We start from the raw sequence: 40729 nt of genomic DNA on the forward strand, positions 1-40729 counted from the left end.
ATCGCCTGGACTTGCTGTTCGCTGGTCTGGTCACGTTGCAGGGTACGTTCGATCTGCAATTGTTCGGGGGCATCGATCACCAGCACCCGTTGGGTCATGGCGTATTGCCCGGACTCGATCAGCAGCGGCGAAACCAGAATCGCATAAGGCGATTTTGCCAGCGCCAGGTGGTGAGCGATCTCCTCACCGATCAGCGGATGCAGGAGGGCCTCGAGCCAGCGGCGTTCTTCAGGCACCTCGAAGATCAATTTGCGTAGCGCGGCGCGGTCCAGTTGCCCGTCGGCCTGCAACACGCCGGGGCCGAAGTGCTCGGCGATTTGCGCCAGTGCCGGGCGGCCGGGTTCCACTACCCAGCGAGCGGCATGATCGGCGTCGACCACATGCACGCCCAGATCGATGAAGTGTTGGGCGGCCGCACTTTTGCCGCTACCGATGCCGCCGGTCAGGCCGAGAATCCAGGGTTTTTCCACAGGGCTATTCATTTCAAACCGACAAACTGCCAATAGAGGTCGGTTATTTGACCACCCCAGAGCAACGCAATCCAGCCGGCAATGGCCAGATAGGGGCCGAAAGGGATCGGCGTCGAGGTTTTTGCATTACGCCAGCGCAGCAGCATCAGCCCGATAATGGCACCCACCAGCGAGGACAGCAGGATGGTCAGCGGCAAAATCTGCCAGCCACCCCAGGCGCCCAGCATCGCCAGCAGCTTGAAATCACCGTAGCCCATGCCGTCCTTGCCCGTGGTCAGCTTGAACAGCCAGAACACCGACCACAGCAGGCTGTAACCGGCGATCGCCCCCCAAAGCGCCTCGTGCAACGACACGAACAGGCCGAAACTGTTGACGATCAACCCCAGCCATATCAACGGCAGCACCAGTACGTCCGGCAATATCTGATGTTCGGCGTCGATCAGGCTCATCGCCAGCAACCCCCAGCTCAGGACCAGCACCAGGGCGGCCGGCCAACCGAAGCCGAAGTGCCAGGCAACAAACGCCGACAACAGCCCGCAGGCCAGTTCGGTCAACGGATAGCGCGGGCTGATCGCTGCCGCACAGGCTGAGCAGCGGCCGCGCAAAAATACATAACTGAGCAACGGGATGTTTTCCCAGGCGCGGATTCGGTGACCGCAGTGCGGGCACTGGGAGTGGGGCAGCAACAGGTTATAGGTCGGCAACGGCGTTTCGCCAGGCAGCCCGAGAATGTCATGGGCCTGCTCACGCCAGTCGCGTTCGAGCATTTTCGGCAGGCGCCAGATCACAACATTGAGGAAACTGCCGACCAGCAGGCCGGTGATGCCTGCGAGAAGGACAAAGGCCAGCGCAGAGTGAATCAGGATTTCATTCAAGGGCATGTCAGATCGCTGAGCCAAGTTGGAAGATGGGCAGGTACATGGCAACTACCAGTCCACCGACGATAACACCCAGCACCACCATGATGAATGGCTCCATCAGGCTGGTGAGGTTATCGACCATGTTATCGACGTTGTCTTCGTAGAACCCCGCGACTTTGTCGAGCATAGCGTCCAGGGTGCCGGACTCTTCGCCGATGGCGGTCATTTGTATCGCCATGTTCGGAAAGACGCCGCAGGTGCGCATGGCGAAATGCAATTGCATGCCGGTCGAGATGTCCTGCCGGATGCGCAGTACCGCGCGCTTGAACACGACATTGCCGGTCGCACCGGCCACTGATTCCAGGGCCTCCACCAGCGGCACGCCGGCAGCGAAAGTGGTCGACAGTGTACGGGCGAACCGGGCCACGGCGGACTTGTGCATCAGGGTGCCCACCAGCGGCAGTTTCAGCAGCGAGGTGTCCAACCGGTCACGGAAGGCGGGGGATGTCCTGAGGGCGTGGCGCACGCCGAAGGTCATCGTGATAAGCGCGCCAAGGACCACCCACCACCAGGTCTGCATGAATTGCGACAGGCCAATGACCATCACGGTGAAGGCCGGCAGTTCGGCGCCAAAGCCTTTGAACACCGATTCGAATTGTGGCACGACATTGACCAGCAGAATCCCGGTGACAATCGCCGCGACGAACACCACCACCAGCGGGTAGGTCATGGCTTTCCTGATCCTGGCCTTGAGGCTTTCGCTTTTTTCCTTGTAGGTTGCGACCCGTTCCAAAAGGGTGTCGAGGGCACCGGCCTGTTCGCCGGCATCCACCAGGTTGCAATACAACTCATCGAAATACCGGGGCTTCTTGCGCAGGGCGGCGGCGAAGCTGCTGCCCGCCGCAACTTCCTGTTTCAGTTCGTCCACCAGCTTGCGCATGGCCGGATTGTCGAAGCCTTCGCCGATGATGTCGAAGGACTGCAATAACGGCACGCCGGCCTTCATCATCGTCGCCATTTGCCGGGTGAACAGGGCAATGTCCTGGGCCGTGATGCGCTTGCCCATGTTGAACACCGAATGGTTTTTTTTGCGGACCTTGCCGGGAGTGATGCCTTGCTTGCGCAGCTTCGCCTTGATCAGCGCCGGGTTTTGAGCGCTAAGTTCGCCGGTCACTTTTGTGCCTTTGCGGTCGATGCCTTCCCATGCATACACGCTGATTTTCGCTGCCTTGACCGCCATGTTCAGTCCTGGGTATTCCGATTGAATTGCTCTTATAGCCTAGTCAAGGGACGGGGCCAAACCCGCCAGGGTGAGGTGACAAAAAACGTCAGATAGTGCTAATCCTGGTAGTAGGTAAGGGCTTTGCGGACACCATGCCCCCTGCCAACAGGGGCTTCTGGCCTTGGCACAGGCTGTGCTGCCATGGGGCAGGTCATGAGCCTTCGACTCATGCATGGAGCTTGTACATGAACAATCAGAAAGGTTTTACCCTGATCGAGTTGCTCGTCGTGGTGGCGATCATCGGGATCCTGGCAACACTGGGCCTGCCGATGTATTCCAAGTACCAGGCCCGGGCCAAGGTCACGGCGGCGCTGGCCGAGCTGACTGCAATGAAGGTGCCATTCGAGGATGTGATCAGCCAGGGGGAAACCCCGACAATTGCCAACGTGGCGCCTGCCGGCGAGACATCGACCAACCACTGCACCCTGTCTGTGACGGCTACAACGCCGGCGGGAGCGGGATCAATCGTTTGTACGTTGCACAATGCCCCGGGGGTGGTCCAGGGCAAAACCGTCACACTGACACGGGACGAAGACAAAGGCTGGTCATGCAAGAGCAGCGTTTCCCAGGATTACCTGCCTAAAGGGTGTTCCGGTTCTGCGGCATGAATTGCTGAATCAAGTCCCCGCTTTTGCGGGGATTTTCCTGTTTGTCGACCCGTCGTCAAATGCCGCAGATAAAGCTCAGAAATTTCAGCATCTTAGGAACTTTCCATAAACCCGCAACTTGCATGCAGTGGTTGGGGTTCTCGTGCATTTTGCATGATTCCGAAAATTGGATGATTTTGTAACTTGTTGATTAATAAGGTTTTACTCTCTTTTTAGAAGTTGGCACAACGTTCGCAATATCCTAGGTAACCCTGCCGACAAGACACCCGGCAGACTTTCCGAAAAACAGGAGTTACTCGTATGAAGAAGTTCGCTATCGCTGCCGCTACTGCTACCGCGCTGACCCTGACCATGGCAAACGCGGCATTCGCCCAGACCACTCAAGCCACCCAGGCTCCAATGACCCTGGCGGCGGGTGAAATGACCAAGGCTACAGAAGCTACTTCCGATACCTGGATCACCACCAAAGTTAAAAGTGACCTGATGACTGAAAAAGGCATTCCAGGTACCGACATCAAAGTTGAAACCAACAAGGGTGTTGTATCGCTGTCGTCGACGGTCGCCATTACTGAAGCTCAGAAAACCACCGCAGTGGCCATTACCAAGAAAATCAAAGGCGTCAAGGCGGTCTCCGCTGACGGCCTCAAAGCCGAGTAAGACAAGGCTTCTCGCCTGGACCGGGAGAAGGCGCGACAGACGGGCTGAGTCATACGTCTGTTGCAACCTGAGTGTTCATGTGAAGGGCCATAAGGATGTGGCCGTCACTGGCCCCGCGCACTTTTGCCGGGGCCTGTTTTATGTGTAGCGCTGAAAACCCGCTCCCACATTGGATAGTGCTAATCAATTGCTGCGTTTGCTGGTGATCTGTTTCAGCCGATTACCTTCGAACCGCAAGTATTGATACATCCCGCCATTCGGTCCGTAGGTCCATTCCTCGACCTGAAACTCCTCGCGCCGATCTGCACTGCGCTTGTACCCCAGCAAGTCGCGACTGACCGGTTCCCCGCATTTCTGCAGGACCTCACTCGAGCGATCGCCGACGCTGATCAACTGGCTGCCACAGCGCAGGGTATCGGCCGCCCAAGCCTGACTGGCGCAGAGCACCAGAACCAGGCCTGCCAGCCGCCGATTCATCACTCGGCATCCAGATGCATTGGTGTCACCACGCGGCCGTCACTTTGCGCCTCGCCCAGGTTGGCGTCGATGAAGTACACCCGGTCATCTTCCAGCTGGGCCTTGTCGACCAGATAATCCTTGATGCTGCTGGCGCGTTCCTGGCCCAGTTGACGCAACAGCACGTCGCTGGAGCTCCAGAACTTGATCACCTCGGCGCGCATTTTCGCGGTGCGCTCTTCCTTGCCCAGGTCCTTCCATTCGGCAGGGGGCTGGGTTTTCAGGCGGGTGCGGTAGATACCTTCGAGCAGCGGGCCTTTTTCTCCGTCCGGCACTTCCAGCAACGAAGCCTGGGCCGGGACCTTGTCACCGCGGCGCTGGAGCATTTTGTAGTAGTTGTACTGGTACTCACGCTCCAGGCGTTGTTCGGCGATCAACGGGCCATCGCTGCTCTGGGCGGCGGTGCCTTCGATTTCCAGGCGCAGGGCTGGGCGTTCCTTGAGCGCCTTGGACAGTTTGTCCAGGGCGCCTTCGGCGTCCTTGCCCAATTCGCTGGAACCCGCTGCGAATGAAACGCTGCCCAGGTCTTCCGAGCCACCACCGTTGACCAGCCCGCCAATAAGTTTGAACGGTGCTGCCGCGGCTTTGACGACCAGGTTGCGCAGGGTCTGCCAGATAATCGGCATGACGCTGAACTGAGGGTTGTTCAGGTCGCCGGTGACCGGAAGTTCGATGGAGATCTTGCCGTCGACGTCCTTGAGCAAGGCAATGGCCAGTTTCAGCGGCAGGCTCACGGCATCCGGGCTGTCGACTTTTTCACCCAGTTGCAGTTGTTCTACCACCACTTTGTTTTCGGCTTTGAGCTGACCCTTGGTGATCTGGTAGTGCAGGTCGAGATTGAGCCGGCCCTTGCGGATACGGTAGCCGGCGAACTTGCCGGAGTAGGGCGTCAGCGTGGTCAGTTCCACGCGTTTGAAGCTGGTGGCGATGTCGAGGCTGGCCATCGGGTCGAACGGATTGACCGAGCCCTTGATGGTCACCGGCGCGTAGCGATCGACCTTGCCCTTGACGTCGACACTGGCCGGTTTCGGCTGGCGGCTGTCGATGGTGCCGATCTGCCCGTTGAGTTGCTGGATGGCGGTGGCGAAGTTCGGGGTCAGGCTGAAGTCGGCAAAGTTGGCCGAACCATCATTGATGAAAATCCCGCCGATGTGGATGCCCAGCGGTTTTTCGTTGCTGGCCGGTTTGCTTGCCGCCGGTTTTGCCCCGGAGTCCGCCGGCTGCGGAATCAGCAGGTCATCGATGTTGGTGGTGCGATCATCGTTGATCATGAAGCGCGCATAGGGCTGGAACAGGTTGATCTTGTCGATCGACAGGCTGTCCCCATGCTGATAGTTCAGGCCTTCGACCACGACCTGTTGCCACTTGAGGAAGTCGCGGGTTTTCAGGGTGTCCAGGGTATGCAACTGATCGACCTGGGCGCGGCCGGTGACGTTGAACGCCAGGGGCTCGGTGCTTTTCAGGTTGACTGCCAGATCGCTGCCCAGCATGCCGCTGCGCAGTTCCAGGCGAATGAACGGCGTGATGTAGGACTGGGCAACCCGCAGGTCGATGTCCTTGGTCTGTACCTTCAGTCTGGCGCTGACCGGGGCCAGGTTGACCTCGCCGTCGGCCATGATCTTGCCTTGCTTGCCCACGCCGGTATCGAGCTTGAGGGTAAAGGGTGAACCGCTGAGGCTGTCGAAGTTTTGCAGGTCGAGGTTCAGCGGACCCAGTTCCAGAGCGACGGCGGGTTGTGCCTTGCGGTCAGCCAGATGCACCTGGTAGTCGCGCAGTTGCACATCCTTGAGCAGCACCTGCCAGGGTTTGTCTGGGGCGGCCGGTTCAGGTTTCGGTGAGTCTGCCGCCGCCGGAGTACTGGTCGGTTCGGCATCCGCCTTGGCATTGGCGGTGGGTTTTGACGGTTGGCTGGCGAACAGTTTCTGCCAATCGAGTTGGCCGTCCGATTCCAGCGCGGCCCAGGTTTCCAGTTTGTGGCTGCGGATCTTGCCGACCACCACTTGCTGCTTGGCCAGGTCCACGGTGGTTTCGCTGACGTCCAGGCGCTCGAGCTTTACCAGCGGTCGACCATCCGGCGCCTTGATCGCGAAGGGGGCGATGCTGACCGCTACATTGTTCAGCAGCAGCTCGGTTTCCTTGGCCAGGTTGAGTTTGTAGTCGGTGCTGATGCTCATGACGCCGTTTTCGAGATCCAGTGGCACGGCATCGCGCACATAGGGCCAAAAGGCTTTCATCTTGCCATCAGTGATTTTCAGCTTACCTTCGGAGGCGATCGGGATCAGGCTGAAGTTGCCGGTCCAGTCGATCTGTCCGCCATTGGGGCCGACGGCCACCAGGGTCATGTCGGCGCTGTCATCGGGCAGGGTGCTGAGGTTCTTCAGCTCGAAATCGAGTGTGTCGTAGAGAAACTCGATGGGCTCGCTGGGCCGGGCGTCTTCAAAGTGCACGGCGCCGCCCGCCAGTTTGATCCGCTCGATGCGCAGCGGAAACGGCTTGGCATTAGGGTCGGCCGGCGTGGGTTCGCTCGCTGGCAGTTTGAACAGCCCGAGCAGATTGAGTTTGCCGTCCTTGCTGAACAGGATTTCGGTCTTGGGCTTGTCCAGTTCGACATCGGACAGGTGCACCGCCTTGGTCCACAGACTGTCGAATTGCAGGTTGGCGTACAACCGCTCGAAACCGACCTGCTCCTTGCCGGGTTCGCCGATGTTCAAGCCCCAAAGGGTAAGCTCAAGGCTGAACGGATTGAATTCGATCCGCTGGATGGTCGCCGGTGTGGTGGCGTAGTTGGTCAGTTGCTGGTTGGCAACGCGCAATGCGACACCCGGTAAAATCAGAAAACCCAGCAAGCTGTAGAGGGCCAGAGCAGTCAACAAGGCGCCGATGGCGCGAATCAATCCTTTGTGCATGTGCGGCTTCATCTGTCTGAATCGGAGTGCCTTGGAGTATGGCATGCGTTTCCGGTTCCGAAGTGATTGGCCTGTTCAGGATTTTTCAGATTTCTCCCACAACGGTCAGAACTGCAGGATCAGGGTTTTCAGTGGTGGTTGCTGATCCATCGACGGAAAATCGGCGCCTGGCTTCATCACGGTCCATTCACGCACCGGCCGCCCGGCCTTTTCTGCACAACGCAAAACCTGCTCGCGCCAGTCGTCCATGCTGACCTTCGCCAGGTTGTTGCAGCAGATCAGCACGCCGTTGTCGGCGGTGGTCAGCAAGGCCGGTTTGAGCAGGCTCTGGTAGTCGCGCAGCAGGTCGACGGTGCCGAATGCGCTCTTGGCCCAGGCTGGAGGGTCGAGCAGCACCAGATCGTACTGGCGCTGTTCCAGGCGCTGATAGCTCGGCAGTTTTTGCCCGCGGCGCTGGCTGATCGGCAGGCCGGCCAGTTGGCGAATGGCCGGGAAGTAGTCGGACTGGATAAATTCCATGGTCGGCAACTGCGGGTTGAGTTGGCCGTTCTCCCGGCCGACCGCCAGGTTGCCTTCGGCGAAGTCCAGGTTGCACACCTCGCGCGCGCCACCGGCGGCGGCACTGAGGCCGACACCACAGGTGTAGGCGAACAGGTTCAGCACGCTCTTGTTCTTGCTGTGATCCTTGACCCAGCCGCGGGTGTTGCGCAGGTCGAGGAACAGCAGCGGGTCCTGGCCGACATGGCGACCGCGCACCCGATAGTTCAGGCCCCATTCGTGGCCGACCAGGTCTTGCAGGGCGGCTTCGTCGGCGCGGTAAACGATGTCTTCGCGGTCGATGCGCGAATTGCCACGGGAGCGGTCGTTGTAGACCAGCAGGGTTTCAAAACCCAGGTGTTGATTGATCGCTTCGTGCAGTTGCAGCAGCGTCTCGCGCTCCAGCGCCTGGTGGAAACTTTGCACCAGCAGTTGCGGGCCATAGCGGTCGATGGTCAGGCCCCCGGCACCTTCCTGGCTGCCGTGGAACAGGCGATAGCAATCGGTACCCTGGCTGTGCAACTCCGCCAGCAGATCCTGGCGACGTTCGAGGGCGGCGCGCAGCGCCTGATTCAAGGAAGACATGCTGGGCGCCTTGCAGGAGGGAAATGGGCGCGGGAGTTTAACACTGTGGAACAGAGATGAGGGGCTTGCCTGTGGCGAGGGAGCTTGCTCCCGCTGGGCTGCGAAGCGGACCCAAAATCCCGGCACATTTCGGTTTTTTTACGAGCGCTACGCACTCGAGCGGGAGCAAGCTCCCTCGCCACAGAGATGATCACATTCAAGAAGTTGTGTTCAGGTCAATAACCCCATCCGTCGTTTAGCCCGCTGCACCGATCCATTACGCACCGCCCAGCGCAGCATCGGCGCACTGCGATTGACGCTGGCGCGGATCAGCTTGCGTTGCAGCGGGTTCTGGCTGACGCCGAGCATGTCGCTGGCCCAGTCCGGCAGCAGATCGATCCCGGCCTGCATCATCAGACCGCCGAAAGGCTTGGCCAGGCGACTGGGGGAGGGGGCGTTCAGCAACAGGCGCAGGACTTCACGACTGCGTTCGTCGCACAGTAACTGTGGACGCATGCGCTCAAGGTAGTCGGCAATTTCCTGCCGCGAACGGGGCACATCCCGGGCCCCGAGGCGCTCGGCGACCAGGGCGATTTCAGCGTAGTAGCGATCCTGATCGACCGGCGACAGGTGCGGATTGCGATAGCGCAAATGTGCGGCGAGGAAGTTGCTGACTTCCGCCACATGCACCCACGTCAACAATTGGGGATCGCTGGCGGCGTAGGCGCGTCCGTCCGGTGCCGTGCCGGTGATCTGCAAATGGATGGTGCGGACTTTTTCGATCAACCAGTCGGCATCCTTTCGAGAACCGAAGGTGGTGCCGGAGATGAACTGCCCGGTGCGGCGCAAGCGGCCGAGCATGTCTTCACGAAAGTTCGAATGGTCCCAGACCCCGGCCAATGCCAGAGGATGCAGGGCCTGCAGCATCAGGGCGCTGATGCCACCGATCAGCATGCTGCTGAAATCGCCATGGACTTGCCAGCTCACCGAGTCCGGCCCGAACAGCCCGGGGTCGCCCTTGGGGTTTTCCAGGTCGAGTTTGCCCAAAGACAAACCGGTCAGGCTCATGATCTGGGTTTCGATGCGGGTGCGGATGAATTCCATAGGTACTCTGTAGGGGCAGCCGGTCGACACTCGATTGCTCGCAATGGTCGTTAACGGTAACGCGTTTCTCCTGAATACACGCGGCGCGCTTGAGTTCATCGCGAGCAATCGAGTGTCGACCGGCTGCTCCTACAAAGGCACGTCATTGATTCAGGCGTTTATCGATCAAGCCTTGTACCACGCTCGGGTCAGCCAAGGTCGAAGTGTCGCCCAGGCTGTCCAGTTCATTGCAGGCGATCTTGCGCAGAATGCGCCGCATGATCTTGCCTGAGCGGGTTTTCGGCAAGGCCGGCGCCCACTGGATCAAGTCCGGTTTGGCGAAACTGCCGATTTCCTGGCTGACCAGGGCCAGCAATTCCTTCTTCAGCTCATCGTTGGTTTCGACGTCGTTCATGGGCGTGACAAAGACATAGATGCCCTGGCCCTTGATGTCGTGGGGGTAACCTACCGCAGCGGCCTCGGCGATGCTCTCGTGCAGCACCAGGGCGCTTTCCACTTCGGCGGTGCCGATACGGTGGCCGGACACATTGATCACATCGTCGATGCGCCCGGTGATCCAGTAGTCGCCATCTTCATCGCGCCGCGCGCCATCGCCGGTGAAGTAGTAGCCGGGGTAGGGCTTGAAGTAGGTGTCGACCATGCGTTGCGGGTCGCGATAGACACTGCGGATCTGCGCCGGCCAGCTGGACTTTATGGCCAATACGCCGCTGCCGGCGCCCTTGATTTCCTTGCCTTGCTCGTCGAGCAGCACCGGTTGCACGCCGAATATCGGTTGTGTCGCACAACCGGGCTTGATCCACTGGGCACTGACCAGCGGGCTGAGCATGATGCCGCCGGTTTCGGTCTGCCACCAGGTATCGACGATCGGGCAACGCTCTTCGCCGACCGCATGGAAATACCATTCCCAGGCTTCCGGGTTGATCGGCTCGCCGACCGTACCGAGTAGCCTGATGCTGGCGCGGGATGTTTGCTTCAACGGTTCCGGGCCTTCGCGCATCAGTGCGCGCAGGGCCGTCGGGGCGGTGTAGAAAATGTTCACTTGGTGCTTGTCGATCACCTGCCAGAAGCGCGAGGTACTCGGGTAGCTCGGCACGCCTTCGAAGATCAGCGTGGTCGCACCGTTGGCCAGCGGACCGTAGACGATGTAGCTGTGGCCAGTGACCCAGCCGACGTCGGCGGTGCACCAGAAGACTTCGCCGTCGCGGTAGTCCAGCACGTACTTGAAGGTCATCGCTGCTTGCAGCAGGTAGCCACCGGTGGTGTGCAGCACGCCTTTGGGTTTGCCGGTGCTGCCGGAGGTGTAGAGGATGAACAGCGGGTCTTCGGCGTCCATCGGCTCGGGTGGGCAAACGGCGCTGGCTTCGCTCAGGGCTTGCTGGTACTTGATGTCCCGTCCTTCGACCCGGTTCACCTCCCCCTTTGTGCGCTCGACCACCAGCACGGTGTTCACGTCCGGGCAGCTTTGCAGCGCCTTGTCGACGTTCTGCTTAAGTGGCACGACCTTGCCGCCGCGCACGCCCTCATCGGCCGTGATCACGGTGCGGCAGTCGGCGTCGAGAATGCGGTCGCGCAACGAGTCCGGGGAGAAGCCGCCGAACACCACCGAGTGCACCGCACCGATGCGGGTACAGGCCAACATGGCGTAGGCCGCTTCGGGAATCATCGGCATGTAGATGCACACGCGGTCGCCTTTTTTCACGCCACGGCTTTTCAGAACGTTGGCCAGGCGGCAGACGTTTTCATGCAGTTTTTTGTAGGTAATGGAGGTGGAGTCGGCAGGGTCGTCGCCTTCCCAGATGATGGCGACCTGATCCCCGCGTTTCTCCAGGTGCCGGTCGATGCAGTTGTAGCTGACGTTCAATTGCGCACCGGCAAACCAGCTGGCTTCACCGGTCTTCAGGTTGTAGCGCTGGACGGTTTCCCAAGGCGCGCTCCAGTCGAGAAAACGCGTGGCCTGTTCGGCCCAGAAGGTGCTGGGGTGTTCGACGGATTGGCGGTACAGGCGCTGATAGTCGTCTTGACTCAATTGTGCGGCCCGGCGGACGGCATCGGCTTTGGGGAACGTGCTGATATCGAACATGACGGTTCCTTATTCTTGTTTTGCGACAAGGATAAAGATGCGCCGAGTGGTCAAAGGGTTCAAGTCAGTCGCCAATCGGCCTGGGGACTGGCTCGCCGCAGAATGAGAGAACACCATAAACCACTGTGGGAGCGAGCTTGCTCGCGATGAGGGCATGGCGGTCAACATGGTTGTCGACTGACAGTCCTTCATCGCGAGCAAGCTCGCTCCCACAGGGGATTGTTTTTGCCCACAGGATTCGGATTGATCCAAATCCCGTGGGTTGTGCTTTCAAATCACCCGCGGTGACGACCACGGAAGTAATTGATCAGCCCTTGGGTCGAGGCGTCCTCGGCCGGGGTTTCTTCGCTGCCGACCAGGCGGTTGTAGACGCCTTTGCCCAGCTCTTTGCCCAGCTCCACACCCCACTGGTCGAAGGCATTGATGCCCCAGATCACGCTTTGCACGAAGACTTTGTGTTCGTACATTGCCACCAGTGCGCCGAGGCGACGCGGGCTGATGCGCTCGACCACCAGGGTGTTGCTCGGACGGTTGCCCGGGATCACCTTGTGCGGCGCGAGTTTCTGCACTTCGGCGTCAGTCATGCCTTTGTCGCGCAACTCGGTTTCGGCCTCGCCAAGGGTCTTGCCGAGCATCAGAGCCTGGCTCTGGGACAGGCAGTTGGCGTACAGCCACTGGTGGTGGTCGGACACCGGGTTGAAGCTGACGATCGGCACGATGAAATCGGCCGGGATCAGTTGGGTGCCCTGGTGCAGCAACTGGTGGTAGGCGTGCTGACCGTTGCAGCCGACGCCGCCCCAGATCACCGGCCCGGTGTCGGTGGACACTGGCTTGCCGTCCTGGCGCACGCTCTTGCCGTTGGATTCCATATCCAGCTGTTGCAGGTGCTTGGTGATGTTACGCAGGTAGTGATCGTACGGCAGGATCGCGTGGCTTTGCGCGCCCCAGAAGTTGCCGTACCACACGCCGAGCAGGGCCAGCAGCACCGGCATATTCTGTTCGAACGGTGCGCTCTGGAAGTGCTGGTCCATGGTGTAGGCACCGGACAGCAATTCCTTGAAGTTCGACATGCCGATGGCCAGGGCAATCGGCAAGCCGATGGCCGACCATAGCGAGTAGCGCCCGCCAACCCAGTCCCACATCGGGAAGATGTTCTCTTCGCGGATGCCGAAGGCTACCGCGGCGGCGTTGTTGCTCGATACCGCGATGAAGTGGCGATACAGTTCGGCTTCCGAACCACCCTGGGCCAGATACCAGGCACGGGCAGCCTGGGCGTTCTTCAGGGTTTCGAGGGTGTTGAAGGATTTCGACGAGACGATGAACAGCGTGGTCTCGGCGCGCAGCTTCATGGTCAGTTCGTGGAACTCGCTGCCGTCGATGTTCGCCAGGTAATGGCAGCGCACGCCTTTCTGGGCGTAGGACAGCAAGGCTTCGGATACCAGTTCCGGGCCGAGGAACGAGCCGCCGATGCCGATGTTCACCACGTCGGTGATCGGCTTCTCGGTGTAACCGCGCCACAGACCGTCGTGGATACGGCCGACGAGGTCGGTGATCTGGTTCAGCACCTTGTGCACTTCGGGCATCACGTTGACGCCGTTGACCGACAGCTTGTCGCCAACCGGGCGGCGCAGTGCCGTGTGCAGGGCCGGACGACCTTCGGAAGAGTTGACGATTTCGCCATCGAACAGCGACTTGATCGCGCCCTTGAGGTCGACTTCGTTGGCCAGGCCCACCAGCAGATTGCGGGTCTCGGCGTTGATCAGGTTTTTCGAATAGTCGAGAAACAGGCCGCAGCTGCTGAGGGTGAATTGAGTAAAACGCTGCGGATCGGCATTGAAGGCTTCGCGCATGCTGAAATCCTGCATGGCTTGGCGGTGGTCATTCAACGCTTGCCAGGCAGGCAGAGCGGTAACGTCGTGAGGAGTGCGGTAATACGCCATCGCTGCGGGTTTCCTTATTACTTGAACGGCCTTTTGAACACTAAAAATCCCGGAGCGCTGTGGGTGGGCGTTCCGGTCAACTGCGTCGACACGATTTCATGGCGCAGGGCGACTACAGTAAACCCCGCGCAATGATCTGTCTTGACTTTGTCTGACCTGTTTCCGGTACTTTTTTAACATCGAAGTTAGGAATGGTCCGACAAACGGAAGAGACAGGACTCGGATCAGGCGACCTGGACCGGAATGGCGTTGCTGGTGTGGCTCAGTTCATTGCCCGGTGCCATGTAGAGCATGCGCGGCTTGAAGTTGAGCAGTTCGGCTTCGCTGTAATGAGCGTAAGCGCAGATGATCACGCGATCACCGACCTTGGCCTTGTGCGCGGCGGCGCCGTTGACCGAGATCATGCGCGAACCTTCTTCGCCACGGATGGCGTAGGTGGTGAAGCGCTCGCCGTTGTCGATGTTGTAGATCTGGATCTGTTCGTACTCACGGATGCCGGACAGGTCCAGCCATTCACCGTCGATGGCGCAGGAGCCTTCGTAATCGAGTACTGCGTGGGTGACTTCGGCGCGATGCAGCTTGGCTTTGAGCATGATGGCGTGCATGAGTATTTCCCAGGTCGGAATCGAACGGCGGGCAGTTTGCCCGAAGGGGTTGTGGGCGGCAATACGAATGAAGCGAAGGGTTTGAAGTGTACTTTTGTGGCGAGGGGGCTTGCCCCCGTTCCAGTGCGTAGCACTGGCAAAATTTCGGAAACGCTCGAAAGTTTGGGGCCGCTTCGCAGCCCAACGGGGCGGTGCGGCGGTCCGACAAGCCCCCTCGCCACAGACTCACTCCACAGGGCTAAAGAGTGTTTAGTTTGGCGCGTCGAGGTTCAAGTGCAGGTTGTCGATCAACCGCGTTGTCCCCAGGAACGCCGCCACCAGAATCACCATGTCACGATCCTGCGCCGTCGCCGGGCGCAAGGTCAGGGCGTGGCGGATTTCCAGATAGTCAGGACGCAGGCCGGCTGCTTCGAGCTGTTTGATCTGGGTGCCGATCAGCGCCGGGTAGTCGCGTTCGCCCTGCCTGATCGCTTCGCCGATCGCATTCAGTGTGCGATAAACCACTGGTGCCACAGCGCGTTGTTCCTCGCTGAGGAAACCGTTGCGCGACGAAAGCGCCAAGCCATCGGTTGCGCGAACAGTGGGCTCGCCGATGATCTGGATCGGCATGTTCAGGTCATGAACCAGCGCGCGAATCACCGCCAGTTGCTGGAAGTCTTTCTCGCCGAAAATCGCCAGGTCCGGCTGGACCATATTGAACAGCTTGCTGACCACCGTCGCCACGCCTTCGAAATGCCCTGGACGGCTGGCGCCGCACAGGCCTTCGGACAATTGCGGGACGCTGACGCGGGTCTGGCCGGCCATGCCGTCGGGGTACATCTCTTCAACAGTGGGGGCAAACAGCAGATGGCAACCGGCCTGGAGCAGTTTTTCCTGGTCGGCGACGAGGGTGCGCGGGTACTTGTCGAGGTCTTCGCCAGCACCGAATTGCAGCGGGTTGACGAAAACGCTCGCAACCACGAAGTCCGCCCGTTGGGAGGCTTTGGTTACCAGCGCCACGTGGCCGCTGTGCAGGTTGCCCATGGTTGGCACAAAGGCGATGCGCTTGCCTTCGCTCCGGGCACGGGCCACGGCGGCCCGCAGTTCGCGTACGGTTTTTACGGTGTTCATGCAGAAAATCCGTGTTCGATCCCAGGGAATGTTGCCGCTTTGACTTCAGTCACGTAGGCATTCAATGCAGCCTCGATGCTAGTCTGGCCGGTCATGAAGTTTTTCACGAATTTCGGCATGCGACCGGTAATGGACAGGCCCAGCATGTCGTGCAGAACCAGTACCTGGCCATCGGTGCGATTGCCGGCGCCAATACCAATCACTGGAATCTTCACCGCCTGGGTGATTTCTTCCGCCAGTTCGCTCGGGACGCACTCGAGCAGCAGCATTGCCGCACCAGCCTGTTCCAGGGCGATCGCGTCGGCACGCATCTGCCGCGCCTGGTTTTCATTGCGGCCCTGGACCTTGTAGCCGCCCAGGATGTTCACCGACTGCGGCGTCAGGCCCATGTGCGCGCAGACAGGAATGCCGCGCTCGGCCAGCAGGCGGATCGAATCGGCCAGCCACAACGCTCCTTCGACCTTGACCATGTGCGCGCCGGCCTGCATCAACAGGGCGCTGTTGATCATGGCTTGCTCGGTGGTGGCGTAGGCCATGAACGGCAGGTCGGCGAGGATCAGGGCATCGCTGTTACCGCGTTTGACGGCGGCCACGTGATAAGCCATTTCTGCAGTGGTGACAGGCAAGGTGCTGTCGTGACCCTGCAAAACCATGCCGAGGGAGTCGCCCACCAGCAGCACTTCGACGCCGGCCTGGTTGCAGGCGTGGGCGAAGGTCGCGTCGTAGCAGGTCAGCATGGTGATCTTTTCACCTTTTTGCTTCAGACCTTGCAGGGTGGTCAGGGTGATGGCTGGCATGAAAAGTTCCTCATTCAGGCGCTGTGGAAACTACTGCGAGTAACGCGCGTGATTCTTCGTTGAATACAGGCGCACGCTCTTTCGTCGTGCTTTTAAGGCCTGGATTGCGCCCTTGAACGCCGTGTAGGCGGCAGCGGGACGCCTATAGTCGTGAGGAGAACGAGGGAAGTCAATTGCGTGTGTTACCGCATTGTTACGGGTGGGGTGTTACCGGGGTAACTGATGCGATTCAGCAGCGGATCTTGTGCGCGACACAAAACCAATGTGGGAGCGGGCTTGCTCGCGAAGGGGGCATCACATTCAACATTAATGTTGATTAGTACACCGCTTTCGCGAGCAAGCCCGCTCCCACAGAGGGATTTGTGTCATGTCGGGGGCAGGCGTTCCAACCCGACGAACGGGCAGGCTGCGAGTAATTCACTTAGCTCGCGGCCATCGGCCAGGCGCAGATCTGCAGGTGCCAGTTCCGCCAGCGGATACAGAACGAAGGCCCGTTCCTGCATGTGGTAATGGGGAACCTTGAGGCGCGGTTCGTCGATCAGGCGATCACCGAACAGCAAGATGTCGAGGTCCAGCGTGCGCGGCCCCCAGCGCTCAAGGCGTTCGCGACCCTGGCCGTTTTCGATGGCCTGCAAGGCATCCAGAAGGTCCAGCGGCGCCAGCGTGCTGTCTAGAGCGGCCACCGCATTGGTGTAGCGCGGTTGTCCGGGTAGTAGCGAGTCGCTTTGGTAAAACGCGGATACCCCGACCAGTTCCGTTTGTGGCAAGTGCGCCAGCGCCTCGACGGCGCTACGCAATTGTTCGGCGGGGTCAGCCAGATTGCTGCCCATGCCGATGTAGATGCGTTCCATGGATTACTCGCCCGTGGTGCTCGAAGCGCCGGCAGCGCGTTTGCGCTTGGAACCACCGCTGCGGCGACGCTTGCGCGGGGCGCCGGTGCCTTCGTCCTTGCCGCTGAGGTCGCGAATCATGTCGCGACGCTCGCTTTCGTTGGCGTCCTGATAGTCCGTCCACCATTCGCCCAGGCCATCGGTCTGCTCGCCAGCGCTTTCGCGTAGCAGCAGGAAGTCGTAGCCGGCGCGGAAGCGCGGATTGTCCAGCAACAGATCGGCACGCTTGCCGCTGCGGCGTGGCAGGCGTTCCTGCATGTCCCAGATCTCGCGGATCGGCATGGTGAAGCGTTTCGGAATCGCGATGCGCTGGCACTGCTCGGCAATCAACTCGTGCGCCGCTTCCTGCATCGCCGGAATCGGCGGCATGCCACGTTCCTGCAGGCGCAGGACGCGGGCCGGCAGGGCAGGCCAGAGCAGGGCTGCAAACAGGAACGCCGGAGTTACCGGTTTGTTCTGCTTGATCCGCAGGTCGGTATTGATCAGGGCTTCGCTGATCAGGGTGTGGGTGTACGTCGGGTTGTATTCCAGTGCTTCGGCGCTGGCCGGGAACAGTGGATCGAACAACTGCAGGTCGACCAGCATTTCAAACGTATCGGCGGCATGGCCGGAGAGGAACAGCTTGAGCACCTCTTCGAACAGGCGGGCCGACGGGATCTCGCGCAGCATCGGCGCCAGGCCGCGGATCGGCAGGGCGCTGTGTTTTTCGATGCCGAAGTTCAGCTTGGCGGCGAAACGCACGGCCCGCAGCATACGTACCGGGTCTTCCTGGTAGCGTTGCGTCGGATCGCCGATCAGGCGGATCAGGTGATTGCGGATGTCGTGTACGCCGTTGGCGTAGTCGAGGATGCGTTCGCTGACCGGATCGTAATACAAGGCATTTATGGTGAAGTCGCGACGTTGTGCGTCCTCTTCCAGGGTGCCGTAGACGTTATCGCGCAGGATGCGCCCGCTTTCGTTGCGCGAAGACTGATTGCTGTCTTCCTCGTCTTCGTTCTGCGGGTGATTGGCGCGGAAGGTCGCGACTTCGATGATTTCGCGGCCGAAGTGGATGTGCACCAGCTTGAACCGGCGCCCGATGATTCGCGCGTTACGGAATTCGGCCCGTACCTGCTCGGGTGTAGCGCTGGTGGCAACGTCGAAATCTTTCGGTGTGATACCCAGCAGCATGTCGCGCACGCAACCGCCAACCAGGTAAGCCTGATAACCGGCGTTCTGCAGGCGTTCAACGATATTCACCGCGTAACGGCTGAATTGCGCCTTCTGCAGCGAGTGTTGGCCGCTGTTGAGCACTTCAGGCGTGCTGCGAATGTGTTGCGTAGGACGCTTGGGAGTACGGAATGACTGGAACAGCTTCTTCAGCATGGGATGCACTGTTTGAAGGAATATTCGGCCATAACAGAAGAATGACCGCATGATGGGCGGGGATTCTAGCATTTAGTCGGGGGATGGTGTAGGACACAGCAGATATGAGCTGTAGGCCGCAGGATTCAAGGCTGGAACGAGCCGATTTGCGAGGATTTCCGAATCGCGGAAACCACAAGGGGAGCCGAAGCTCCCCAAGAAGTAGTTGCATGCTCTATTTTTATTTTTGGTTTCGGGCTTCTTGTTTTTGTTGAGTGCCCTCGCCATGAAGCTTTCCTTCATGACCCTCCCAATCGGGAGCCAAGAGCAAACGGATTGCTTTGGTCGCTGAATTGCAGTGATCTTTCGATCCAACCAGTACAGGCTCTGTCTTAAGACAGTTTTTTGTTGTTCTCGGCCTGGTCGTGGGGCAAGCCCCAAATACAACGCCTCTCCAAAAGAATCAGTTAGCTGCGCCTCTCGCCGTCTTGTTTTTATTGTGCGTGAGTCGATTCGTCTTATTTTTATTGTCTTGTGCATTGCTTGTTATTGTTCTTGTACCAAACATATAGCAGGGTGCGTGCCAACTTTTGCGAAACCCAATAAAACAAGGGGTTAGGCCGGTCGACAGGTATTTCGAGGGCCAAAAAAAGCCGGGGCTTCGTTACCGTAAGCCCCGGCTTCTGTTACGTGAAAAAGCTGAGGTAACAGTTTTTTCACAATGTCACGTGTTACCCGCACATGAGACAGGTGCAGTTCAGCTTTCGCTGGCCACCCCGGTCTTGCGCCGCGGGATGCCCAGGCGCTGACGGCGTTCCCACAGGCATTTGCGGCTGACCCCGAGCTTGCGGGCCAGCTCGGTTTCGGTCATGTGGTCCTGATGTTCGAGGACGAAATGCTGGAAATAGTCTTCCAGGGAGAGGTCTTCGGTCGGTTCGTGGTTGCTGTTACTGGTACTGCCGTTGCCCTGTTGGGGCGCCAGGCCAATGAACTCGTCGTCTTCCAGGTCACCCAGTTCGATGTCGATGCCCAGCAGCTCGGCGGAAATTTCCGGGCTTTCGCACAGGATGACGGCGCGCTCGACGGCGTTTTCCAGTTCACGAACGTTACCCGGCCAGGAATAGTGACGAATGGCTTGCTCGGCATCCGCGGCGAATTTCAGGTCGGTGCGGTTGATTCGCGCACTTTGCCGCGCCAGGAAGGCGTTGGCGATTTCGTTGACGTCCGCACCACGTTCGCGCAGGGCTGGCAGCTTCAGCGCGATAACGTGGAGGCGGTAATACAAGTCTTCACGGAACTGGCCGATCTTCGCCAGACTCTTGAGGTCGCGGTGAGTCGCAGCGATCAGGCGCACATCGACTTTTTGCGACTGCACCGAGCCCACGCGACGAATTTCGCCTTCCTGCAATACGCGCAGCAGGCGAGCCTGGGCTTCCAGTGGCAGTTCGCCGATTTCGTCGAGGAACAAGGTGCCGCCGTCCGCCGCTTCCACCAGGCCGGCGCGCCCGGCGCTGGCGCCGGTGAATGCGCCTTTTTCGTGGCCGAACAGTTCGGACTCGATCAGGCTTTCCGGAATGGCCGCGCAGTTCACCGAGATCATCGGCGCCTTGGCGCGTTTGGACAGGTTGTGCAGGGCACGCGCCACCAGTTCTTTACCGGTACCCGATTCGCCCTGGATCAGAACGTTGGAGTCGGTCGGTGCCACTTTGCGGATCTTGCCGTACAGGTCCTGCATCGGTGGGCACGAGCCAATAATGCCGATTTCACCGTTGCTGTTGTCGGTACCGGATTTCGCCGCGCCGTTGGCGGCTTTGCCGGCAACCGCTTCACCGCCGGTTTGTACCGTTTGTCGATCACGCAGGATTCGTGCGGCCGCTTGCAGCATTTCGTCATGGTCGAATGGTTTGGCAATGTAGTCCACCGCGCCCATTTTCATCGAGTCGACCGCCGAGCGCAGGCTGGCATAGCTGGTCATGATCAGCACCGGCGTGCCCTGGGCAAGCTTGATCAACTCCGTGCCAGGCGCGCCCGGCAGACGCAGGTCACTGATGATCAGATCGAACGAGGGAATGGTGAAGCGTTCTTGTGCTTCCTGCACTGATCCGGCTTCGCTGACCTGGTACTGGTTACGTTCCAGCAGGCGGCGCAAGGCGGAGCGGATAATGGTTTCGTCTTCGACGATCAAAATGTGCGGCATTGATTCGATACTCTCGACGGTCTCAGTTCACAGCGGACGTCGCTTCGACATGACGCGGCAAGGTAACCCTGATTCGGGTGCCGCGTTGGCTTTGAACATCAGCCGGGCTGTCGATGGTGATTTGTCCATAATGCTCTTCAACGATGGAATAGACCAGTGCAAGGCCCAGACCGGTGCCTTCGCCAGGGTCCTTGGTGGTGAAGAAAGGTTCGAACAATCGGTCCATGATGCTCGAGGGAATACCGCTGCCTTCGTCTTCCACGATCAGATCGACCGTGTGTTCGCCGGCTTCGCTCTTGACCCGTACCGCGCTACCGGGAGGCGAGGCGTCACGGGCGTTTGAAAGCAGGTTGATCAATACCTGGGCCAGCCGTTGCGGGTCGCCTTCGACCCAGTGTTCGGGGTCGCACAGGTTGTAGAACTGCACTTCGAAATTGCGTCGGTTCAGGGCCAGCAGGCCGATGGCATCCTGAGCCACTTCGGCCAGACAGACGGGCTCGTCGCTGTGCTGATGGCTGCCGGCATGGGCAAAGCTCATCAGTGACTGGACGATGCGCGACACGCGTTTGGTCTGCTCGAGGATCTGGCCGCTGATTTCCTTCAGCTCGCGGTCTTCTTCACGTTCTTCGCGCAGGTTCTGCGCCAGACACGCGATTCCGGTGATCGGGTTGCCGATTTCATGGGCCACGCCGGCCGCCAGTCGACCGATGCTGGCCAGGCGCTCGGAGTGCACCAGTTTGTCCTCGAGCATCTGGGTTTCGGTCAGGTCTTCCACCAGCAACACCAGGCCACTGTTGCCTGGCGCGAGGGGTTCGTCGATCGCCGCTTTGTGCAGGTTCAGCCAGCGTGTCTGGCCGTCGAGGGCCAGGTGCTGTTTGTGCAAGTGCTCGTCCGGCAGATTGATGAAGCCTTGCAGCAGTTCTTTCCATGGGTCGGCAATGGTACTCAGGCGCGAACCGACCACGCGCTGCGCGGCGATGCCGGTCAGTTCCTCCATGGCCTTGTTCCACATGAGGATTTCCTGATCCTTGGCCAGCGAGCAAACGCCCATCGGCAATTCCTGCAGGGTCTGGCGGTGGTAGCGGCGCAGGGCATCGAGCTCGGCGGCCAGGCCGGTCAGGCGCGAGTGGTAATCCTCAAGGCGGCTTTCGATGAAGTGAATGTCTTCGGTGACGTAGTTTTCGCCGCCAGCCTTGTACGGCAGGAACGTCTCGACCATGTCCTGGGCCACGCTCGGGCCCATCAGGCCGGAGAGGTTGGCCTCGATGCGGTCACGCAAGCGGCGCAGGGCATAGGGTCGGCGTTCGTCGAAAGGCAGATAGAGGTCGCGCAGTGCCTGTTCCACTTCTTTCTGCGCCGCTTTTGCACCCAGTGGCTTGGCCAGTTGCGTGGCGAATTCCTGGGGCGAGGCGGCGTGCAGTTCCCGGCGTTGCGGGCGGCGAACGTTATCCACGGCGCAGGCTTCGGCAGCGCTGGCTTCTTCGGTGCTGGCGTTGGTGAACAACGAGATCAGGGTGAACATCAGCACGTTGGCTGCCAGCGAGGCAATCGCCGCCATGTGCCAGCTGGTGTCGTCCAGCACGTAGATCATGTTCAGCAGCGGAATGTAGAAGCCTTGCAGGTTGCCGACCAGAGGCAACAGCATGGTCACCAGCCACACCAGGATCCCCGCCAGCAAGCCGGCGATGAAGCCGCGACGGTTGGCGGTCGGCCAGTACAGGACCGAGAGCACGCCCGGCAGGAACTGCAGCGTGGCGACGAAAGCGACAATGCCGAGGTTGGCCAGGTCCTGCTCGGCACCGAGCATCAGGTAGAAGCCGTAGCCGGCCATGATGATCGCGACAATCAGCGCCCGGCGGGTCCACTTCAGCCAGCGGTAGATGTTGCCTTCGGCCGGTGGTTGATACAGCGGCAGCACCAGGTGGTTCAAGGCCATCCCGGACAGCGCCAGCGTGGTGACGATGATCAGGCCACTGGCGGCGGACAGCCCGCCGACATAGGCCAGCAAGGCCAAAGCCTTGCTGTTGGCGGCGATGCCAATGCCCAGGGTGAAGTATTCCGGATTGGTGGTGGCGCCGAGTTTCAGGCCGGCCCAGAGAATCAGCGGCACCGCCAGGCTCATCAGCAGCAGGAACAGTGGCAGGCCCCAGCTCGCACTGACCAGTGAGCGCGGGTTGAGGTTCTCGGTAAAGGTCATGTGATACATGTGCGGCATCACGATCGCCGAGGCGAAGAACACCAGCAACAGCGTACGCCACGGGCCTTCCTGCAAGGGCGTGTGCAGGGCAGCGAGCGCGGTCTGGTTTTGCAGCAGCCACAGTTCAAGCTGTTGCGGGCCGTCGAACACGCCGTAAAGCGCATACAGCCCGACACCGCCGAGGGCGATCAGCTTGATCACCGATTCAAAGGCAATCGCGAACACCAGGCCTTCATGCTTTTCGCGGGTGGCGATGTGGCGGGAACCAAAGAAAATCGTGAACAGCGTAATCAGTGCGCAGAAGCTCAGGGCTACGCGATGCTGTACCGGCTCTCGGGTGAGGATGCCAATGGAGTCGGCGACCGCCTGAATCTGCAAGGCCAGCAGTGGTAATACGCCGACCAGCATGAAAATCGTGGTCAGCGCACCGGCCCAGGTACTGCGGAAGCGGAAGGCAAACAGGTCCGCCAGTGACGACAGTTGGTAGGTGCGGGTGATCTTCAGGATCGGGTAGAGCAGCACCGGCGCCAACAGGAATGCCCCGGAAACGCCCAGGTAGCTGGACAAAAAACCGTAGCCGTACTGATAGGCCAGGCCCACGGTGCCGTAAAACGCCCAGGCACTGGCGTAGACACCCAGTGACAGGGTGTAAGTCAGCGGGTGGCGAATGATCGCCCGGGGAATCATGCCCCGTTCACTGATCCAGGCCACACCGAACAGCACCGCCAGGTACGCGGCGCTGATCAGGATCATCTGGGTCAGGCTAAAGCTCATCGGCATCTTTTTGGCTCTGCAGGATGAAGGTCACGACGATCAGAATCAGCCAGAGCAGATAAGGGCGATACCAGGCGCCAGTGGCGTCGATCCACCAATCCATGATGGCCGGGGAAAACAGGTAAATCCCCACTACCAAAAGCAGGACCAAGCGATAGATGTACATCCCGGCCTCTCTTTTTTATGTGCGTGCCCGAAAACGTGCGGCGATGGTAACGGATGGGCGCGCCACTGCAAGTGCGATCACGATAGCTGTGCCTCGGGCAGGCTCAGTGTGCGCGGGATCAGCGAGGCATCCCAGTGGGCAATGCCCCAATTCAGCACTTCCCGTGGCGTGGCATACGTCAGTTCGGTTCCCGGGTTCTGTCCCAGCGCCCGAAGCGCCCGCAGCAGCAGGGGCGTTGCCTGATCCTCGGTCAACGGCGGCGAACGGTAGGACTTGCCGAGTTTGTTGCCATCAGGCTGGGTAATCAGCGGGATATGCAGATAACGCGGTTGAGGCAGGCCGAGCAGTTCTTGCAGGTAGAGCTGGCGGGGCGTGGAGTCCAGCAGGTCGGCACCGCGAACGATATCGGTGATGCCCTGCCAGGCATCGTCCAAAACCACAGCCAATTGATAGGCGTAGAGCCCGTCGCGGCGGCGGATCACGAAATCGCCGACTTCCCGGCCCAGATGTTGGCGATGTTCGCCCTGCACCCGGTCGATGAAATGGTATTCCAGTTCCGGTACGCGCAGGCGGATGGCCGCATCGTCAGTGCCATGGCCGGCATTGCGGCATAGCCCCGGATAAATCCCGTGATACGGCTCCAGCTGTTTGCGCGAGCAGGTGCAGGCGTAGGCCAGGCCTTGATTGAACAGGCGATTGAGCACCTCGGCATAGGCATCGTGCCGCTCGCTTTGGCGAACCAGGTCGCCATCCCACTCGAAGCCATAGCTTTCCAGTGCCTTGAGGATGGCGGCCTGGGCACCGGGTTCCTCGCGGGGTGGATCAAGGTCTTCCATGCGCATCAGCCAGCGTCCGCCCACCGAGCGCGCGTCGAGGTAGGAGGCCAGTGCGGCGACCAGCGAGCCGAAGTGCAGATGGCCGCTAGGGGTGGGGGCGAAGCGCCCGATATAGGGGGTGTTGGCGGTCATGAATACATTTAAAGCCAAAAAAACATCAGAAACAAAAACGGAGCGTTCGCACGCTCCGTTCTTCGTTCAAGTCGCAATTACTTGCCGACTTGCTTTTCCTTGATTTCCGCCAGGGTCTTGCAGTCGATGCACAGGTCGGCGGTAGGGCGCGCTTCGAGACGCTTGACGCCAATCTCGATGCCGCAGGATTCGCACCAGCCGTACTCTTCGTCTTCGATCAGCTGAAGTGTCTTGTCGATCTTCTTGATCAACTTGCGTTCACGATCGCGGGCACGCAGTTCGAGGGCGAATTCCTCTTCCTGGCTGGCACGGTCTGCCGGATCAGGAAAGTTGGCCGCTTCGTCCTTCATGTGGTCCACGGTCTTGTCGACACCTTCCATCAGCTCTCTTTTCCACTGATTCAGGACCTTGGTGAAGTGCTTTCGCATGGGCTCGCCCATGTACTCTTCGCCGGTTTTCTGAACATAGGGCTCGAAGCCGCTGATCGTCTGGTTTTGCTGCTTTGCTTGGGTGGACATGAAATAGACCGCCTCTACTCTTGTAATCCATCTGCGCAGGATTGCTCCATCACCGACACCTGCCGGCCCTGCGGCTGCAAGCGGGCGAACTTACCAGATCAACTCGGGCCGCGCTACTCCCGGATGTCGAGCTCGCGGCACAGGGTGCTTGCAAATGATGACAAACCGTTGTCTGGTGGCTCTGGAACCTGCTCAATTATTGATTTTAGTCAAACCTTGCGCGCGCGCTTGAGTCGTTTGTGATCGGGGTTACAAGGCCTCTGACCGCTTTAGGTTCTCGCTCGTTCCTGCGCTTGGGTAGAATCGGTTTTTTTCCGTTGAAGGAAGGCCAATGGCTCAGCCCTACAGTGCCCGCAGTCGCGCGATCGAACCTTTCCATGTCATGGCGCTGTTGGCGCGGGCCAATGAATTGCAGGCGGCCGGCCACGATGTGATCCACCTGGAAATCGGTGAGCCGGACTTCACCACCGCCGAACCGATCATCCAGGCCGGCCAGGCTGCGCTGACAGCGGGGAAGACCCGTTACACCGCCGCGCGCGGCATTCCGGAGCTGCGTGAGGCCATTTCGGGCTTTTATCAGCAGCGTTATGGCTTGAACATCGACCCTCGGCGCATCCTCATCACGCCTGGCGGCTCTGGCGCGCTGCTGCTGGCCAGCGCTTTGCTGGTCGACCCCGGTAAACACTGGCTGCTGGCGGACCCGGGCTACCCATGTAACCGGCACTTCCTGCGACTGGTCGAAGGCGCGGCACAACTGGTGCCGGTCGGTCCGGATGTGCGTTATCAATTGACGCCTGGTCTGATCGAGCGTCATTGGGACCACGACAGCGTCGGCGCACTGGTGGCGTCGCCAGCCAATCCGACCGGCACGATCCTGACCCGCGACGAGTTGGCGAAGCTGTCTGCCGCGATCAAGGAGCGCCACGGTCATCTGGTGGTCGACGAGATTTATCACGGTCTGACCTACGGCACCGATGCGGCCAGCGTGCTGGAAGTCGACGACAGTGCATTCGTTTTGAACAGCTTTTCGAAGTACTTCGGGATGACCGGTTGGCGGCTCGGTTGGCTGGTGGCTCCCGACGCGGCGGTCGGTGAGCTGGAAAAACTCGCCCAGAACCTCTACATCAGTGCACCAAGCATGGCGCAGTACGCTGCATTGGCCTGTTTCGAGCCGGCAACCATCAGCATTCTCGAAGAACGTCGCGCCGAATTTGGCCGGCGCCGGGATTACCTGCTGCCGGCCTTGCGTGAATTGGGCTTCGGCATTGCCGTGGAGCCGGAAGGGGCGTTCTACTTGTATGCCGATATCAGCAAGTTCGGCGGCGATGCCTTCGCGTTCTGTAAGCATTTTCTCGAGACCGAACATGTGGCATTCACCCCGGGGCTGGATTTCGGGCGATATCAGGCCGGGCATCATGTGCGGTTCGCCTATACGCAAAATCTCGAGCGTTTGCAGGAGGCGGTCGAGCGCATTGCCCGTGGGTTGCGGAGCTGGCAAGGCTGATGCGTTTCCATCCTCCCCTCGAAGAAGGGCGCCTGATCCGACGTTACAAGCGTTTTCTCGCCGATATCGAAACCGTTGGCGGCGAACTGCTGACCATTCACTGTCCGAACACAGGCTCGATGCTCAATTGTCAGGTCGAAGGCGGGCAGGTCTGGTTCAGTCGCTCCAACGACCCGAAACGCAAGTTGCCTGGCACCTGGGAGATCGGTGAAACCCCGCAAGGGCGGCTGTTTTGCGTGAACACCGCCCGCGCCAATGGTTTGATTGAAGAGGCGCTGCGGGCGGGCGTCATCACCGAACTGAACGGTTTTACCGGGCTCAAGCGCGAAGTGGCTTATGGTCAGGAAAACAGTCGTATCGATTTCCGCCTCGATTTCCCCGAAGGGCCGGCCTACGTCGAAGTCAAAAGCGTAACCCTGGGTTTCGACGGTACGGCGGTGGCGGCGTTTCCCGATGCAGTCACCCAGCGTGGCGCCAAGCATCTGCGGGAGCTGGCGCACTTGGCCAGGGACGGTATTCGTGCGGTGCAGTTGTACTGCGTTTGCCTGACCGACATCGAGGCCGTGCGCCCGGCGCAGGAAATCGATCCGGTTTATGCGCAGGCCTTGCGTGAGGCGATTGCCTGTGGAGTCGAGGTGCTGGCTTACGGTGTGCGGTTGAGCCACGAAGAAATGCTGGTCGACCGGCGCCTGGACGTGTTTCCGGGCAGCTAACGGCTGATCCAGACCCCTTGCTCATCCTCACGGCAGGCCACGCTGGTCAAGGCTTGCCCCGCGCAAGGGCCGGCGACGCATTCACCGTCTTCGATCAGGAACAGTGCGCCATGGGTGGCGCACTGGATCAGGCTGTTGCTGGGGTCGAGAAACTGGTCGGGATGCCACTCCAGGGCAACACCCCGGTGCGGACAGCGATTGATGTAGACGTAAACCTGCCCGCTGCGGCGCACTGCAAAAAACTTTTGGCCATCGATGTCGAACCCGCGACTGCTGTCATTGACCAGCTCGGCACCTGCGCAAAGCAACTTCATGTCTATCCTCGGTCCCGCGGCTCGTGACCGGATATGTCCGAGTCTGAGGGTTAAATGCTATCAAATGGCTGCCTTGCCCGTCGGGTACAAGTGCCTGTCGTCGAGGATACTAGGCCGGCTGCTTCGATGCCCGGGAATCCTTTGAAGGAAGCCGTTTGTGCGCCTGACCATCGATCTCCGCATCTCGGCAGTACTTTTCCACAGGCAAAAAAAGACCCGGCAAGAGCCGGGTCAAATAACCGTGATTAGCCTGATGAGGAGATAATCCGAGAGTCCGAACCAAGGGCTTTTCAGAATATCTGACCAGTCTCGCGACCAGTTGTGATAATCATATCGATTCTCATTACCAAGTCAACCGCTGTTTTCCGATTTCCTTGCGATTCGCCGGATTTACGTCTGCAGGCCTCGTAATCATTGGGTTTAAGGCTGCAAAGTTTCAGAAATATTTGTCGGATCAATTCTTGTGGCGTGTAGAAATGGCTTCCAGCTGTTTGTTCAGGGCTTCCTTGCGCTCGGCAGGAATATCATTCCAGTGAACGTCCATCAGGGCGCCTTCAATTGCGTACAACAACACCTTGGACGCCCGAAAACCGCGCGTGCGCACGGCCCGATAAGCATCCACCGCCCCGAGGCGACGCAAGTCCGAAGCGCTATGGATGCCCACGGCATGCAGCCATTGCGCTGACGTCTTGCCAAGATTCTTCAGGTGTTGCAGTTCATCATTCATCAAGCCTCCTTGCGATGGCCGAATGGAGAGCGTGGGCAATCTTCTGAGGAGTGTAGCCATCAGTAGGAAAAGCGTGATTGTTTGCTCGTTTACGAAGCAAATGCTTCTAAGAAACAAGTATTGGCAGTGCGTGAACAAGTCTATGAGCGCAGGGGAAGAGGTGGGGAAGAATCTGGAAATCAAGGGCGAACATCCCCACAGTCCAGCGCAACGAGAGGCGCTGGACGTTTCAGTCAGCGGCGATGATCAGCGAGTGCGATAGCGCAGTCGCGTGCCGAAGTTCATCGACATCAGGATTTCGTCGGCACTGAGTTCCACCGGAAAGTACGTACCGGAAATCTGCGCGTGAGCCAGGCTCGCGCCTTCCAGGTTCGCTTTGCGAAAGTCGATGCCGCGCAGGTCGCAGGAACGGAAGTAGGCGTCGCTGAAATCCACGCCGTCGGCATTCAGTTCGCGCAGGTCCAGCCCCCGGAAATCTCCACCCACCATGTCGATGAGGCCATCCTTGGGGCGTTCACTGTTGAAGCCTTTGATGTCGTCTTTGTGCAGCAGGGCATATAGCGGTGTGTCGAGAAGTTTAGGCTGGCTCATGTCGCATCACCTGATGGTTTTATGACGCCAGTATAGTGCCACTATTTGACGGTCGTGAAGCCAGTGCGGGCCTCACGACCGAAATAGTTTCTTACAGGCCTGGCAGGCGCTGGCGAATCTGTTCCACAACGGTATCGAGCGTCCCGCTTTCATTGGTCTGGACGCGCTTGCTGCAGAGGATTTCCGCGGGTGTCAGCGCTTCACGGCTGGCTTGCTGGGCTGCGATAACGGCCAGGGTGGCGTCGGACGGATCTTTCTTGTCTGCCTGGCGCATGGCCAGCCAGCTTTCGATCACGGCCTGTGGCGCATTGCAGTCGAGAATCAGGAAGGGGGCGCCCGTGGCTTCGGCCACCTTTGCGGCACTGTCACGCTGATCACGCTTGAGGTAAGTGGCGTCGACCACCACCGGGAAGCCCGCACGCAGAATGACGTCGGCGATTTCGTGCAGGCGGGCATAGGTTGCCGCGCTGGCGTCGGCGCTATAGATGCCGGCCTGTACGTCATTCTCGACGGTTTGCTCGCCGAACAGGCGCTTGCGCTCGACATCGGAACGCAGGCGAATCGCGCCCAGGGCTTCGACCAGGCGCATGGCGACATGGCTCTTGCCGACAGCGGAAACACCGTGGGTAATGGCCATGAAGCGCGAAGGAATGGTGCTGTAGCTTTCTGCCAGGTTGGCGTAGTTGCGGTACTGGCGCAGGGTCGTGGCGCGCTGCACTGCAGTGGCGTCGGCCGGCATGCTGAACAGGGCAACCTTGGCGCGAACCAGTGCGCGGTAGGCTTTATAGAAGTTCAGCAGTTCGAGGCCGCGATAATCGCCGGTCAGCTCCAGGTACTGGCTGATGAAACGACGCGCCAGGCACTTCAGGCCGCGATCTTCCAGGTCCATCGCCAGGAAGCCGGTGTCGGCATAAACGTCGGTAAAGCGAAACGGTTCGTTGAATTCAATGCAGTCGAAGATCACGACCTTGCCGTCGATCACGGTGGCGTTGCCCAGGTGAATATCACCGTGGCATTCGCGAGTGAAGCCTTCGGCCTTGCGCTGGGCGAGCAGCGGTTTGAGGCGCTCGAAGCTGCTTTCGGCCCAGGCTTGCAGGGCGTCGAGTTGCAACAGGTCGGCCTTGTCGCTGAGGAACGGACGGATCTGTTCGAAGTTCTGCCGCACCGGCGCCATGACGCTGTCCGGGGTGCCGGCTTCGTGCCCGGCCGGCACTTTCGGTGCGTTGAGGTGGAAGCGGGCGATTTGCTCGGCCATCTCGTCGATGTGCGCGGTGGTCAATTCGCCATTGGCTTGCAGGGTGCTGAGCAAGCCGGTTTGCGGAAACTGGCGCATCTTCAGTACATATTCGATGGCCGGGCCTGCGCCGCCCAGTTGCGGAGCCTCGGCGCTGCCGGTGACGGGCAGCACTTCGAGGTACAAATCGTCGGTCAGGCGCTGGTTCAGGCGCAGTTCCTCAGCGCAAAAGTGTTCGCGAGCCTCAAGGCTGGTGAAGTCGAGAAAACCGAAATTCACCGGCTTCTTCACTTTATAGGCATAGGGGCCAGTGAGCAGTACCCAGGAAATATGGGTCTCGATGACCTGGAATCCCTCTACAGGATGCGGGTAGAGGGCAGGGTTTTGCAGGGCAGCGATCAGTGACTGGCTCACAGGCGATCCTTCAGAGTCTGGAAAATTCAAGGCCGTCATTATGGCCGCAAGTCCGCCTGACGCAAACCTCGGAGCGCTCCTGTTGAGGATGAATAAAGTGCGTATAATCCGCCGCCATGACTCGTACTCGAACTCCCCGCACCCCGAAAAAACCACCCTCCAGGGGCCTGCGCCCGTGGCTGGGCTGGGCCATTAAACTCAGTCTGGTCGCCCTTGTGGTGCTGGCCGGATTCGCCGTTTACCTTGATGCAATCGTCCAGGAGAAGTTCTCCGGCAAGCGCTGGACCATCCCGGCCAAGGTTTACGCGCGCCCGCTCGAGCTGTTCGTCGGACAGAAGCTGAGCCGGGATGATTTCCTGACCGAACTCGATGCCCTGGGCTATCGCCGTGAAAGCGTGGCCAATGGTCCGGGTGCGGCGTCGGTCAGCGGCAACACCGTTGACCTGAACACCCGTGGCTTCCAGTTCTATGAAGGCATGGAGCAAGCGCAACCGGTGCGGGTGCGTTTTTCCGGCGATTACGTGGCCGAGTTGGCGGGGGCAAAAGGCTCGAAGTTGTCGGTGGTGCGCCTGGAGCCGCTGTTGATCGGCGGCCTGTACCCGAAAAACCTCGAAGACCGGATTCTGATCAAGATCGATCAGGTGCCACCGTACCTGCTTGAAACGCTGGTGGCGGTCGAGGACCGTGATTTCTATCATCACTTTGGTGTTTCGCCGAAGTCGATCGCCCGTGCAATCTGGGTCAACGGTTCGTCCGGGCGCATGCGTCAGGGCGGCAGTACGCTGACTCAGCAGTTGGTCAAGAACTTCTACCTGACCAACGAGCGCAGCCTGAGCCGCAAGCTCACCGAAGCGATGATGGCGCTGCTGCTTGAACTGCATTACGACAAGCGCGAAATCCTTGAGGCTTACCTCAACGAAGTGTTTATCGGGCAGGACGGTCAGCGTGCGGTGCACGGTTTCGGTCTGGCCAGCCAGTTCTTCTTCAGTCAGCCGCTGGCGGAGCTCAAGCTGCATCAGGTCGCGCTGCTGGTGGGCATGGTCAAGGGGCCTTCTTCCTATAACCCCCGTCGTTATCCGGAGCGTGCCCTCGAGCGGCGCAACCTGGTACTCGATGTGCTGCAAGAGCAGGGCGTCGCGACTGCCGAGCAGGTTGAGGCGGCGAAGAAAATGCCGCTGGGCGTGACCAAGCGCGGCAGTCTGGCGGACAGCTCGTTCCCCGGCTTCCTCGATCTGGTCAAGCGTCAGTTGCGCGAAGACTATCGCGACGAAGACTTGACCGAGGAAGGGCTGCGCATCTTCACCAGTTTCGACCCGATCCTGCAGATGAAGGCTGAAGCCTCGGTCGACGACACCTTCAAGCGTCTGGCGGGGCGCAAGGGTTCCGATGACGTCGAAGCGGCAATGGTCGTGACCAACCCGGAGACCGGGGAAGTGCAGGCCATGATCGGCAGTCGCCAGGCCAGTTTTGCCGGGTTCAACCGGGCGCTGGATGCGGTAAGGCCGATCGGCTCGCTGATCAAGCCGGCGGTTTACCTGACTGCGCTGGAGAAGCCAAGCCAGTACACACTGACCAGTTGGCTGTCGGACGAATCCTTCTCGGTCAAGGGCGCGGACGGTCAGGTCTGGAAACCGCAGAACTATGATCGTCGTTCTCACGGTACGGTGTTCCTCTATCAAGGCCTGGCGCATTCCTACAACCTGTCGACCGCGCGTCTCGGTTTGGCGGTCGGTGTGCCGAACGTCCTGAAGACGGTGGAGCGCCTGGGTGTGACCCGTGAATTCCCGGCCTTCCCGTCGATGTTGCTCGGCGCCGGCGGCATGACGCCAATCGAAGTGGCGACCATGTACCAGACCCTCGCCAACGGCGGCTTCAATACGCCGATGCGCGGGATTCGCAGCGTGCTGACTGCCGAGGGCGAGCCGCTCAAGCGTTATCCGTTCCAGATCCAGCAGCGTTTCGATCCGGCCTCCATTTACCTGATCCAGAGCGCCATGCAGCGGGTGATGCGTGAAGGTACCGGCAGCTCGGTCTATAACGTGCTGCCAAGGACCCTGACCCTGGCGGGCAAGACCGGTACCAGTAACGACTCGCGCGACAGCTGGTTTGCCGGTTTCAGCCAGGACTTGCTGGCGGTGGTCTGGCTGGGTCGCGACGACAACGGCAAGACGCCATTCACCGGCGCCACCGGGGCCTTGCAGGTCTGGACCAGCTTCATGCGCAAGGCCGACCCGTTGCCGCTGGACATGCCGCAGCCGGATAATATCGTTCAGGCCTGGGTGGACTCGCGAACAGGGCAAGGTTCTGACGCCGGTTGCCCGGGTGCCGTGCAGATGCCGTATATTCGCGGCAGCGAACCGCCTCCCGGCGCCGCTTGCGGTGGTGAAAACCCTGCTGAGTCGGTGATGGACTGGGTCAAAGGCTGGATGAATTAAGCAAAGAGGGTTTCAAGTGAACAAGTGGTTGATTCCAGCGGTTGCCGCCGTAGCTTTGCTCAGCGGTTGTTCCAGCGTACAACGTGGCTCGATTCCGGTCGTGGATTCCGGCACCGCCGTGTCCAACAGTGAACGGATCTCGGCCAATGGCGGCTTCCGCCAGACGACCGTCAAGCGTCCTGCGCAAGGTCAGTCGCGGACCCAGGCGATTCCGCAGGGTGACAGCGGCGTAGTGGTGATGGTGCCAGGCGCGGCAACGACTTCGACGCCGATCAGCACCGCGCCGATTACCCCGGGTCCGATCACGCCGGGGCCGATTGACACGTCGCCGGTCCAATCGGCCCCGATCAATCAGGGCAGCTACAGCATGCCGTCGTCGCCAAGCGGGATTCCATCGGCCAGTGCGGGCGGACTTTCTGCCGACGAGCAACTGGACGGTCCGGTGTTGGCCTTGCTGACCACCGCTCAACAGCAACAGACGAGCGGTGATCTCAACGGTGCTTCCTCCAGTCTCGAACGCGCCCAACGCGTTGCGCCGCGTGAGCCGCAGGTGCTTTACCGTCTGGCGCAGGTGCGCATGGCTCAGGGCGATGCGGCCCAGGCCGAGCAGTTCGCTCGCCGTGGGCTGACCTTGGCCAATGGCCGTCCAGCCCTTCAGGCCAACTTGTGGGACCTGATTGGCCAGGCGCGTGATAAGCAGGGTGACTCCCAAGGCGCGGCATTGGCTCGTCAGAAGGCCAAGGTAACGCTGTGATGGATGCGCGCTTTCTGAAAATCGCCGATCAACTGTTGTTGATCGAACGCGAATTGCGGGTGCAAGGATGGTGGGATGAAGTCCCGCCCTCCGCCGAAGCGCTTTCCAGTGTCGAGCCGTTTTCGGTCGACACACTGGATTTCGAGCAGTGGCTGCAATGGATCTTCCTGCCACGCATGAAGATGATCCTCGAGCAGGATTTGCCGTTACCCAACGCTTCGGGCATTCAGGAAATGGCTGAGATGGTCTTTGCCGGACGCAATGTCCAGGGCAAGGATCGGCAGCTGCAGGTATTACTCAAGCAGTTTGATCAGTTGATCACAGCGTCTCGCTGAGCCAGAAGCTGCCAGCGTCCGCTGGCAGTTGTTCACAATATCTCTCTATTTTGTCGGCCGTTGCTGGGTAAGTGCATTCGCGTGCCAATTTTTTGCTAAAAGTTGCGCAATCGAAGCTAACACAGGGCTGATTTACGGGTTTTTTCTTGCGTTCTCATGTGCTTAGTAGAATAAAGCACATAGACGACTTGACTTGCGAAGGACGAAACAGAAGAATCCAAAGTCCGCTGTACAGGGACTGCCAGAAGCAGACCCTCTCAGCAGATCATGAGGCGCATATCCGCGTCGACCTGTTACACCCGCAACGCGTTACCTCGCGCTGGGTGGGAAAGCCCCGCAACACTTGGGACGATCCCAATACTTGCTCAGTCAGTGCTGACGTAGTCGGCGACCACCGTCGCTCATGCTCTGCCGAGAAGTAAACCTATTAAGACCCGTCCCGTTTTTCGTGGGCGGTATTCTGGCGTTTTAGAGGTGAGCAACGTGGAGCTTTTATCTGGCGGTGAGATGCTCGTCCGCTTTTTGCGCGACGAAGGCGTCAAATATATCTACGGGTACCCGGGTGGTGCTCTTCTTCATGTTTACGATGCCCTGTTCAAAGAACCGGAAGTGACCCACATCCTGGTTCGTCACGAGCAAGCGGCTACCCATATGGCTGACGGCTACGCCCGTGCCACCGGTAAAGCCGGTGTAGTACTGGTGACTTCCGGTCCTGGCGCAACAAACGCCATCACCGGTATCGCCACCGCCTATATGGACTCCATTCCGATGGTGATCATTTCCGGCCAGGTGCCTAGCACCATGGTGGGTACCGATGCGTTCCAGGAAACCGACATGATCGGTATCTCCCGGCCGATCGTGAAGCACAGCTTCATGATCAAGCACGCGTCGGAAATCCCGGAAGTCATGAAGAAGGCGTTCTACCTGGCGCAATCCGGTCGTCCTGGCCCGGTCGTTGTCGATATTCCGAAAGACATGACCAACCCGGCCGAGAAGTTCGAATACGTCTTCCCGAAAAAAGCCAAGCTGCGTTCCTACAGTCCGGCTGTTCGCGGTCACTCCGGTCAAATCCGCAAGGCGGCAGAAATGCTCCTGGCGGCCAAGCGCCCTGTGTTGTATTCCGGCGGCGGCGTGATCCTCGGCGGTGGTTCCGCACCACTGACCGAACTGGCGAAGATGCTCAACCTGCCAGTGACCAATACCCTGATGGGCCTCGGTGGTTTTCCTGGCACTGACCGTCAGTTCATCGGCATGCTCGGCATGCACGGCAGCTACACCGCCAACCTGGCGATGCACCATGCTGACGTGATCCTCGCTGTCGGCGCGCGTTTCGATGACCGTGTAATCAACGGCGCTTCGAAGTTTTGCCCGAACGCCAAGATCATTCACATCGACATCGACCCAGCCTCGATTTCCAAGACCATCAAGGCTGACGTGCCTATCGTTGGTCCGGTCGAGAGCGTCCTGACCGAAATGGTTGCGATCCTCAAGGAGATCGGCGAGACCCCGAACAAGGAGTCCGTAGCCAGCTGGTGGAAGCAAGTTGATGAGTGGCGCGGTGATCGCGGCCTGTTCCCTTACGACAAGGGCGACGGCAGCGTCATCAAGCCGCAGACCGTGATCGAAACCCTGTGCGAAGTGACCAAGGGCGACGCCTTTGTGGCTTCGGACGTGGGCCAGCACCAGATGTTCGCTGCGCAGTACTACACGTTTGATAAGCCCAACCGCTGGATCAACTCCGGCGGTCTGGGCACCATGGGGTTCGGTTTCCCGGCCGCCATGGGCATCAAGTTGAGCTTCCCGGATACCGACGTCGTTTGCGTCACCGGCGAAGGCAGTATCCAGATGAACATCCAGGAACTGTCCACCTGTCTGCAATACGGTTTGCCGGTAAAAATCGTCATTCTGAACAACGGCGTTCTGGGTATGGTTCGCCAGTGGCAGGACATGAGCTATGGCAGCCGTCACTCGCACTCCTACATGGAGTCGTTGCCTGACTTCGTCAAGCTGGCTGAAGCCTATGGTCACGTTGGCGTGCGCATCACTGAATCGAAAGATTTGAAGTCGAAGATGGAAGAAGCGTTCGCCATGAAAGATCGCCTGGTGGTGATCGATATTTCGGTCGATACCAGCGAGCACGTCTACCCGATGCAGATCAAAGACGGCTCCATGCGCGATATGTGGCTGAGCAAGACGGAGCGTACCTAATCATGCGGCACATTATTTCCTTGCTTCTGGAAAACGAACCCGGTGCTCTGTCTCGTGTGGTTGGCCTGTTCTCGCAGCGCAACTACAACATCGAAAGCCTGACCGTGGCCCCGACCGAAGACCCGACCCTGTCGCGTCTGACGCTGACCACGGTTGGTCACGATGAAGTCATCGAGCAGATCACCAAGAACCTGAACAAATTGATCGAAGTGGTAAAACTGGTCGACCTGTCGGAGAGTGCTCACATCGAGCGTGAACTGATGCTGGTCAAGGTCAAGGCCACCGGCGCCCAGCGTGCCGAGATCAAGCGCACTACCGATATTTACCGTGGACAGATCGTCGATGTCAGCGCCAGCGTGTATACCGTTCAACTGACCGGTACCAGCGACAAGCTCGACAGCTTCATTCAGTCCATCGGCACCGCCTCGATTCTGGAAACCGTCCGTAGTGGCGTGACCGGCATTGCCCGCGGCGACAAAGTACTCAGCATCTAAACCAAATTAGCGAACGGCCTGAACGGCCTGATATAGGGGAAATTCATGAAAGTTTTCTACGATAAAGACTGCGACCTGTCGATCATCCAGGGCAAGAAAGTTGCCATCATCGGTTACGGTTCCCAGGGCCACGCTCAAGCGTGCAACCTGAAAGACTCCGGCGTTGACGTGACTGTCGGCCTGCGTAAAGGTTCGGCTACCGTTGCCAAGGCTGAAGCCCACGGCCTGAAAGTGACCGACGTTGCTTCCGCTGTTGCAGCTGCCGACCTGGTCATGATCCTGACCCCGGACGAATTCCAGTCCTCCCTGTACAAGAACGAAATCGAGCCGAACATCAAGAAAGGCGCCACCCTGGCCTTCTCCCACGGTTTCGCGATCCACTACAACCAGGTTGTGCCGCGCGCTGACCTCGACGTGATCATGATCGCGCCGAAGGCTCCAGGCCACACCGTACGTTCCGAGTTCGTGAAGGGTGGCGGTATCCCTGACCTGATCGCTATCTACCAGGACGCCTCGGGCAATGCCAAGAACGTCGCTCTGTCCTACGCTGCCGGCGTTGGCGGCGGTCGTACCGGTATCATCGAAACCACCTTCAAGGACGAAACTGAAACCGACCTGTTCGGCGAACAAGCCGTTCTGTGCGGCGGTACCGTTGAGCTGGTGAAAGCCGGTTTCGAAACCCTGGTTGAAGCTGGCTACGCGCCGGAAATGGCCTACTTCGAGTGCCTGCACGAACTGAAACTGATCGTTGACCTCATGTACGAAGGCGGTATCGCCAACATGAACTACTCGATCTCCAACAACGCCGAGTACGGCGAGTACGTGACCGGCCCTGAAGTCATCAACGCCGAATCCCGTCAGGCCATGCGCAACGCCCTGAAACGTATTCAGGACGGCGAATACGCCAAGATGTTCATCAGCGAAGGCGCTACCGGCTATCCTTCGATGACCGCCAAGCGTCGTAACAACGCCGCTCACGGTATCGAAATCATCGGCGAGCAACTGCGCTCCATGATGCCGTGGATCGGTGCCAACAAGATCGTCGACAAAGCTAAAAACTAAGTCACGCGCTTGTACGAAAAACGCGGCTTAGGCCGCGTTTTTTCGTTTGAGGGGCCGGTTCTGGTATAAAGCTGCATCGTTTGCGGCCGAACCGTCGTCCCAGACACCTGTCCAAACTTTCCACCCCGTTGCAAGGTAATGTCCATGAGCGAACGCCCCGAAGAGCCAAACCAGGCTTCTGACGCCGAAAGCCTGCTGCCCATCGATGAACATGTCGAGGAAGGGCATGACGCTGAAGGTCGTAAAGTCCGGCATCGTGGTATCTATCTTTTGCCGAATCTGTTCACCACTGCGAACCTGTTCGCAGGGTTCTATTCCATCATCAGCTCGATGAGCGCCCAGGCGGCCTTGAGTGCCGGTGACTCGGCCAATGCGAGCAAGTATTTCGCGTTCGCGGCCATCGCGATCTTCGTCGCCATGGTGCTCGATGGTCTTGATGGGCGCGTGGCCCGCATGACCAATACCCAGAGCGCCTTCGGTGCCGAGTACGACTCGCTGTCGGACATGGTCGCCTTTGGTGTTGCGCCGGCATTGCTGGCCTTTGGCTGGGCCTTGGGTGACATGGGCAAGGTTGGCTGGATGGTCGCCTTCATCTATGTGGCTGGCGCGGCATTGCGCCTCGCGCGCTTCAACACGCAGGTCGGCACCGCGGACAAACGCTACTTCATCGGTCTGGCCAGTCCTGCCGCTGCAGGTGTGGTTGCAGGTATCGTCTGGGCGTTCAGCGACTACGGTATCCAGGGTTCCAAGATGTCTTTCCTGGTTGCGCTGATGGTGGCGGCGGCCGGCATGCTGATGGTCAGCAATATCAAGTACAACAGCTTCAAGGAACTGGACCTGAAGGGGCGAGTACCTTTCGTGGCGATTCTCGCGGTGGTGTTGGTGTTCGCAGTAGTGTTCAGTGATCCGCCGCGCATTCTGCTGCTGGTCTTCCTCGCCTATGCCGCGTCCGGCCCGGTTCAATACCTGTTACATCTTCGTCGGCGTAAAAGCGTCGAGTGATGTAATTTCCCTCATACTCCGCAGTCTGTTGGTGCATCTGTTCTCCAATACTGCGGAGTAGCCATGCTGATCAAAGTCCCTAAAGCATCCGACTGCCATGAGTCGGATGTCACGCCTGAATCCATCTATCTTTCTCGACGCAATGTATTGGGTGTTGCTGTTGCCGGTTTGGCCGTGAGCGGTCTTCCTCGGTGGGCGGCTGCCGACGATGTGGCGCGTTATGCGGACGTCGAGCCTGGTAAGGCGCCTTCCTGGTTCAGCGAAAAGCTTTCCTCGGTCAAGTGGGGGGCGGTTGTCGTCAAGGATGAGGCAATCACACCCTTCAAGGATGCTACCCACTACAACAACTTCTACGAGTTCGGCACCGACAAAGGTGATCCGGCCGCGAATGCCGGCACGCTGAAGACGGAGCCGTGGTCGGTGGTGGTGGACGGGGAGGTGGGTAAGCCCGGGCGGTATGCGCTCGAAGACTTCATGAAACCGTATCAGCTGGAGGAGCGAATCTACCGTTTGCGCTGCGTGGAAGCCTGGTCGATGGTCATTCCCTGGATCGGTTTTCCCCTCTCGGCCTTGCTCAAGGAAGTCGAGCCGACCTCGAAAGCCAGATTCATCCGCTTCGAAACCCTGCAGGATCCCAAAAGCACGCCGGGTCAGCGCTCCGGTTTTGCCTTGATCGATTGGCCTTATATAGAAGGGCTGCGATTGGACGAGGCAATGAACCCGTTGTCGATTCTGGCGGTGGGTATGTACGGGCGTGAACTGCCGAATCAGAACGGGGCTCCACTGCGCCTGGTCGTGCCCTGGAAGTACGGGTTCAAAAGCATCAAATCCATCGTGCGGATCAGTCTGGTCAGCGAGCAGCCGAAAACCACCTGGCAGAGCATTGCGGCGGATGAGTATGGTTTTTATGCGAACGTGAATCCTGCTGTTGATCATCCTCGCTGGACTCAGGCGCGTGAACGCCGCCTGCCTAGCGGTTTGTTCAAGCCCAATGTGCGCGACACGCAAATGTTCAACGGCTATTCAGAGGAAGTCGCCTCTCTATATACGGGGCTCGACCTGAGGAAGAACTACTGATGCGCTATCCGTTTTGGCGTATCGGTGTATTTGTCGTGGTGCTGATGTGGCCGCTGCTGTGGTTGTATCAGGCCTGTGAGGATGTCCTCGGGCCGGATCCGGGCAAGGTACTGGTCGATCGGCTGGGTTTGGGAGCGCTTGTTCTGTTGCTCGTAATCTTGAGCTTGACGCCTTTGCAGAAACTCACTGGTTGGGCGAGGTGGAATGCCGTGCGACGACAGTTGGGGTTGTGGTGCTTTGCCTATGTGCTGCTCCACCTCAGTAGTTATTGCGCATTCATACTTGGTTTTGACTGGTCGCAGCTGGGTGTCGAGTTGCGCAAGCGGCCTTACATTATTGTCGGGGCGCTGGGTTTTCTTGGTTTGCTGGCATTGGCGGTGACTTCCAATCGATACAGTCAGCGACGATTGGGTACCCGCTGGAAGAAGTTGCACCGCCTGGCGTATGTCATTCTCGGGCTGGGATTGCTGCATATGCTCTGGATTGTGCGCGCCGACCTGAAGGAGTGGGTGATCTATGCATCTATAGGTGCATTGCTGTCAGTGCTGCGGCTACCGCCTTTGGCTCGACGAATCCCGCGTCTAATGGCTAAAAAGGGCTCTTCTGCCAAAAAGGCGTAAATAGTGGTTGACGGCAGATTCCAGGTGTCTATAATTCGCCCCACTTCCGGCGCAGTCGAAACGGAAAACTCCTTGGTAAACAAAGAGTTACGCAGTTTTCGACAGCAAGCTGCTTCAGTTCATCGAAGCCGAAAGGGAGTTGAAAAAGAGGTGTT

Annotated in this window: 36 protein-coding genes (1 of these 36 only partly in view); 13 read left to right on the forward strand and 23 right to left on the reverse strand. The window is 59.4% G+C overall.

Features of this window, described 5'->3' with window-relative positions; all coding sequences use genetic code 11:
• The 3 genes in view from coaE to KGB07_RS12515 are tightly spaced (at most 1 nt apart) and all read right to left on the reverse strand, a layout consistent with a single transcriptional unit that may run on beyond the window.
• Window positions 1-482: the 5' portion of a dephospho-CoA kinase gene (coaE, locus tag KGB07_RS12505; protein WP_046041800.1), read on the reverse strand. It extends 142 nt beyond the left edge of the window; the window shows 482 of its 624 coding nt (coding positions 1-482); it begins with the start codon at window positions 480-482; its stop codon lies beyond the left edge, outside the window.
• A complete protein-coding gene (locus tag KGB07_RS12510) occupies window positions 479-1351 on the reverse strand; it encodes a prepilin peptidase (RefSeq protein ID WP_046041801.1) in 873 nt (290 codons plus the stop codon). Before KGB07_RS12510 ends, coaE begins: the two co-directional genes overlap by 4 nt.
• A 1-nt stretch (window position 1352) precedes the next feature.
• Window positions 1353-2570 (reverse strand): type II secretion system F family protein, encoded by a 1218-nt coding sequence (locus KGB07_RS12515; RefSeq protein WP_046041802.1) that lies wholly within the window; start codon window positions 2568-2570, stop codon window positions 1353-1355.
• Window positions 2571-2797: 227 nt separating this feature from the next.
• Here KGB07_RS12515 and KGB07_RS12520 point away from each other — a divergent pair, with 227 nt between their 5' ends.
• Window positions 2798-3220, forward strand: coding sequence for a pilin (locus tag KGB07_RS12520; RefSeq protein ID WP_046041803.1), 423 nt, complete (start codon window positions 2798-2800; stop codon window positions 3218-3220).
• Window positions 3221-3520: 300 nt separating this feature from the next.
• Window positions 3521-3877, forward strand: a complete 357-nt coding sequence (locus tag KGB07_RS12525; protein ID WP_046041804.1) for a BON domain-containing protein — start codon at window positions 3521-3523, stop codon at window positions 3875-3877.
• Window positions 3878-4060: 183 nt separating this feature from the next.
• Here the strand turns inward: KGB07_RS12525 and KGB07_RS12530 are convergent, their stop codons facing one another.
• The 16 genes from KGB07_RS12530 to dksA all read right to left on the reverse strand — a co-directional run bounded on the left by KGB07_RS12530 (window position 4061) and on the right by dksA (window position 25090).
• Window positions 4061-4354 carry a DUF2845 domain-containing protein gene (locus KGB07_RS12530; protein WP_185754807.1) on the reverse strand — a complete coding sequence of 98 codons (294 nt, stop codon included), beginning with the start codon at window positions 4352-4354 and terminating at the stop codon, window positions 4061-4063.
• On the reverse strand, window positions 4354-7344 hold the full coding sequence (locus KGB07_RS12535) for a DUF748 domain-containing protein (RefSeq protein WP_046041806.1): 2991 nt from the start codon (window positions 7342-7344) through the stop codon (window positions 4354-4356). Before KGB07_RS12535 ends, KGB07_RS12530 begins: the two co-directional genes overlap by 1 nt.
• A 60-nt stretch (window positions 7345-7404) precedes the next feature.
• Window positions 7405-8421 carry a class I SAM-dependent rRNA methyltransferase gene (locus tag KGB07_RS12540; RefSeq protein WP_046041807.1) on the reverse strand — a complete coding sequence of 339 codons (1017 nt, stop codon included), beginning with the start codon at window positions 8419-8421 and terminating at the stop codon, window positions 7405-7407.
• Window positions 8422-8631: 210 nt separating this feature from the next.
• Window positions 8632-9504, reverse strand: a complete 873-nt coding sequence (locus KGB07_RS12545; protein ID WP_046041808.1) for an oxygenase MpaB family protein — start codon at window positions 9502-9504, stop codon at window positions 8632-8634.
• A gap of 142 nt (window positions 9505-9646) precedes the next feature.
• Window positions 9647-11584 (reverse strand): acetate--CoA ligase, encoded by a 1938-nt coding sequence (gene acs / locus KGB07_RS12550; protein WP_046041809.1) that lies wholly within the window; start codon window positions 11582-11584, stop codon window positions 9647-9649.
• Between the two features lie 275 nt (window positions 11585-11859).
• A complete protein-coding gene (gene pgi / locus KGB07_RS12555) occupies window positions 11860-13524 on the reverse strand; it encodes a glucose-6-phosphate isomerase (RefSeq protein WP_046041810.1) in 1665 nt (554 codons plus the stop codon).
• Window positions 13525-13748: 224 nt separating this feature from the next.
• Window positions 13749-14129, reverse strand: a complete 381-nt coding sequence (panD, locus tag KGB07_RS12560; RefSeq protein WP_008153310.1) for an aspartate 1-decarboxylase — start codon at window positions 14127-14129, stop codon at window positions 13749-13751.
• Window positions 14130-14378: 249 nt separating this feature from the next.
• Window positions 14379-15239, reverse strand: coding sequence for a pantoate--beta-alanine ligase (panC, locus tag KGB07_RS12565; protein WP_046041811.1), 861 nt, complete (start codon window positions 15237-15239; stop codon window positions 14379-14381).
• On the reverse strand, window positions 15236-16036 hold the full coding sequence (gene panB, locus KGB07_RS12570) for a 3-methyl-2-oxobutanoate hydroxymethyltransferase (protein ID WP_046041812.1): 801 nt from the start codon (window positions 16034-16036) through the stop codon (window positions 15236-15238). Before panB ends, panC begins: the two co-directional genes overlap by 4 nt.
• 365 nt (window positions 16037-16401) lie before the next feature.
• The gene (gene folK / locus KGB07_RS12575; protein WP_223465528.1) at window positions 16402-16887 is read right to left on the reverse strand and encodes a 2-amino-4-hydroxy-6-hydroxymethyldihydropteridine diphosphokinase; all 486 of its coding nucleotides are present in this window, start codon (window positions 16885-16887) and stop codon (window positions 16402-16404) included.
• Window positions 16888-16890: 3 nt separating this feature from the next.
• A complete protein-coding gene (locus KGB07_RS12580; RefSeq protein ID WP_046041814.1) occupies window positions 16891-18291 on the reverse strand; it encodes a polynucleotide adenylyltransferase PcnB in 1401 nt (466 codons plus the stop codon).
• Between the two features lie 736 nt (window positions 18292-19027).
• On the reverse strand, window positions 19028-20467 hold the full coding sequence (locus KGB07_RS12585) for a sigma-54-dependent transcriptional regulator (RefSeq protein ID WP_046041815.1): 1440 nt from the start codon (window positions 20465-20467) through the stop codon (window positions 19028-19030).
• 22 nt (window positions 20468-20489) lie between these two features.
• Window positions 20490-23444: a sensor histidine kinase gene (locus KGB07_RS12590; RefSeq protein ID WP_185754808.1), complete on the reverse strand. Its 2955-nt coding sequence runs from the start codon at window positions 23442-23444 to the stop codon at window positions 20490-20492.
• Window positions 23428-23604, reverse strand: a complete 177-nt coding sequence (locus KGB07_RS12595; protein WP_003176118.1) for a hypothetical protein — start codon at window positions 23602-23604, stop codon at window positions 23428-23430. Before KGB07_RS12595 ends, KGB07_RS12590 begins: the two co-directional genes overlap by 17 nt.
• Before the next feature lie 77 nt (window positions 23605-23681).
• Window positions 23682-24572 (reverse strand): tRNA glutamyl-Q(34) synthetase GluQRS, encoded by an 891-nt coding sequence (gene gluQRS / locus KGB07_RS12600; RefSeq protein ID WP_223465530.1) that lies wholly within the window; start codon window positions 24570-24572, stop codon window positions 23682-23684.
• A gap of 77 nt (window positions 24573-24649) precedes the next feature.
• The gene (gene dksA, locus KGB07_RS12605) at window positions 24650-25090 is read right to left on the reverse strand and encodes an RNA polymerase-binding protein DksA (protein WP_046041818.1); all 441 of its coding nucleotides are present in this window, start codon (window positions 25088-25090) and stop codon (window positions 24650-24652) included.
• Between the two features lie 331 nt (window positions 25091-25421).
• Here dksA and KGB07_RS12610 point away from each other — a divergent pair, with 331 nt between their 5' ends.
• Window positions 25422-26594 carry a pyridoxal phosphate-dependent aminotransferase gene (locus KGB07_RS12610; protein ID WP_046041819.1) on the forward strand — a complete coding sequence of 391 codons (1173 nt, stop codon included), beginning with the start codon at window positions 25422-25424 and terminating at the stop codon, window positions 26592-26594.
• Entirely contained in the window at window positions 26594-27307 is a 714-nt protein-coding gene (gene sfsA / locus KGB07_RS12615) for a DNA/RNA nuclease SfsA (protein ID WP_223465532.1), read from the forward strand. The genes KGB07_RS12610 and sfsA overlap by 1 nt, the downstream gene beginning before the upstream one ends.
• Here the strand turns inward: sfsA and KGB07_RS12620 are convergent.
• From KGB07_RS12620 to KGB07_RS12635, 4 genes are all read right to left on the reverse strand, one after another.
• Window positions 27304-27621 (reverse strand): Rieske (2Fe-2S) protein, encoded by a 318-nt coding sequence (locus tag KGB07_RS12620; protein WP_223465534.1) that lies wholly within the window; start codon window positions 27619-27621, stop codon window positions 27304-27306. The genes sfsA and KGB07_RS12620 overlap by 4 nt on opposite strands.
• A 454-nt stretch (window positions 27622-28075) precedes the next feature.
• Window positions 28076-28348, reverse strand: a complete 273-nt coding sequence (locus KGB07_RS12625) for a TfoX/Sxy family protein (protein WP_008053897.1) — start codon at window positions 28346-28348, stop codon at window positions 28076-28078.
• Between the two features lie 246 nt (window positions 28349-28594).
• The gene (locus KGB07_RS12630) at window positions 28595-28939 is read right to left on the reverse strand and encodes a pentapeptide repeat-containing protein (RefSeq protein WP_046041823.1); all 345 of its coding nucleotides are present in this window, start codon (window positions 28937-28939) and stop codon (window positions 28595-28597) included.
• A 91-nt stretch (window positions 28940-29030) separates the two neighbouring features.
• Window positions 29031-30587, reverse strand: coding sequence for an AAA family ATPase (locus tag KGB07_RS12635; RefSeq protein WP_223465535.1), 1557 nt, complete (start codon window positions 30585-30587; stop codon window positions 29031-29033).
• Window positions 30588-30703: 116 nt separating this feature from the next.
• Between KGB07_RS12635 and mrcB the strand changes: the two genes are divergently transcribed.
• The 9 genes from mrcB to msrQ all read left to right on the forward strand — a co-directional run bounded on the left by mrcB (window position 30704) and on the right by msrQ (window position 40574).
• Window positions 30704-33022: a penicillin-binding protein 1B gene (gene mrcB / locus KGB07_RS12640; protein WP_223465536.1), complete on the forward strand. Its 2319-nt coding sequence runs from the start codon at window positions 30704-30706 to the stop codon at window positions 33020-33022.
• A gap of 16 nt (window positions 33023-33038) precedes the next feature.
• A complete protein-coding gene (locus tag KGB07_RS12645) occupies window positions 33039-33776 on the forward strand; it encodes a tetratricopeptide repeat protein (RefSeq protein WP_223465537.1) in 738 nt (245 codons plus the stop codon).
• A complete protein-coding gene (locus KGB07_RS12650; protein ID WP_046041827.1) occupies window positions 33776-34111 on the forward strand; it encodes a YqcC family protein in 336 nt (111 codons plus the stop codon). The genes KGB07_RS12645 and KGB07_RS12650 overlap by 1 nt, the downstream gene beginning before the upstream one ends.
• Before the next feature lie 483 nt (window positions 34112-34594).
• The gene (locus KGB07_RS12655) at window positions 34595-36319 is read left to right on the forward strand and encodes an acetolactate synthase 3 large subunit (RefSeq protein WP_223465538.1); all 1725 of its coding nucleotides are present in this window, start codon (window positions 34595-34597) and stop codon (window positions 36317-36319) included.
• A 2-nt stretch (window positions 36320-36321) separates the two neighbouring features.
• Window positions 36322-36813 carry an acetolactate synthase small subunit gene (gene ilvN, locus KGB07_RS12660; RefSeq protein ID WP_003176102.1) on the forward strand — a complete coding sequence of 164 codons (492 nt, stop codon included), beginning with the start codon at window positions 36322-36324 and terminating at the stop codon, window positions 36811-36813.
• 45 nt (window positions 36814-36858) lie between these two features.
• Window positions 36859-37875, forward strand: a complete 1017-nt coding sequence (gene ilvC / locus KGB07_RS12665; RefSeq protein WP_003228216.1) for a ketol-acid reductoisomerase — start codon at window positions 36859-36861, stop codon at window positions 37873-37875.
• 144 nt (window positions 37876-38019) lie between these two features.
• Window positions 38020-38877 carry a CDP-diacylglycerol--serine O-phosphatidyltransferase gene (pssA, locus tag KGB07_RS12670; RefSeq protein ID WP_046041828.1) on the forward strand — a complete coding sequence of 286 codons (858 nt, stop codon included), beginning with the start codon at window positions 38020-38022 and terminating at the stop codon, window positions 38875-38877.
• A 63-nt stretch (window positions 38878-38940) separates the two neighbouring features.
• Window positions 38941-39954, forward strand: a complete 1014-nt coding sequence (gene msrP / locus KGB07_RS12675) for a protein-methionine-sulfoxide reductase catalytic subunit MsrP (RefSeq protein ID WP_223465539.1) — start codon at window positions 38941-38943, stop codon at window positions 39952-39954.
• The gene (msrQ, locus tag KGB07_RS12680) at window positions 39954-40574 is read left to right on the forward strand and encodes a protein-methionine-sulfoxide reductase heme-binding subunit MsrQ (RefSeq protein WP_223465540.1); all 621 of its coding nucleotides are present in this window, start codon (window positions 39954-39956) and stop codon (window positions 40572-40574) included. The genes msrP and msrQ overlap by 1 nt, the downstream gene beginning before the upstream one ends.
• The last annotated feature ends 155 nt before the right edge of the window (window positions 40575-40729 follow it).

Origin of the sequence: Pseudomonas sp. GL-RE-26 (assembly GCF_019956275.1) — a bacterium.
GTDB lineage: Bacteria > Pseudomonadota > Gammaproteobacteria > Pseudomonadales > Pseudomonadaceae > Aquipseudomonas > Aquipseudomonas grandcourensis.

Coding starts and splice junctions, on each gene's coding strand:
- KGB07_RS12535 (WP_046041806.1), bottom strand. CDS start 7,344: ATGCCATACTCCAAGGCACTCCGATTCAGACAGATGAAGCCGCACATG.
- KGB07_RS12515 (WP_046041802.1), bottom strand. CDS start 2,570: ATGGCGGTCAAGGCAGCGAAAATCAGCGTGTATGCATGGGAAGGCATC.
- gluQRS (WP_223465530.1), bottom strand. CDS start 24,572: ATGACCGCCAACACCCCCTATATCGGGCGCTTCGCCCCCACCCCTAGC.
- dksA (WP_046041818.1), bottom strand. CDS start 25,090: ATGTCCACCCAAGCAAAGCAGCAAAACCAGACGATCAGCGGCTTCGAG.
- pssA (WP_046041828.1), top strand. CDS start 38,020: ATGAGCGAACGCCCCGAAGAGCCAAACCAGGCTTCTGACGCCGAAAGC.
- KGB07_RS12625 (WP_008053897.1), bottom strand. CDS start 28,348: ATGAATGATGAACTGCAACACCTGAAGAATCTTGGCAAGACGTCAGCG.
- KGB07_RS12540 (WP_046041807.1), bottom strand. CDS start 8,421: ATGTCTTCCTTGAATCAGGCGCTGCGCGCCGCCCTCGAACGTCGCCAG.
- ilvC (WP_003228216.1), top strand. CDS start 36,859: ATGAAAGTTTTCTACGATAAAGACTGCGACCTGTCGATCATCCAGGGC.
- ilvN (WP_003176102.1), top strand. CDS start 36,322: ATGCGGCACATTATTTCCTTGCTTCTGGAAAACGAACCCGGTGCTCTG.
- panD (WP_008153310.1), bottom strand. CDS start 14,129: ATGCACGCCATCATGCTCAAAGCCAAGCTGCATCGCGCCGAAGTCACC.
- KGB07_RS12530 (WP_185754807.1), bottom strand. CDS start 4,354: ATGAATCGGCGGCTGGCAGGCCTGGTTCTGGTGCTCTGCGCCAGTCAG.
- acs (WP_046041809.1), bottom strand. CDS start 11,584: ATGTTCGATATCAGCACGTTCCCCAAAGCCGATGCCGTCCGCCGGGCC.
- KGB07_RS12580 (WP_046041814.1), bottom strand. CDS start 18,291: ATGCTGAAGAAGCTGTTCCAGTCATTCCGTACTCCCAAGCGTCCTACG.
- KGB07_RS12630 (WP_046041823.1), bottom strand. CDS start 28,939: ATGAGCCAGCCTAAACTTCTCGACACACCGCTATATGCCCTGCTGCAC.
- KGB07_RS12585 (WP_046041815.1), bottom strand. CDS start 20,467: ATGCCGCACATTTTGATCGTCGAAGACGAAACCATTATCCGCTCCGCC.
- KGB07_RS12610 (WP_046041819.1), top strand. CDS start 25,422: ATGGCTCAGCCCTACAGTGCCCGCAGTCGCGCGATCGAACCTTTCCAT.
- KGB07_RS12590 (WP_185754808.1), bottom strand. CDS start 23,444: ATGCCGATGAGCTTTAGCCTGACCCAGATGATCCTGATCAGCGCCGCG.
- mrcB (WP_223465536.1), top strand. CDS start 30,704: ATGACTCGTACTCGAACTCCCCGCACCCCGAAAAAACCACCCTCCAGG.
- pgi (WP_046041810.1), bottom strand. CDS start 13,524: ATGGCGTATTACCGCACTCCTCACGACGTTACCGCTCTGCCTGCCTGG.
- KGB07_RS12520 (WP_046041803.1), top strand. CDS start 2,798: ATGAACAATCAGAAAGGTTTTACCCTGATCGAGTTGCTCGTCGTGGTG.
- KGB07_RS12525 (WP_046041804.1), top strand. CDS start 3,521: ATGAAGAAGTTCGCTATCGCTGCCGCTACTGCTACCGCGCTGACCCTG.
- KGB07_RS12510 (WP_046041801.1), bottom strand. CDS start 1,351: ATGCCCTTGAATGAAATCCTGATTCACTCTGCGCTGGCCTTTGTCCTT.
- KGB07_RS12545 (WP_046041808.1), bottom strand. CDS start 9,504: ATGGAATTCATCCGCACCCGCATCGAAACCCAGATCATGAGCCTGACC.
- KGB07_RS12650 (WP_046041827.1), top strand. CDS start 33,776: ATGGATGCGCGCTTTCTGAAAATCGCCGATCAACTGTTGTTGATCGAA.
- msrQ (WP_223465540.1), top strand. CDS start 39,954: ATGCGCTATCCGTTTTGGCGTATCGGTGTATTTGTCGTGGTGCTGATG.
- KGB07_RS12595 (WP_003176118.1), bottom strand. CDS start 23,604: ATGTACATCTATCGCTTGGTCCTGCTTTTGGTAGTGGGGATTTACCTG.
- panB (WP_046041812.1), bottom strand. CDS start 16,036: ATGCCAGCCATCACCCTGACCACCCTGCAAGGTCTGAAGCAAAAAGGT.
- KGB07_RS12620 (WP_223465534.1), bottom strand. CDS start 27,621: ATGAAGTTGCTTTGCGCAGGTGCCGAGCTGGTCAATGACAGCAGTCGC.
- msrP (WP_223465539.1), top strand. CDS start 38,941: ATGCTGATCAAAGTCCCTAAAGCATCCGACTGCCATGAGTCGGATGTC.
- sfsA (WP_223465532.1), top strand. CDS start 26,594: ATGCGTTTCCATCCTCCCCTCGAAGAAGGGCGCCTGATCCGACGTTAC.
- panC (WP_046041811.1), bottom strand. CDS start 15,239: ATGAACACCGTAAAAACCGTACGCGAACTGCGGGCCGCCGTGGCCCGT.
- folK (WP_223465528.1), bottom strand. CDS start 16,887: ATGGAACGCATCTACATCGGCATGGGCAGCAATCTGGCTGACCCCGCC.